Annotated in this window: 50 protein-coding genes (1 of these 50 running past the window's edge); 25 read left to right on the plus strand and 25 right to left on the minus strand. The window is 62.8% G+C overall.

What is annotated here, in order from left to right:
• Positions 1-405: 405 nt before the first annotated feature.
• Genes dhaL through ACQZ5H_RS14430 form a run of 3 tightly spaced genes read right to left on the minus strand, consistent with a single transcriptional unit; the run spans position 406 to position 2,808 of the window.
• Positions 406-1,041 (minus strand): dihydroxyacetone kinase subunit DhaL, encoded by a 636-nt coding sequence (dhaL, locus tag ACQZ5H_RS14420; protein WP_449098106.1) that lies wholly within the window; start codon positions 1,039-1,041, stop codon positions 406-408.
• Complete coding sequence (locus ACQZ5H_RS14425; RefSeq protein WP_449098107.1) at positions 1,041-2,051, minus strand: dihydroxyacetone kinase subunit DhaK; 1,011 nt, start codon at positions 2,049-2,051, stop codon at positions 1,041-1,043. Before ACQZ5H_RS14425 ends, dhaL begins: the two co-directional genes overlap by 1 nt.
• Before the next feature lie 52 nt (positions 2,052-2,103).
• Positions 2,104-2,808 (minus strand): transcriptional regulator NanR, encoded by a 705-nt coding sequence (locus ACQZ5H_RS14430; protein ID WP_112711004.1) that lies wholly within the window; start codon positions 2,806-2,808, stop codon positions 2,104-2,106.
• Positions 2,809-2,992: 184 nt separating this feature from the next.
• Between ACQZ5H_RS14430 and oiaX the strand changes: the two genes are divergently transcribed.
• The 9 genes from oiaX (at position 2,993) to apnL (ending at position 13,802) form a co-directional block, all read left to right on the plus strand.
• Positions 2,993-4,249: a 3-oxo-isoapionate-4-phosphate decarboxylase OiaX gene (gene oiaX / locus ACQZ5H_RS14435; RefSeq protein WP_449098367.1), complete on the plus strand. Its 1,257-nt coding sequence runs from the start codon at positions 2,993-2,995 to the stop codon at positions 4,247-4,249.
• Between the two features lie 5 nt (positions 4,250-4,254).
• Positions 4,255-5,586 (plus strand): four-carbon acid sugar kinase family protein, encoded by a 1,332-nt coding sequence (locus ACQZ5H_RS14440; protein WP_449098108.1) that lies wholly within the window; start codon positions 4,255-4,257, stop codon positions 5,584-5,586.
• Positions 5,587-5,677: 91 nt separating this feature from the next.
• On the plus strand, positions 5,678-6,505 hold the full coding sequence (locus ACQZ5H_RS14445; RefSeq protein WP_449098109.1) for a phosphogluconate dehydrogenase C-terminal domain-containing protein: 828 nt from the start codon (positions 5,678-5,680) through the stop codon (positions 6,503-6,505).
• Between the two features lie 141 nt (positions 6,506-6,646).
• Positions 6,647-7,588: a D-ribose ABC transporter substrate-binding protein gene (locus ACQZ5H_RS14450; RefSeq protein ID WP_130281280.1), complete on the plus strand. Its 942-nt coding sequence runs from the start codon at positions 6,647-6,649 to the stop codon at positions 7,586-7,588.
• A 78-nt stretch (positions 7,589-7,666) separates the two neighbouring features.
• Positions 7,667-8,311, plus strand: coding sequence for a DUF2291 family protein (locus tag ACQZ5H_RS14455; protein WP_449098110.1), 645 nt, complete (start codon positions 7,667-7,669; stop codon positions 8,309-8,311).
• On the plus strand, positions 8,308-9,855 hold the full coding sequence (locus ACQZ5H_RS14460) for a sugar ABC transporter ATP-binding protein (RefSeq protein WP_449098111.1): 1,548 nt from the start codon (positions 8,308-8,310) through the stop codon (positions 9,853-9,855). Before ACQZ5H_RS14455 ends, ACQZ5H_RS14460 begins: the two co-directional genes overlap by 4 nt.
• Positions 9,852-10,913 (plus strand): ABC transporter permease, encoded by a 1,062-nt coding sequence (locus tag ACQZ5H_RS14465; protein ID WP_112711011.1) that lies wholly within the window; start codon positions 9,852-9,854, stop codon positions 10,911-10,913. Before ACQZ5H_RS14460 ends, ACQZ5H_RS14465 begins: the two co-directional genes overlap by 4 nt.
• A gap of 1 nt (position 10,914) precedes the next feature.
• Positions 10,915-11,949 carry a Gfo/Idh/MocA family protein gene (locus ACQZ5H_RS14470; protein WP_449098112.1) on the plus strand — a complete coding sequence of 345 codons (1,035 nt, stop codon included), beginning with the start codon at positions 10,915-10,917 and terminating at the stop codon, positions 11,947-11,949.
• Complete coding sequence (gene apnL, locus ACQZ5H_RS14475; RefSeq protein WP_449098113.1) at positions 11,946-13,802, plus strand: D-apionate lactonase; 1,857 nt, start codon at positions 11,946-11,948, stop codon at positions 13,800-13,802. Before ACQZ5H_RS14470 ends, apnL begins: the two co-directional genes overlap by 4 nt.
• A gap of 20 nt (positions 13,803-13,822) precedes the next feature.
• On the opposite strand, the gene ACQZ5H_RS14480 is transcribed toward apnL, so the two are convergent.
• On the minus strand, positions 13,823-14,866 hold the full coding sequence (locus ACQZ5H_RS14480; RefSeq protein WP_449098114.1) for an NAD(P)-dependent alcohol dehydrogenase: 1,044 nt from the start codon (positions 14,864-14,866) through the stop codon (positions 13,823-13,825).
• A 423-nt stretch (positions 14,867-15,289) separates the two neighbouring features.
• Here ACQZ5H_RS14480 and ACQZ5H_RS14485 point away from each other — a divergent pair, with 423 nt between their 5' ends.
• The 8 genes from ACQZ5H_RS14485 (at position 15,290) to ACQZ5H_RS14520 (ending at position 24,059) form a co-directional block, all read left to right on the plus strand.
• Positions 15,290-15,379, plus strand: a complete 90-nt coding sequence (locus ACQZ5H_RS14485; RefSeq protein WP_016556800.1) for a K(+)-transporting ATPase subunit F — start codon at positions 15,290-15,292, stop codon at positions 15,377-15,379.
• Positions 15,380-15,409: 30 nt separating this feature from the next.
• On the plus strand, positions 15,410-17,113 hold the full coding sequence (gene kdpA / locus ACQZ5H_RS14490) for a potassium-transporting ATPase subunit KdpA (RefSeq protein ID WP_449098115.1): 1,704 nt from the start codon (positions 15,410-15,412) through the stop codon (positions 17,111-17,113).
• 9 nt (positions 17,114-17,122) lie between these two features.
• Positions 17,123-17,278, plus strand: coding sequence for a hypothetical protein (locus tag ACQZ5H_RS14495; RefSeq protein ID WP_165402700.1), 156 nt, complete (start codon positions 17,123-17,125; stop codon positions 17,276-17,278).
• A 45-nt stretch (positions 17,279-17,323) separates the two neighbouring features.
• The gene (gene kdpB / locus ACQZ5H_RS14500; RefSeq protein WP_449098116.1) at positions 17,324-19,411 is read left to right on the plus strand and encodes a potassium-transporting ATPase subunit KdpB; all 2,088 of its coding nucleotides are present in this window, start codon (positions 17,324-17,326) and stop codon (positions 19,409-19,411) included.
• Positions 19,412-19,423: 12 nt separating this feature from the next.
• Positions 19,424-19,993 (plus strand): potassium-transporting ATPase subunit KdpC, encoded by a 570-nt coding sequence (gene kdpC, locus ACQZ5H_RS14505; protein WP_449098117.1) that lies wholly within the window; start codon positions 19,424-19,426, stop codon positions 19,991-19,993.
• Positions 19,994-20,167: 174 nt separating this feature from the next.
• Entirely contained in the window at positions 20,168-22,876 is a 2,709-nt protein-coding gene (locus tag ACQZ5H_RS14510; protein ID WP_449098118.1) for a DUF4118 domain-containing protein, read from the plus strand.
• Complete coding sequence (locus tag ACQZ5H_RS14515) at positions 22,873-23,565, plus strand: response regulator transcription factor (protein WP_112711018.1); 693 nt, start codon at positions 22,873-22,875, stop codon at positions 23,563-23,565. Before ACQZ5H_RS14510 ends, ACQZ5H_RS14515 begins: the two co-directional genes overlap by 4 nt.
• Before the next feature lie 38 nt (positions 23,566-23,603).
• Positions 23,604-24,059 carry a PTS sugar transporter subunit IIA gene (locus ACQZ5H_RS14520; protein WP_449098119.1) on the plus strand — a complete coding sequence of 152 codons (456 nt, stop codon included), beginning with the start codon at positions 23,604-23,606 and terminating at the stop codon, positions 24,057-24,059.
• Here the strand turns inward: ACQZ5H_RS14520 and ACQZ5H_RS14525 are convergent, their stop codons facing one another.
• Positions 24,060-25,097: a porin gene (locus ACQZ5H_RS14525; RefSeq protein ID WP_449098120.1), complete on the minus strand. Its 1,038-nt coding sequence runs from the start codon at positions 25,095-25,097 to the stop codon at positions 24,060-24,062.
• A gap of 302 nt (positions 25,098-25,399) precedes the next feature.
• Between ACQZ5H_RS14525 and ACQZ5H_RS14530 the strand changes: the two genes are divergently transcribed.
• Genes ACQZ5H_RS14530 through ACQZ5H_RS14545 form a run of 4 tightly spaced genes read left to right on the plus strand, consistent with a single transcriptional unit; the run spans position 25,400 to position 29,207 of the window.
• A complete protein-coding gene (locus ACQZ5H_RS14530; protein ID WP_199628126.1) occupies positions 25,400-26,425 on the plus strand; it encodes a sulfate ABC transporter substrate-binding protein in 1,026 nt (341 codons plus the stop codon).
• Positions 26,426-26,433: 8 nt separating this feature from the next.
• Positions 26,434-27,291 carry a sulfate ABC transporter permease subunit CysT gene (cysT, locus tag ACQZ5H_RS14535; protein ID WP_130281306.1) on the plus strand — a complete coding sequence of 286 codons (858 nt, stop codon included), beginning with the start codon at positions 26,434-26,436 and terminating at the stop codon, positions 27,289-27,291.
• On the plus strand, positions 27,281-28,153 hold the full coding sequence (gene cysW / locus ACQZ5H_RS14540) for a sulfate ABC transporter permease subunit CysW (protein WP_449098121.1): 873 nt from the start codon (positions 27,281-27,283) through the stop codon (positions 28,151-28,153). The genes cysT and cysW overlap by 11 nt, the downstream gene beginning before the upstream one ends.
• Positions 28,154-28,163: 10 nt before the next feature.
• Positions 28,164-29,207, plus strand: coding sequence for a sulfate/molybdate ABC transporter ATP-binding protein (locus ACQZ5H_RS14545; protein ID WP_130281308.1), 1,044 nt, complete (start codon positions 28,164-28,166; stop codon positions 29,205-29,207).
• Between the two features lie 78 nt (positions 29,208-29,285).
• On the opposite strand, the gene ppk2 is transcribed toward ACQZ5H_RS14545, so the two are convergent.
• Positions 29,286-30,200: a polyphosphate kinase 2 gene (ppk2, locus tag ACQZ5H_RS14550; RefSeq protein WP_203430795.1), complete on the minus strand. Its 915-nt coding sequence runs from the start codon at positions 30,198-30,200 to the stop codon at positions 29,286-29,288.
• A 163-nt stretch (positions 30,201-30,363) separates the two neighbouring features.
• Here ppk2 and ACQZ5H_RS14555 point away from each other — a divergent pair, with 163 nt between their 5' ends.
• Both ACQZ5H_RS14555 and ACQZ5H_RS14560 read left to right on the plus strand, forming a co-directional pair.
• Complete coding sequence (locus ACQZ5H_RS14555) at positions 30,364-31,965, plus strand: inorganic phosphate transporter (RefSeq protein WP_449098122.1); 1,602 nt, start codon at positions 30,364-30,366, stop codon at positions 31,963-31,965.
• A gap of 83 nt (positions 31,966-32,048) precedes the next feature.
• Complete coding sequence (locus ACQZ5H_RS14560; RefSeq protein ID WP_199628129.1) at positions 32,049-33,671, plus strand: ABC-F family ATP-binding cassette domain-containing protein; 1,623 nt, start codon at positions 32,049-32,051, stop codon at positions 33,669-33,671.
• Here the strand turns inward: ACQZ5H_RS14560 and ACQZ5H_RS14565 are convergent.
• The 18 genes from ACQZ5H_RS14565 to ACQZ5H_RS14650 form a co-directional block, all read right to left on the minus strand.
• Complete coding sequence (locus ACQZ5H_RS14565) at positions 33,668-34,402, minus strand: metallophosphoesterase (protein WP_449098123.1); 735 nt, start codon at positions 34,400-34,402, stop codon at positions 33,668-33,670. The genes ACQZ5H_RS14560 and ACQZ5H_RS14565 overlap by 4 nt on opposite strands.
• 71 nt (positions 34,403-34,473) lie before the next feature.
• Positions 34,474-35,532: a sn-glycerol-3-phosphate ABC transporter ATP-binding protein UgpC gene (locus ACQZ5H_RS14570; protein WP_112711027.1), complete on the minus strand. Its 1,059-nt coding sequence runs from the start codon at positions 35,530-35,532 to the stop codon at positions 34,474-34,476.
• 4 nt (positions 35,533-35,536) lie between these two features.
• Entirely contained in the window at positions 35,537-36,367 is an 831-nt protein-coding gene (locus ACQZ5H_RS14575; protein WP_112711028.1) for a carbohydrate ABC transporter permease, read from the minus strand.
• A 4-nt stretch (positions 36,368-36,371) separates the two neighbouring features.
• Positions 36,372-37,307 carry a carbohydrate ABC transporter permease gene (locus ACQZ5H_RS14580; RefSeq protein WP_130281315.1) on the minus strand — a complete coding sequence of 312 codons (936 nt, stop codon included), beginning with the start codon at positions 37,305-37,307 and terminating at the stop codon, positions 36,372-36,374.
• A gap of 187 nt (positions 37,308-37,494) precedes the next feature.
• Positions 37,495-38,751 (minus strand): ABC transporter substrate-binding protein, encoded by a 1,257-nt coding sequence (locus ACQZ5H_RS14585; protein WP_130281319.1) that lies wholly within the window; start codon positions 38,749-38,751, stop codon positions 37,495-37,497.
• Between the two features lie 44 nt (positions 38,752-38,795).
• Entirely contained in the window at positions 38,796-39,962 is a 1,167-nt protein-coding gene (locus ACQZ5H_RS14590) for a PLP-dependent transferase (RefSeq protein WP_449098124.1), read from the minus strand.
• Complete coding sequence (locus ACQZ5H_RS14595) at positions 39,959-40,681, minus strand: FadR/GntR family transcriptional regulator (protein ID WP_199628131.1); 723 nt, start codon at positions 40,679-40,681, stop codon at positions 39,959-39,961. Before ACQZ5H_RS14595 ends, ACQZ5H_RS14590 begins: the two co-directional genes overlap by 4 nt.
• Before the next feature lie 154 nt (positions 40,682-40,835).
• Positions 40,836-41,966: an acetylornithine deacetylase gene (argE, locus tag ACQZ5H_RS14600; RefSeq protein WP_449098125.1), complete on the minus strand. Its 1,131-nt coding sequence runs from the start codon at positions 41,964-41,966 to the stop codon at positions 40,836-40,838.
• Positions 41,967-41,979: 13 nt separating this feature from the next.
• Complete coding sequence (locus ACQZ5H_RS14605) at positions 41,980-43,443, minus strand: aldehyde dehydrogenase family protein (RefSeq protein WP_449098126.1); 1,464 nt, start codon at positions 43,441-43,443, stop codon at positions 41,980-41,982.
• Positions 43,444-43,539: 96 nt separating this feature from the next.
• Complete coding sequence (locus ACQZ5H_RS14610) at positions 43,540-45,015, minus strand: sodium:solute symporter family protein (RefSeq protein ID WP_449098127.1); 1,476 nt, start codon at positions 45,013-45,015, stop codon at positions 43,540-43,542.
• Positions 45,012-45,233 carry a DUF3311 domain-containing protein gene (locus tag ACQZ5H_RS14615; RefSeq protein WP_112711316.1) on the minus strand — a complete coding sequence of 74 codons (222 nt, stop codon included), beginning with the start codon at positions 45,231-45,233 and terminating at the stop codon, positions 45,012-45,014. Before ACQZ5H_RS14615 ends, ACQZ5H_RS14610 begins: the two co-directional genes overlap by 4 nt.
• Positions 45,234-45,350: 117 nt before the next feature.
• Positions 45,351-46,601 carry an MFS transporter gene (locus ACQZ5H_RS14620; protein ID WP_449098128.1) on the minus strand — a complete coding sequence of 417 codons (1,251 nt, stop codon included), beginning with the start codon at positions 46,599-46,601 and terminating at the stop codon, positions 45,351-45,353.
• 4 nt (positions 46,602-46,605) lie between these two features.
• Positions 46,606-47,115, minus strand: coding sequence for a flavin reductase (locus ACQZ5H_RS14625; RefSeq protein ID WP_413712473.1), 510 nt, complete (start codon positions 47,113-47,115; stop codon positions 46,606-46,608).
• A 30-nt stretch (positions 47,116-47,145) separates the two neighbouring features.
• Entirely contained in the window at positions 47,146-48,516 is a 1,371-nt protein-coding gene (locus ACQZ5H_RS14630; protein WP_449098129.1) for an LLM class flavin-dependent oxidoreductase, read from the minus strand.
• 275 nt (positions 48,517-48,791) lie between these two features.
• On the minus strand, positions 48,792-49,352 hold the full coding sequence (locus ACQZ5H_RS14635) for a helix-turn-helix domain-containing protein (RefSeq protein WP_449098130.1): 561 nt from the start codon (positions 49,350-49,352) through the stop codon (positions 48,792-48,794).
• Between the two features lie 85 nt (positions 49,353-49,437).
• Positions 49,438-51,723 (minus strand): xanthine dehydrogenase family protein molybdopterin-binding subunit, encoded by a 2,286-nt coding sequence (locus tag ACQZ5H_RS14640; protein WP_449098131.1) that lies wholly within the window; start codon positions 51,721-51,723, stop codon positions 49,438-49,440.
• Positions 51,720-52,709, minus strand: a complete 990-nt coding sequence (locus tag ACQZ5H_RS14645; protein ID WP_449098132.1) for an FAD binding domain-containing protein — start codon at positions 52,707-52,709, stop codon at positions 51,720-51,722. Before ACQZ5H_RS14645 ends, ACQZ5H_RS14640 begins: the two co-directional genes overlap by 4 nt.
• Positions 52,706-53,239 carry a 2Fe-2S iron-sulfur cluster-binding protein gene (locus tag ACQZ5H_RS14650; RefSeq protein WP_449098133.1) on the minus strand — a complete coding sequence of 178 codons (534 nt, stop codon included), beginning with the start codon at positions 53,237-53,239 and terminating at the stop codon, positions 52,706-52,708. Before ACQZ5H_RS14650 ends, ACQZ5H_RS14645 begins: the two co-directional genes overlap by 4 nt.
• 281 nt (positions 53,240-53,520) lie before the next feature.
• Between ACQZ5H_RS14650 and ACQZ5H_RS14655 the strand changes: the two genes are divergently transcribed.
• Positions 53,521-55,257 (plus strand): bifunctional diguanylate cyclase/phosphodiesterase, encoded by a 1,737-nt coding sequence (locus ACQZ5H_RS14655; protein WP_449098134.1) that lies wholly within the window; start codon positions 53,521-53,523, stop codon positions 55,255-55,257.
• Positions 55,258-55,263: 6 nt separating this feature from the next.
• Here the strand turns inward: ACQZ5H_RS14655 and ACQZ5H_RS14660 are convergent, their stop codons facing one another.
• A complete protein-coding gene (locus tag ACQZ5H_RS14660) occupies positions 55,264-56,379 on the minus strand; it encodes an endo-1,4-beta-xylanase (protein ID WP_449098135.1) in 1,116 nt (371 codons plus the stop codon).
• A gap of 216 nt (positions 56,380-56,595) precedes the next feature.
• On the opposite strand from ACQZ5H_RS14660, the gene ACQZ5H_RS14665 reads away from it, so the two are divergent.
• Positions 56,596-57,467: the 5' portion of a UDP-glucuronic acid decarboxylase family protein gene (locus ACQZ5H_RS14665; protein WP_449098136.1), read on the plus strand. Its footprint extends 151 nt past the window's final position; the window shows 872 of its 1,023 coding nt (coding positions 1-872); the start codon lies at positions 56,596-56,598; its stop codon lies off the right edge, out of view.

Raw genomic sequence — 57,467 nt, forward strand, 5'->3', positions numbered from 1 at the left:
CCCATGCTCTCCCGCGGGCTTGGTGTCCCAGAGGGGCCTCGGTCTCTCGCTCGCCACCGCGATAGGCATTACAGCCTCGATAGCGGATAAAGGGAAGTTGCAAGGGGAAGCTGGCGTGCGCCGACCCTCATCTTCCCTTCTCCCCGGCGGGGAGAAGGTGGCCCGAGGGGCCGGATGAGGGGGCTCCGGGCACAGTTCTTCCCTTATCTCTGTCCCCGTCACAGGGATCCACCAGCCGCGCGTCGGCGCGGCGGAAGACTCGTCTCATTCTATGGATTCATTCACGGCGCAGACGCGCCGTGGCTGGTTTCCTATGACAAGCACAAGAATGAGGGAGGAGTTGGCGATTGCGCGCCTAGAGCAGACGTCGGCAGCATTAGGCACACGGGCGCACGCCCGGAACCATTACCCCAAACTCTCCGCCATCGTGGCAACAACCAGCGCCGCCGAAACCGCACCCGGGTCGGCATGCCCAAGCACCCGCTCGCCCAGTCGCGACGCTCTGCCCTTGGTCGCTAGCATCGACTTCGTCGCCTCCGCCCCGGCGCTTGCCGCATCCGCTGCAGCCTTGAGGCAAACAGCCAAGGTCGCGCCCTTCGCAAACGCCGCTTCCGCCGCATCCGCCGCAGGCCGCCAGGCGTCGACCATGGTCTTCTCGCCCGGAACCGCCTTGCCGCGATCCTCGATGCCCTTGGCCATCGCCGCGAAGGCCTTGACCATGTCCTCGTCTCCAGCCGTAGTCTTGCCCTTCAGCACCGCTCCAGCGCGCATGAAGGCTGTCGCATAGAGCGGGCCGGACGAGGCACCGACGGCATTGAGGAAGGATTTGGCGGCGAGGTTGAAGATGGCTCCGAGATCGGCTTCGGATTCGTTTGCCACGAGGCTCGTCTTCACGGTCGAGAAACCGAGCTCCATGGTGATGCCGTGATCGGCATCGCCGATGACGCCGTCGAGTTCGCTGAGGCGATCGCGATTCTCCGCGATGGCCGCGGCAATCGCCGAGAACATGGCGCGCAGGTCCTGTGCGGTGATCTCGGCCATCAGCGGCCGCTCCGGAACATGGCGCAATCGCAGGGGTGGTCGAGAAGGCTCTGCAATTCTTCATCGAGATGCATCAGCGTCACAGATGCGCCCATCATGTCGAGCGAGCTGCAATAGTTGCCGACCAGCGTCGAGTGGATCACCAGACCTTCGCCATCCAGCCGCTCCTTGACGCGGGCCATCATGATGTAGAGTTCCATCAGCGGCGTCGCGCCGAGGCCGTTGACCAGCACGGCAACGCGGTCGCCACGGGGAGCATTCATTTCCGGCAGGATCTTGTCGAGCAGCTGGTCGGTGATCTCGTTGGCGCTTTTCAACGGACCGCGCTCGACGCCGGGCTCGCCATGGATGCCCATGCCGATTTCCATTTCGTTTTCGCCGAGTTCGAAGTTCGGTTTGCGCGTCTGCGGCAGCGAGCAAGGGCCGAGCGCCACGCCCATCGTGAAGGTGCGGTCGTTAGCCTTGCGGGCCGCAGCCTCGCAGGCATCGATATCCATCATCCGGTCGGCGGCGGCACCGGCGATCTTGAAGACGAAGACATTACCGGCAACGCCACGGCGATCGGCTCTCCGGTCACGGGGAGCAGAGGCGACATCGTCGGTCGTCAGGATGGTGCGGACTTCGATGTCTTCCATCGCCGCCATTTCGGCCGCCATGTCGAAATTCATCACGTCGCCGGCATAGTTGCCGTACATGAAGAGCACGCCGGAACCGCCATTGACGGCCTTGGCGCATTCGAGGACCGGATCCGGCGGCGGCGAGGCGAAGACATTGCCGATCGCCGCGCCATCGGCGAGACCGCGGCCGACAAAGCCGACGAAGCTCGGCTCATGGCCGGAGCCGCCGCCGATCACCAGGCCGACCTTGCCCTGGCGCGGGCCATCGACGGCAACGACCGAACGGGCCGTGCCTTCGACGCGCTTCAGGTGATTGGGATGGGCGGCGAGAATGCCCGCCAGCATTTCGTCAACGGCATCGGCGCCGTTGTTGATGATCTTCTTGACCGTCATCGATCCTCCTTCGATGCATGCCGCCGCCCCTCTTCCCAGGCGGCAAGCATGCCTATTTCGTGTAGAGCGCCCGCGAGCGTTCGAGATGTTTCAGCACCGCCGATTCTGCACCGTCGGCATCATGGGCCGCAAGCCGTTCGACGATCTCTTCGTGCTCGACCAGCGTGAATTTCTCCTTGCCGGTCCAGATCAGCATTTCCGTGTGATATTCGCGCAGCCATGCGAGCATCGCCTCGCTGACGGCGGCAAAGATCGGGTTGCCCGATATCTGCGCGATGCGGGTATGGAACTGCATGTCGGCGGAGATGAAATCCTCCGCATTTCCAAGCGATTCGCGCTGGCGCTCGATAATCCGCTTCAATTCGGCGATATCGGCCTCGCTCGCCCTCTGGGCAGCCTCACGGGCCATGCCGCGCTCGAAAAAGATACGGGCGCTCTTCAGGTTCTCCAGGCTGTCTGCCGATTGCGACAGCATGATCTTCGCCGTCAGATCGACCTGCTGGAAGATCGATTTCGCCGTCAGCTTCAGAACCTTGGCGCGCTCGCCGTGGGAAATGTTGACGAGCCCCATGCCTGCCAGCGACTGCATCGCTTCGCGGATCGCCGGACGGCCGACGCCGAAGCGCTCCATCAGCACGCGCTCGGAGGGCATCTCGTCACCGGGCTTCAGTTCGCCCGAGGTGATCATGCGTTCGAGCCTGTCGAAAACCTCGTCGGAAAGCTTCCGGCGAACGATCTGCTCGATTGGTTGGGTCATGATGTCTCGCTGGCTCAAACTCCCCTCCCTTTAGCATTTTGCGCCGCCGCGACAAAGGCCGCGATGGGCTCATTTCGGCACGGATCAAAACTTTCCGATTGCGCAAATTGGAATACTCATTATACCAGTTAATGAGTGGCGCCAAGGTGCTGGTCTTGGCCGGAGGAGCATTATCGACGTGAGCATGATCACCCTGACCTACCGTATCGAAACCCCTGGCAGCATCGAGGCCATGGCGGAGAAGATCGCCAGCGACCAGTCGACGGGCACCTTCGTTCCGGTTCCGGGCGAGACCGAGGAGCTGAAGGCGCGGGTTGCCGCCAGGGTGCTGGCGATTCGCCCGCTCGAGGATGCGAAGGCGCCGGGCTGGCCCGAGGTTGCCGACGGCCACGGTCCGCTTCGCCGCGCCGATGTCGATATCGCCTTCCCGCTCGATGCGATCGGCACCGATCTCTCGGCGCTGATGACGATCGCGATCGGCGGCGTCTATTCGATCAAGGGCATGACCGGCATCCGCATCGTCGATCTGAAGCTGCCCCCGGAATTCAAGGACGCGCATCCCGGCCCGCAATTCGGCATTCCCGGCAGCCGCAGGCTGACCGGCGTCGAGGGCCGCCCGATCATCGGCACCATCGTCAAGCCGGCGCTCGGGCTGCGGCCGCATGAAACGGCAGAGCTCGTCGACGAACTGATTCAGTCGGGTGTCGACTTCATCAAGGACGACGAGAAGCTGATGAGCCCGGCCTATTCGCCGCTCAAGGATCGCGTCGAGGCGATCATGCCGCTGATCCTCGATCACGAGCAGAAGACCGGCAAGAAGGTGATGTATGCCTTCGGCATCTCGCATGCCGATCCCGACGAGATGATGCGCAACCACGACCTCGTCCTGAAGGCCGGCGGCAATTGCGCCGTCGTCAATATCAACTCGATCGGCTTCGGTGGGATGAGCTTCCTGCGGAAGCGCTCCGGTCTGGTGCTGCATGCGCATCGCAACGGCTGGGATATCCTGACCCGCAACCCCGCAACCGGTATGGATTTCAGGGTTTACCAGCAGTTCTGGCGCCTGCTCGGCGTCGACCAGTTTCAGATCAACGGCATCCGCGTGAAATACTGGGAGCCGGACGAAAGCTTCGTCGAATCCTTCAAGGCGGTCAGCACACCGTTGTTCGACAAGACTGATTGCCCGCTTCCGGTGGCAGGCTCCGGCCAGTGGGGTGGTCAGGCGCCGGAGACCTACCAGCGCACCGGCCGGACGACCGACCTCCTCTACCTCTGCGGCGGCGGCATCGTCAGCCACCCGGGCGGACCGGCAGCCGGCGTGCGCGCCGTGCAGCAGGCCTGGCAGGCGGCGGTCGCCGATATCCCGCTCGATACGTATGCCAAAGACCATCCGGAACTCGCCGCATCGATCGCCAAATTCGCTGACGGCAAGGGCGCGTGAGAGTCATGAGCAAGCTGCTCCTCAGCTATTACGGCGACGATTTCACCGGCTCCACCGATGTCATGGAGGCGCTTGCTTCGAATGGCGTGAAGACGGCCCTGTTCCTGGGCGTCCCGAGTGCCGCAACGCTCGCCAAGTTTTCCGATTGCCAGGCGATCGGCATCGCCGGGACCAGCCGCAGCCAGACGCCGCAATGGATGTCCGATAATCTCGGCCCTGCCTTTGCCTGGCTGAAGAGCCTCGACGCCGCGATCTGCCACTACAAGGTCTGCTCGACCTTCGATTCCAGCCCTGCAATCGGCAATATCGGCAAGGCGATTGAGGTCGGCCGCGAGACTTTTGCGCAGGACTGTGTGCCCGTGATCGTCGGCGCGCCGCAGCTGAAGCGCTATACGGCCTTCGGGCATCTCTTCGCCGCCTATCAGGGCAAGGTCTACCGCATCAACCGCCACCCGGTGATGAGCCGTCATCCGGTCACGCCGATGGCCGAGGCGGATCTGACGATCCATCTGGCGGCGCAGACCGATCTCTCTATCCGCCTCGCTGATCTCGCGATGACAGCCGGGGACGCCACTGCCGGTATCGATGCGCTGCTGGAGGACAAACCCGGCATCCTGCTTGTCGATGTCGATGGACCGGCCTCCCAGGAGATTGCCGGAGAGCAGGTCTGGCGCCTGCGCGGCGATCGCGGGCTCTTCGTTGCGGGATCGTCGGGTATTGAATACGCCCTGCTCCATGCCTGGGAACGCGAAGGGCTGACATCGGGCAAGGTCGAGTTTTCCCTCCCCGGTGCGGTGGAGCGTCTCGCTGTCGTCTCCGGCAGCGTCTCGCCGACGACGGAACGGCAGATCCGCAATGCAACGGAGAGCGGCTTCGACGCCATTCCCGTCGATCCCCTGGCGCTGGTCGGCGAAAGCGGCGATGCGGCGATCGAAAGCGCCGTTGCCTCGGGCCTGTCGGCGCTGAAATCCGGCCACAGCGTCATCCTGCACACCGCTCTTGGCCCCTCGGCCGATCGCGGCACCGAGATCGACCGTATCCCCGAAGCGCGCCATCGCCTGGGCATCCGCCTCGGCATCATCCTGCGCCGTCTCGTGGAGGCCGAAAAGCTGACGCGCGCCGTCATCGCCGGTGGCGATACGTCGAGCCATGCGCTGAGCGAACTACGCGTCGAGGCGCTGACGACGCTGATGCCCTTGCCGCAGACGCCGGGCTCGCCACTCTGCACGGCGCACGGTTCATATGCCCCGACCAACGGCCTGCAGATCGCCCTCAAGGGCGGCCAAGTCGGCTCGGACGGTTATTTCGCACAGATTCGCGATGGACGCAGGGCCTGACGGCCAGGGAAATGTTGATACCAACTGCTATAGTGATTGACTCATCATACCAGTTGCGTTAGCTGATAGAAAAATCGAAAGGCGAGGAAACATGACTGCAATTGCCCTCTTCGGCGCTGGTGGCAAAATGGGCTACCGGCTCGCCAAAAATCTCAAAGGTTCCCGCTTCGATGTCCGCCATGTGGAGGTCAGCGACGCCGGCAAGGCACGCCTCAAGAACGATCTCGGTATCGATTGCGTCGGTCCCGATGAAGGTCTTGCCGGTGCCGAGGTCGTCATCCTCGCGGTTCCCGATACGGCGATCGGCAAAGTCGCAGCCGGTATCGTCGACAAGCTGAAGCCGGGCACGATGGTCGTCGCTCTCGACGCCGCCGCCCCCTTCGCCGGACATCTGCCGGAGCGCGCCGATCTCACCTATTTCGTGACCCACCCCTGCCATCCGCCGATCTTCAACGACGAGACGGACATGCAGGCGAAGAAGGACCACTTCGGCGGCCTGTTCGCCAAGCAGCACATCGTCTCGGCGCTGATGCAGGGTCCGGAAGAAGCCTACGCCCTCGGCGAGGAAATCGCCAAGGTCATCTGGGCGCCGGTCATGCGCTCGCACCGGGTCACCGTCGATCAGATGGCGATGTTGGAACCGGGCCTTTCGGAAACCGTCTGCGCCTCGCTGCTCGTCGTCATGCGCCAGGCCATGGACGAATGCGTTGCCCGCGGCGTTCCGGCGGAAGCCGCCCGCGACTTCCTTCTCGGCCACATGAACGTGCTCGGCGCCGTCATCTTCAAGGAAGTCGACGGAGTGTTCTCGGATGCCTGCAACAAGGCGATCGAGTTCGGCATCCCCGCGCTGATGCGCGACGACTGGAAGAAGGTCTTCGAACCTCAGGAGATCGCCGAAAGCATCCGGCGCATCACCTGACAATGCCGCGGCAGGGTTTACGCCTTGCCGCATCGCCGGCCCGGTGGGGAGTCCAAGAGACGGTCCGGCAATGGAATATCGCATGAATTCTGGTCGGGCCGGGGTGGTCCGGCCCATGCGTCAAACTCGGGAGGAGAAACCATGACTTTTACACGTAGACTGACCCTTGCTGCCTTCGCCGGCGCCCTTTCGCTCGGCGTTGCCATGCCGGCATTTTCGGCTGATCTGATCGCCATCATCACGCCGGCCCATGACAATCCGTTCTTCAAGGCTGAAGCCGTCGGCGCCGAAGCCAAGGCCAAGGAACTCGGCTACGAAGCGCTCGTCATGACCCATGACGACGATGCCAACAAGCAGTCTGAGATGATCGACACGGCGATCGGCCGCGGCGCCAAGGCCATCATCCTCGACAACGCCGGCGCCGACGCCTCGGTTGCGGCCGTCAAGAAGGCCAAGGATGCGGGCATCCCCTCCTTCCTCATCGACCGCGAAATCAACGCCACCGGCGTTGCCGTCGCCCAGATCGTGTCCAACAACTATCAGGGTGCGCAGCTCGGCGCGCAGGAATTCGTCAAGCTGATGGGCGAGAAGGGCAACTATGTCGAGCTCGTCGGCAAGGAATCCGACACCAATGCCGGCATCCGCTCGCAGGGCTACCATGACGTCATCGACGACTATCCGGATCTGAAGTCGGTTGCCAAGCAGTCGGCCAACTGGAGCCAGACGGAAGCCTATGCCAAGATGGAAACCATCCTCCAGGCCAACCCCGACATCAAGGGCGTCATCTCCGGCAACGACACGATGGCCATGGGCGCGATCGCCGCTCTCCAGGCTGCCGGCCGCAAGGACGTGATCGTCGTCGGCTTCGACGGTTCGAACGACGTTCGCGACTCGATCAAGGCGGGCGGCATCAAGGCCACCGTTCTGCAGCCGGCATACGCGCAGGCGCAGATGGCCGTCGAGCAGGCTGACGCCTACATCAAGAACAAGACGACGCCGAAGGAAGAAAAGCAGCTGATGGATTGCGTTCTCATCAACGCTGACAACGCGTCCAAGCTCGAGACCTTCGCGATCTCGAAGTAACCGGCACAGAGCACACCGCAGAGGGTGCGGGAAACCGCACCCTCTGCAAGCTATTTCAAGAAATTCGAGGTTCACAGCATGTTGAGGATCAGGGGCGCCCTGATCGCCGCTCTCGTGGCGGCGGCTTTGCCTGGCTGCAAGATCATCAAGACGCCGACTGCCGAGGAAAAGGCCGCGGCGGCCGCAAAGGATGCATTCGATCCGAATGCCAAGGTCGAGGCGATCTGGCAGTCGCAGGCAGTACCCTATTTCGAAAAGCGCGCCGGTGAACTGAAGGACGTCGTGGCGGCTGTCGCTGCAGGAGCTGATCAGGCCGGCGAGAAATACGGCAACCCGAAGAAGCAGGCGAGCTCGCCGTGGACCTATGCGGTGAAATTCACTGGCAAGGTCGTGGTGGCAGACACGCAGTCGCGCGCCGCAACGCTCGACGTCGACGTTGATGGCGACGGCAAGCCCGATGCAAAAGTGCAGATCGGCCCGGCGCTGCGCGGCACTGCGCTCCGCGACACGCTGGACTTCGTCAATTTCAACGAATTCAAGAACCAGATCGAATGGGCCCAGTTCGGCAAGGCCTTCAACGAGAAGGCAAATACCGCCTTCCTCTCGGCCATTCCGCGTGACGGCATCACCGGCAAGACCGTAACAGTCGTCGGCGCTTTCCCGCTGCCATCCGGTAGCGACCTGCCGCTGGTCACCCCTTCGGAACTGACGGTGGCGCCATGACGGATGATGCCGCCAAGAACGATATCATCCTGCGCCTCGACGACGTCTCGAAGGTCTATTCGGGTATCGTCGCGGTCAAGCGCGCCAATCTCGAATTGCGCCGCGGCGCGGTCAATGTGCTCGTCGGTGAAAACGGCGCCGGCAAATCGACGCTGATGAAGATCATCGCCGGCGTCGAGCGCCCGACGCTCGGCAAGATCATCCTCGATGGCGAACAGGTCTCCTTCGACAGCCCGGCCGATGCGCAGGCGCATGGTATCGGCATGATCTTCCAGGAGCTCAACCTCTTCGCCAACATGACGGTTGCCGAAAACATCTTTGCGACCCGCGAGATCACCCGCGGTGTGCTCGGCATCGATCACAAGGCGCAGGTGGAGAAGGCCAACGGCTTCCTGAAGCGCCTCGACGCCGGGATCGACGCCGAAACCATGGTCGAAGACTTGCCGATCGGCCAGCAGCAGCTGGTCGAGATCGCCAAGGCGATGTCGCTCGACGCCCGCATCCTGATCATGGACGAGCCGACCTCGGCGCTTTCGGCGGCCGAAGTCGAGATCCTCTTCAAGGTCATCGCCGAGCTGAAGGCGCAGGGTGTGGCGATCGTCTACATCTCGCACCGGCTCGAGGAGCTGATGCGCATCGGCGACTACATCACCGTTCTGCGCGACGGCCAGATCACCGGCCAGGCGATGGTCAAGGATATCGACACCCGCTGGATCGTCCGCTCGATGATCGGCTCCGATGCCAAGGATTTTGCCAAGTCGGTCAATCACACCGTCGGCAAGGAGATGTTTCGCGCCGAGGATATCAGCCTGCCGCGCCCGACGGGCGGCCTTGCGGTCGATCACGTCTCGCTCTCGGTCAAATCGGGCGAAATTCTCGGTATCTACGGCCTGATGGGTGCCGGACGCAGCGAATTCTTCGAATGCGTCATCGGCCGCCACATGCATTCCACCGGTAAGATCTTTATCGACGGCGAGGAAGTGCGTGCCCGCGATACGACGCGCCGCATCCGCCGCGGCCTGGCGCTGATCCCTGAGGATCGCCAGCGCGAGGGGCTCGTCCAGGTTCTGTCGATCGCCAGCAATCTGACCCTCGCAAGCCTCGGCCGCTTCGCCCGCTTCTTCCATATCAGCGCGGCTGCCGAGAAGAATGCCATCGCCGAGGCGATCAAGGATCTCTCGATCAAAGCACCGAATCCGGATTTCGAGGTCACCTCGATGTCCGGCGGCAACCAGCAGAAGGTGGTTATCGGCAAGGCGCTGATGACCAATCCGAAGGTTCTGCTGATGGACGAGCCGAGCCGCGGCATCGATGTCGGCGCCAAGGCTGACGTCTTCAGAACCATGCGGCGGCTGGCGGCCAACGGGCTCGCCATCCTGTTTTCGACTTCTGACCTCGAAGAGGTCATGGCGCTTTCCGATCGCATCGCCGTCTTGAGCAACGGCCGGCTGATCGCGGTCTTCGATCGCGACGAAGCGACGGAAGATGCCATTATCGCGGCTTCGGCCAAGGGACACGGACACCAGGGGAAAATCGCGTCATGACGGCGGCAACAACGACACTCGCGCCAAAGGGCGCCAACGGCTCCGCACTTCTGACGCTGATGAAGCTTAGAACCTTCATCGCGCTTTTTGCCGTCATCATCTTCTTTGCGATCTTTGCGCCGAACTTCACCTCGACCGCGAACATGATCCTGATGTCGAAGCATGTGGCGCTGAACGCCTTCCTGGCGATGGGCATGACCTTCGTCATCATCACCGGTGGCATCGACCTTTCGGTCGGCTCGATCGTCGGCCTCTGCGGCATGGTCGCTGGTGGCCTGATCCTCTATGGCATCGAATTGCCGATCGGTTACACGATCTTCTTCAACCTTTTCGAAATCGTGCTGATTACCCTCGCCGTCGGCCTGATCATCGGGCTGATCAACGGCCTGCTGATCACGAAGCTCAACGTCGCGCCCTTCATCGCGACACTCGGCACGCTCTATATCGCCCGCGGCTTGGCCCTGCTCTCCTCAGACGGCCAGACCTTCCCGAACCTCGTGGGCCGTCCCGAATATGCGACGACGGGCTTTGACTTCTTCGGCGCCGGCCGCATTCTCGGCCTGCCGGTATCGATCTGGATCCTGATCGTGCTGGCGCTCGTGGCATCCTACGTCGCACGCTCCACGCCCATCGGCCGCCACATCTTCGCGGTCGGCGGCAATGAGCGGGCAGCGCGCATGTCCGGGATCCGGGTCGATCTCGTGAAGATCTTCGTCTACATGTTCTCGGGCCTGTGCGCCGCGATCGTCGGGGTCGTCATCTCCTCCGAACTGATGGCAGCGCATCCGGCGACCGGCGAAAGCTTCGAACTGAACGCCATCGCGGCAGCCGTTCTCGGCGGCACCTCGATGTCGGGCGGGCGCGGCACGATCGGCGGCACGATCATCGGCGCCTTCGTCATCGGCATCCTGTCGGACGGACTGGTGATGATGGGCGTGTCGTCCTTCTGGCAGATGGTCATCAAGGGCCTCGTCATCATCATCGCCGTCGTCGTCGACCAGGCACAGCGCCGCCTGCAGCAGCGCGTTACCCTCATGCAGATGGCAAAGGCAGGTTGATATGACGGAATTGAAAGGTGCTCTGATCGGTTGCGGATTCTTCGCGGTCAACCAGATGCATGCCTGGCGTGATGTCGAGGGCGCTGAGATTGTCGCGATCTGCGACCGCGATCCGGCCCGCCTGAAGGCCGTCGGCGACCAGTTCGGCATCGAACACCGCTATTCCGATGCGGCCGAACTCTTCGCCGCCGGCGGCTTCGAGTTCGTCGATATCGCAACGACCGTTCCGAGCCACCGGCCGCTGGTCGAGATGGCTGCAAGGCACAAGGTACCCGTCATCTGCCAGAAGCCTTTCGCGCTGTCGCTGGCCGATGCCAAGGCGATGGTGGCGGCCTGCCGCGAAGCCGGCATTCCGCTGATGGTGCACGAGAATTTCCGCTGGCAGACGCCGATACAGGCGGTGCGTCGCCTGCTCGACAGCAAGGCGATCGGCACGCCCTTCTGGGGCCGCTTCTCCTTCCGCTCCGGCTATGACGTCTTCTCCGGTCAGCCTTATCTCGCCGAGGGCGAACGCTTCATCATCGAGGATCTCGGCATCCACACGCTGGATATCGCCCGCTTCATCCTCGGCGACGTCAAGACGCTGACGGCGCGCACCAAGCGGGTCAATCCGAATATCAAGGGCGAGGATGTCGCGACGATCCTGCTCGATCACGAGAGCGGCGCAACCTCTGTTGTAGACGTCAGCTACGCCACCAAGCTCGGCACCGAGAATTTCCCCGAAACCCTGATCGAGCTCGACGGCACGGATGGGACGATACGGCTTTCTGCCGGTTACCGGCTCGAGGTCAACAATGCTGCTGGCACCATCGTCTCCGACGCGTCGCCGCAGCTTCTCTCCTGGGCGTCGCGGCCCTGGCACAATATCCAGGAAAGCGTCTACGCCATCCAGGATCATTGGGTCGAGCGGCTGAAGAATGGCGGCGAGCCTGCGACATCCGGCGCCGACAATCTCAAGACCTTCGCGCTTGTCGAGGCCGCCTATGAAAGTGCGGCGACCGGCAAAACGGTCGATGTGGAGGCCATGCTGAAATGACGACCGACGCCTTCGCCCTCTATGGCACGCATGAGGCCGAAGAGCGTCCCGTCACGCTGACGGCCGGGCGGCTCTCCGCCGACCTGGCAAACGGCAATCTGCGCTCCATCCGCTATGACGGTATCGAGGTGCTCCGGGCAATTTCCTATCTCGTGCGCGACCGCGACTGGGGCACCTACAGCCCGCGGATTGAAGGTCTCACAGTCAAGCAGGATGCCGACAGCTTCGCGATCGGCTACACCGCCCATTGCGACGGCCCCGATGTCAGCAGGTTGGCGATTGCCGTGCAGATCGAGGCAAGGGAGAGCGAGCTGACCTTTGCTGCTGAAGCCTTGTCACCAAGCGGCTTTGAAACCAACCGCTGCGGCTTCTGCATCCTGCACCCGATCGTCGGTATCGCGGGCACCCCGGCAAGTGTCGAGCATGTCGACGGCCGTATCGTCGAGACGCGCTTCCCGGATCAGATCGATCCCTGGCAGCCGTTCATGGACATGCGGGCGATCAGCCATAGCGTCATGCCGGGCGTCAGCGCCAAGTGTCTGATGGAAGGCGATACATTCGAGATGGAAGACCAGCGCAACTGGTCCGACGCTTCCTACAAGACCTATGTTCGCCCGCTCGCCCTTCCCTGGCCCTATCAGATCCCCGCAAACGAGCGGCAGACCCAACGGATCGTCCTGTCGATCAGTGATAGCAGGCCGCATGTCGCAGCACAGGCCGCCGAGGCGAAGCCGGTGACCATTGTCAGGGGCGAGAAGACCGGAGTGATGCCCTCGATCGGCCTGATCGTCACACCCGAAGAGGCTAAATCAACACTCGGGGCAACATCGCGCCTTGCCGAAATCGACCCGCAGGAACTGCTTTTCCACTACGACCCGCTCGCGGGCCACGGCGCCGCGGCCTTCGCCGATTTCGCGGCGCTGGCAAAGATCCATCGCGGCAGCACGACGCTGGAAATCGCTTTGCCCTGCAAGGCGTCACCGGAAGAGGAAGCCGCCGCGATTGCGGCTGAGATGGCGGCGGCTGGTTTCTCCCCCGATGCCGTCGTCGTCTCGCCCGCCGTCGATCGGCAGTCGACTCCACCCGGCAGCAAGTGGCCGGAATGCCCGCCGCTGGAAGAGGTCTATGCCGCAGGACTCGCCGTCTTCCCGAATGCCCGGCTCGGCGGCGGCATGCTCAGCTACTTCACCGAGCTGAACCGCAAGCGGGTCCCGGCCGAAAATCTCGATTTCGTCACCCACTGCACCAATCCGATCGTCCATGCCGCCGACGATCTGAGCGTCATGCAGACGCTGGAGGCCCTGCCCTTCATCACCCGCTCCGTGCGGGCGATCTATGGCAAGAAGCCCTATCGCATCGGCCCCTCGACCATCCCGATGCGGCAGAACCCTTATGGTAGCCGGACGATGGACAATCCCGGCGGCAAGCGCATCCCGATGGCCAATATCGATCCGCGCCACAACGGCCGTTTTGCCGAAGCCTTTGCGCTCGCCTATGCGGCGCAGGTGATTGATGCGGATCTCGAATGCCTGGCGCTTTCGGCGCTGACAGGACCATTCGGCCTGATCGCCGGCGAGAACGAGCCTTCGGAACCCGGCGCCGTTCGTCCGCTGTTTCACACTGTCAAGGCGCTTGCCGGCATGGCCGGGCTTCGCTGGCATGAATGCCAATCATCAGCACCATCACAGGTTCTCGGTTTCACCGTCGAGAGGGCAGCGGGCAACGCGCTTTGCCTCGTCAACATCACGGCTCAGGAATTGAGCGTCGATATCTCCGCGACGGTCGCCGAAGGCGTGGCCGTTGTGCTCGCACCTTATGGCACCGCGATCGTAGAATTTCCGGCGAACGGCTGAGCCATCCGCCGGCTTCAGGCTTAGCCGAGAACGATCTGCAGCTTCACGTCATCAGGACGCGCCTCGACGGCGCGGTCGAAGGCCTTGATCGAATCCTCGAAGGTGAAGGTTTCCGAGATCAGCGGCTTCAGGTCGACCCGGCCGGAACCAAGCAGTGCGATCGAACGCTCATATTGATGCGCGTAGCGGAAGACCGTCTCGATGCGAATTTCCTTGGTCGAGGCGGTCGAAATGTCGAAACCCACCGGATTGACCGGCAGGCCGACAGCGACGATGACACCGCCCGGGCGTGGCAAGTCCATGATCGTTTCCCAGGCCTTCGGCGAGCCGGAGCATTCAAAGATCACATCGGCACCCCAGCCATCCGTCAGTCGCGCGACTTCCTGAGCCAGGTTCTTCTCGCGGATATTGACCGGGATGACGCCCTGATACTGCGCGGCGATATCGAGCTTCGGCTGCGCCAGATCGGCGACGATGGCACGCGAGCAACCGCCGGCAAGTGCCGCAATCGCCACCATGGTGCCGATCGGACCGGCGCCGAGAACGACGGCGGTATCGCCCGGCGCAATCTTCGCCTTCGATGCGGCCTGCATGCCGACGGCGAAAGGTTCGACCATCGCGCCTTCGGCGAAGCTGACATTGTCAGGCAGCTTGAACGTATAGTTTGCGGGGTGCACGACTTCGGGCGTCAGCACGCCATGAACCGGCGGCGTCGCCCAGAAGGTCACAGCCGGGTCGACATTATACATGCCGAGGCGGCTTGCCTTTGAGTTCGGATCGGGAATGCCGGGCTCCATGCAGACGCGGTCGCCGACCTTCAGATGCGTGACGCCTTCGCCGACCTCGATGACAGTCCCCGCCGCCTCATGGCCAAGCACCATCGGCTCATTGACGACGAAGGGGCCGATCTTGCCATGCGTATAATAGTGGACGTCGGAACCGCAGACGCCGACCGTATGGATCTTGATCTTCACCTGACCGGGGCCGGTGTCCATCGGCAGATCGATATCGCGAAGCGCAAGCTCATGCTGGCGCTCCAGAACGAGAGCACGGACTTTGGTCATGGCAGTTTCCTTCCCTGTGGCGCTTACGATTCAGCCGCGCCGTTGGTGCAGACTATAAGACTGCGGCCGTGCGGATTTCAATCGCCACAATTCAGCTTTTGCTCATCAATCGATGAAATGCTCACGTCTCACCGTATAAAGGCATTTATAAGATTTTTATATCGGCGCCTTCTCGCGCGTCTCGAACCTTTATGCGCATCGGCAGATATTCAGGCCCGAGAGATCGCAAGATCGTCTCCATGCCAGAAAGTCTAAAGGTGCCGATACCCCGGATTGGCGCCCTTGTCTTATCTGACTCCAACCAGAACATCAGGAGTCAACATCGATGATGGATCTCATTTTGCTCGGCACTGCGATCGTCTTTTTCGGACTGTGCTTTGCCTATACGCGCGCCTGCGACCGGCTGTGACAGGAGAGATGGCTATGACCCTCGACTATATCCTGAGCGGCGCCGTGACCGTGTTTCTCACCGTCTATCTCACCTACGCCCTTATCCGACCCGAGCGCTTCTGATCAGCTGCCGGGTACTCGAAAGTTCCTCCCATGACACTCAACGGATGGCTACAGATCCTCGTCTTCTGCGGGATCCTCATTGCGCTCGTCAAACCGCTCGGCGGCTACATGACGCGCGTCTTCTCGGGCGAGCGCACGCTTCTCTCGCCGGTCCTCGTTCCGGTGGAACGGGGACTTTACGCGCTTGCCGGCACCAGCGATCGCGAGGAGCAGCATTGGACCTCCTATGCTTTCGCGATGCTGCTCTTCAACCTGTTCGGCGTCTTCGTCCTCTATGCGCTGATGCGGCTGCAGGCGGTCCTGCCTTACAATCCCGCGGGCATGGCGGCCGTCGGCCCGGAGCTGTCCTTCAACAGCGCCGTCAGCTTCGTCACCAACACCAACTGGCAGAACTACGGCGGCGAAAGCACCATGTCCTATCTGACCCAGATGATGGGCTTCACGGTGCAGAACTTCGTGTCCGCCGCGACCGGCATGGCGATTGCCATGGGCCTGATCCGGGCCTTCTCGCGCGCTTCGGGCAAGGCGATCGGCAATTTCTGGGTCGATATGATCCGCGCCACGCTCTACATCCTGCTGCCCTTCTGCGTCGTGCTGACGCTCATCTATGTCTGGCTCGGCGTTCCGCAGACGCTCGGCCCCTATGTCGATGCAACGACGCTCGAAGGCGCCAAGCAGACGATCGCGCTCGGCCCGGTCGCCTCGCAACTTGCCATCAAGATGCTCGGCACCAATGGCGGCGGCTTCTTCAATGCCAACTCGGCCCATCCCTTCGAGAACCCCGACAACATCTCGAACATGATCCAGATGCTGTCGATCTTCGCGATCGGCGCGGCCTTCACCAACGTCTTCGGTCGCATGGTCGGCAACCAGCGCCAGGGCTGGGCGATCCTCGCCTCGATGGGCCTGCTGTTCATCGTCGGCGTTGCCATCACCTATTGGGCGGAAGCTGCGGGCAATCCGCTGATGCACGCCTTCGGTCTCGGCGGCGGCAACATGGAAGGCAAGGAGGTCCGCTTCGGCATCGCCATGTCCTCGCTCTTCGCCGTCATCACCACGGCGGCCTCCTGCGGCGCGGTCAATGCCATGCATGGCTCCTTCACGGCGCTCGGCGGCCTGATCCCGCTGATCAACATGCAGCTCGGCGAAGTCATCGTCGGCGGTGTCGGCGCGGGCTTCTACGGCATCATTCTCTTCATCATCATCGCCATCTTCGTGGCGGGCCTGATGGTTGGCCGCACGCCTGAATATCTCGGCAAGAAGATCGAGGCGAAGGAGATGAAAATGGCCGTGCTCGCCATTCTCTGCCTGCCGCTCGCCATGCTGGTCTTCGTCGCCATCGCCAGCGTGCTGCCCTCGGCGGTCGCTTCCGTCGGCACCGCGGGTCCGCATGGCTTCTCGGAGATCCTCTATGCCTATACCTCGGCTGCGGCCAATAATGGCTCCGCCTTCGGCGGCCTGACCGGCAACACGCCCTGGTACAACGTGACGCTCGGCATCGGCATGCTGATGGGCCGCTTCCTGGTCATCATCCCTGCCCTTGCGATCGCAGGCTCGCTGGTCGCCAAGAAGACCGTCCCGGCCTCCGCCGGCACCTTCCCGACCGACGGTCCGCTGTTCGTCGGCCTGCTCGTCGGCACGATCCTGATCGTCGGCGGCCTCACCTTCATGCCGGCGCTGGCTCTCGGCCCTGTCGTCGAGCACCTGGTGATGACCGCGGGCCAGACCTTCTGAGGCGCGCCGATGATCATCCGTCACGCCTTCCGCAAGTCGATCCACCCACGCTTCGGTCAGCCGGAGCGTGGGGCGCGCAAGACCCTGCGCGCGACCGACGCGATCCTTGTGCTGCTGGCGGCCATCCTCGTCGTGGCCGCCGTTCTCAGACTGTTTCATGGCTGACCGGACAGACCGGTTCCGCCTTACTCTTTCAAGCTGGAGTCTCTTATGAGCCAGGCAAAATCCGCGAGTATCGTCGATAGTCGCATTCTCATCCCGGCGATCGGCGCCGCCTTTACCAAGCTCAACCCGCGCACCCTGGCCAAGAACCCGGTGATGTTCGTGGTGGCGACGGTATCGGCGCTGACTACCGTCCTCTTTCTCCGCGACGTCGCGACCGGCGGCGGCAATCTCGGCTTCTCGTTCCAGATCAATCTCTGGCTCTGGTTCACCGTGCTCTTCGCCAACTTCGCCGAAGCCGTCGCCGAAGGCCGCGGCAAGGCGCAGGCGGATTCGCTGCGCAAGGCCCGCACCGAAACCCAGGCCAAGCTTCTGACCGCCAATAACGGCTCCGGCTACCGCATGGTGCCGGGCACCAGCCTGAAGGTCGGCGATCTCGTCCTCGTCGAGGCCGGTGACATCATCCCGTCGGACGGCGAAGTTGTCGAAGGTGTGGCCTCGGTCAACGAAGCCGCAATCACCGGCGAGTCCGCCCCCGTCATCCGCGAGTCCGGCGGCGACCGCTCGGCCGTCACCGGCGGCACGCAGGTTCTGTCGGATGTGATCCGCGTCCGCATCACCGCGGCTGCCGGCTCCACCTTCATCGACCGGATGATCGCGCTGGTCGAAGGTGCGGAGCGCCAGAAGACCCCAAATGAGATCGCCCTCAACATCCTGCTCGCAGGCATGACGCTGATCTTCGTTCTCGCTACCGCGACGATCCCAAGCTTTGCCGCCTATGCCGGTGGCTCGATCCCGATCATCGTGCTGGTCGCGCTCTTCGTCACCCTCATCCCGACCACGATCGGCGCGCTTCTTTCGGCGATCGGCATTGCCGGCATGGACCGTCTCGTCCGCTTCAACGTGCTCGCCATGTCTGGCCGCGCCGTCGAGGCTGCCGGTGACGTCGATACGCTGCTGCTCGACAAGACGGGCACGATCACCCTCGGCAACCGCCAGGCCACCAGCTTCCGCCCGGTCCGCGGCGTCACGGAGCAGGAACTGGCAGATGCGGCACAGCTCGCCTCGCTCGCCGACGAGACGCCGGAAGGCCGCTCGATCGTCGTGCTCGCCAAAGAGAAATATGCGATCCGCGGCCGCGATATGGGCAGCCTGCAGGCGACTTTCGTGCCGTTCACCGCACAGACCCGCATGAGCGGCGTCGATGTCGGCGGCTCATCGATCCGCAAGGGTGCCGTCGAAGCCGTGCTCGCCTATGTCGGCGCCAACAATGCGCCCTCGAATGGCAACGCCGCGATCGCGCTGCGACCGGAAACCGATGTCATCCGCGAGCTTCAGGCGATCGCCGACGAGATCGCCAAGGCCGGCGGCACGCCGCTCGCCGTTGCCCGTGACGGCAAGCTGCTCGGCGTCATCCAGCTCAAGGATATCGTCAAGGGCGGCATCCGGGAGCGTTTTGCGGAACTGCGCCGCATGGGCATCCGTACCGTCATGATCACCGGCGACAACCCGATGACCGCAGCCGCCATCGCCGCCGAAGCCGGTGTCGACGATTTCCTTGCCCAGGCAACGCCGGAGAACAAGCTGTCGCTGATCCGCGAGGAACAGGCCAAGGGCAAACTCGTCGCCATGTGCGGCGACGGCACCAACGATGCCCCGGCGCTTGCCCAGGCCGATGTCGGCGTCGCCATGAACACCGGCACGGTCGCCGCCCGCGAGGCCGGCAACATGGTGGACCTCGACTCGGACCCGACGAAGCTCATCGAGATCGTCGAGATCGGCAAACAGCTGTTGATGACCCGCGGCGCGCTGACGACCTTCTCCATCGCCAACGACATCGCCAAGTATTTCGCCATCATCCCGGCAATGTTCCTGACCTTCTACCCGCAGCTCGGCGTGCTGAACATCATGGGCCTCGCAACCCCTCAGAGCGCCATTCTCTCGGCGATCATCTTCAACGCGCTGATCATCGTCGCGCTGATCCCGTTGTCGCTGAAGGGCGTCAAATACCGGGCGATCGGCGCCGGCGCGCTGCTCTCCCGCAATCTCTTGATCTACGGCCTCGGCGGCATCGTCGTCCCGTTCATCGGCATCAAGGCGATCGACATGGTCATCACGGCCATCGGTCTCGCTTAAGGAGTACATTCCATGTTGAAAGAACTTCGTCCTGCAATCGTCATGATCGTCGCCACCACAGCGATCACCGGCCTCCTCTACCCGATCGCCATGACGGGTGCCGCCCAGGCGCTCTTCCCGAAACAGGCGAACGGCAGCCTGATCGAGAAGGACGGCACCGTCATCGGCTCCTCGCTGATCGGCCAGGCCTTCACCAGCGACAAATACTTCCACGGCCGCCCCTCGGCCGCCGGCGACGGCTACAACGCCGCCGCCTCCTCCGGCTCCAACCTCGGCCCGACCAGCCAGAAGCTGATCGACCGTGTGAAGACCGACTATGAAGCCGCCAAGGCCAGCAATCCCAACGCCGACGTTCCGATCGATCTCGTGACGGCTTCGGGCAGCGGTCTCGACCCGCATATCTCGCCGGAGGCCGCCTATTTCCAGGTGGCGCGCGTTGCCAAGGCGCGCGGGATGGATGAGGTCAAGGTCAAGTCGCTGGTGGATGCGGCCGTCGAGGCGCGTGAGCTTGGGTTCCTGGGCGAGCCTGCCGTCAATGTGCTTGCGTTGAATATGGCGCTTGATGCACCTATGACACGATAATGTTCGGAACAAGCGGCCCCCTCATCCGCCTGCCGGCACCTTCTCCCCGATGGGGGGAAGGGGAAAAGTCGCAACGCCCCGGCTCCTCCTCTCCCCTCGGGGAGAGGGTGGCCGAGCGAAGCGGAGGCCGGGTGAGGGGGCCGCTGGCTCCGGCCATCGAGAAAGACCGCCCGCATGCCCGACAACAGTCGTGACACCGATGCCAGACCATCCCCGGACGCTCTCCTTGAGCGCGCCGAACGGGAAACGCGCGGCCGTCTGAAAATCTTCCTCGGCGCCGCCCCCGGCGTCGGCAAGACCTACGAAATGCTCATCTCCGGCCGCGCCAAGATCGCCGACGGCATGGATGTGGTGATCGGCGTCGTCGAGACGCATGGGCGCAAGGAAACCCAGGCACTGCTGGCCGGTTTCGAGATCATCCCCCGCGTCACGGTCGCCTATCGCGGCCAGGAGCTGGAGGAGATGGATCTCGACGGCATCCTGGCGCGCAAGCCCGATCTCGTTCTCGTCGACGAACTGGCGCATACCAATGCCCAGGGCAGCCGCCATCCGAAACGTTATCTCGACGTCAAGGAGCTGCTCGACCGCGGCGTCGACGTCTATACGACACTCAATATCCAGCATGTCGAGAGCCTGAACGACGTCGTTTCGCAGATCACCCGCATCCGCGTGCGCGAGACCGTGCCGGACTCGGTGATCGACATGGCCGACGATATCGAGATCATCGACCTGACGCCTGACGACCTAATCAAGCGGCTGCATGACGGCAAGGTTTATGTGGCGCGCACCGCCGAGCGGGCGCTCACCAACTATTTCACGCCGGGCAACCTGACGGCGCTGCGCGAGCTCGCCTTGCGCAAGACGGCCCAGCGCGTCGACGATCAGCTGCTGACCCATATGCAGGCGCATGCGATCCCTGGCCCGTGGGCGGCGGGCGAGCGGGTGCTCGTCTCGATCGACCATCATCCGCGCTCGGCCTCGCTGGTGCGCTATGCCGCCCGCATGGCCTCGCGGCTGCGTGCGCCCTGGTCGGCCGTCTATATCGAGACGAACCGCTCGATCAGCCTTTCGGAAGAGCAGCGCGACACGATCGCCGCGACGCTTCGGCTAGCCGGCCAGCTCGGCGGCGAGGCGCTGACGCTTCCCGGCCGCGAAGTCACCGAAGAGCTGCTGCGTCATGCCAGCGCCAACAACGTCACCCACATCGTCATCGGCTCGCCGAAGAAGCCGACCTGGCGCGAATGGCTGCAGCCCTCGGCGACCGACCAGTTGATCCGCCAGGCCGGCGATATCAGCGTCCATGTCATATCTGGCAACGAGAAGGACCAGACCGCCCAGCGTGGCGTCAAGGCTGCCGCGACGGCGCCGCTGTTCGACCTGCGCGCCTATGTGCTGGCGACTGCCTATGTGGCGATCGCGCTCGGCGTCGGCGTCGTGCTCGATCAGGTGCTCGATGTCCGCAACCTCGCCCTCGTCTTCCTGATGGCGGTGCTCACTTCCGCGGTTCTCCATGGACTGCGCCCGGCGCTCTACACCTGCATCATCAGCGCCCTCGCCTTCAATTTCTTCTTCCTGCCGCCACGCTACACGCTGACGATCAGCGATCCGGAGAGCGTGCTGGCGCTGTTCTTCTTCCTCGGCGTCGCCATCATCGCCTCGAACCTGACCGCAACAGTGCAACGTCAGGCCGCCGCCGCCCGGCAGCGCGCGCGCACCACTGAGGACCTCTATCTCTTTTCCAAGAAGCTCGCCGGAACCGGCACGCTCGACGACGTGCTCTGGGCGACCGCCTTCCAGATCGCATCGATGCTGAAGGTTCGCGTCGTGCTGCTGCTGCCGGAAGACGGAGGCATTGCCGTCAAGGCCGGCTATCCGCCCGACGATACGCTCGATGACGCCGATATCGCGGCTGCGCGCTGGGCCTGGGAGCACAATCACGCGGCCGGGCGCGGCGCCGATACCCTGCCCGGCGCCAAGCGTCTCTACGTGCCGTTGCGAACCGGCCGCACCGCCGTCGGCGTCATCGGCCTCGACAGCGACCGGCGCGACGGCCCGCTGCTGACGCCGGAGCAGCAGCGGCTGCTCGATGCGCTCGCCGATCAGGCAGCCCTCGCCATCGAGCGCGTCCAGCTCGTCGCCGATGTCGATCGCGCCAAGCTGGCGGCCGAAGCCGACCGGCTGCGCTCGGCGCTGCTGACCTCGATCTCGCACGACCTGAAGACGCCATTGGCCGCCATTCTCGGCGCGGCGGGGACGCTGCGCGACTATCTGAGCTCGATGCCGGAGGAAGACCGCAACGATCTCCTCTCCACGGTTGTCGACGAATCCGAGCGCCTCAACCGCTTCATCGCCAACCTGCTCGACATGACGAAGATCGAATCCGGCGCCATGGAGCCGAATTACGCGCTCCACTATGCCGGCGATATCGCCGGAAGCGCGCTGCGCCGCGCCGCCAAGATCCTCGAGCGCCACCGGACGGAGATGAACATCCCCGGTGATCTTCCCATGGTGAAGGTCGATCCGGTTCTTTTCGAGCAGGTGCTCTTCAATCTGCTCGACAACGCCGCCAAATATGCGCCCGAAGGCTCGACGATCCGCATCCGCGGCTCCGCCGATGCCTTCAGCGTGGCGCTCGAAATCTCCGACGAAGGCCCCGGCATTCCGGAAGGCGATCTCGACCGCATCTTCGATACGTTCTACCGTGTCCGCAAAGGCGACCAGGTGCGCGCCGGAACCGGGCTCGGGCTTTCCATCTGCCGCGGTTTCATCGAGGCGATGGGCGGCACCATCACCGCTGGAAACAGGACGGACCGCTCCGGCGCCGTCTTCACCATCCGGCTTCAGGGAACCAACGACATTCCGAAACTGGATGAACTCAAATGAGCGGTTCGCCCATTAAGATCCTCGTCGTCGACGACGAGCCCCCGATCCGCAAGCTGTTGCGCGTCGGTCTGACGGCACAGGGCTACGAAGTGCATGAGGCAGCCAATGCGCTGGCCGCGCGGGAATCCGTGGTCGATGATCTGCCGGATCTCGTCGTCCTCGATCTCGGCCTGCCGGATACGCCGGGTCACGACCTGCTGCAGGAATGGCGCGACGACGGGCTGACCATGCCTGTCGTCATCCTCTCCAGCCGCACCGATGAAGCCGGCATCGTCAAGGCGCTGGAAACCGGCGCCGACGACTACGTGACGAAGCCCTTCGGCATTGCCGAACTCGGCGCCCGCATCCGCGTCGCGCTCCGCCACCGGCTGCAGCAGCAGGGCGAAAAGGCGATCTTCCAGACCGGCGGCCTGTCGATCGATATCGTCAAGCGCATCGTCAAGGTCGATGGCAAGGAGATCAAGCTGTCGCCGAAGGAATATGACATCCTGCGCGTGCTCGCCCAGCATGCCGGCAAGGTGCTGACGCACCAGTTCCTGCTCAAGCAGGTCTGGGGGCCGGCGGCCGATGTGCAGTATCTGCGCGTCTATGTGCGGCAGCTGCGGCAAAAGGTCGAGCAGGTTCCCGATCAGCCGCACTATATTACGACGGAGACCGGCGTCGGCTACCGGCTTCGGGAACCGGACTGAGCGGTCCCGCCGCTTCTGCGAACATCTATGGAAATGACATGAATCTCGCTGATATCATCCTGCCGGAACACACCTTCATCGGCGTTTCCGCAGCAACCAAGTGGCGCGCCCTGCAGGCTATGGCGGAAAAGGCCGGCAAGGCCTTCGCGATCGAGGAGCAGCCGATCATCCGCGCGCTCGAAAGCCGCGAAAGCCTCGGCTCGACGGGGATCGGCAACGGCATCGCCGTTCCGCATGCGGCGATCCCCGGCATGACGAACCCGCGCGGACTGCTCATCCGCTTCGCCCATCCCCTCGATTTCGAGGCGATCGACGACATCAAGACCGATATCGCCTTCATGCTGCTCTTCGGCGAGAACAATCGCGGCGAGTATCTCAATGTGCTGGCCGCCATCGCCCGGCGCCTGCAAGCGCCGGGCGTGCTGGAATCGATGCGCAAGGCGCGCAGCGCCGACGAGCTTTATTCCGATTTCATCGCCGACTCCCGGCCCTAGTTAGAAGTCCCGCTGCAGACGCATAAAGCCGAAGATGCCGTCATCGCCGTCGTCTTCATCGCGATATTGCAGGCTGAGCTTGGCCTTCAGATCCTCGACAACCTTGTAGTCGACGGTCACGCCGGCCGCCCAGGCATCGCGGTTGCTGTATCCGCCGCCATCGGCAACGCCGTCGTCATCGGCATCGGCAATCACGTTGCCGAAATACTGGAAGCCCGGCGTCACCGCCCATTTGTCGGTCAGCTTGTATTCGTACTGGGCGCCGACGGTCCATTCGGATGCTTCGTAGTAATAGTTGATGCCGCTCGTCCAGGCGCCATAGAGGCCGAGCGTGCCGGGGCCGAGATCGGCATAGACGATGGCGCGGATCGCGACGTTGTTCTCGTCGGTGTCATAGCCTGCGAGCAGGTAGCCGGTCACGGCACCGAACTTGCCGGAGACCTGGCTGGCGATGCCGAGATCGTTGCCGCCGAAAGAACCGGGTTCCGAGTGGATGTAGTTGGTACCGACCTCGTCGAGCGAGATGCCGGCAGCAAAGTCGCCGCTCTCATACTGATAGCGGATCGAGTTCATCGTCGTCTCGTTGCTGGCGAGAATGTCGGTCTCGCCGGTCGCATCGTCGTCCCACCAGCTATATTGCTTGCCGAAGCGGAAGCCGGCGAGCTCGATATAGCCTTCATCGAGCGTCGGATCGCTTTCGCCGCCCTGATATTCGATACGGTAGGTGATGACGCCGGTCAGCGTGCCATATTCCGTGTCGCTCTTCGAGCTGAAGGTCACCTGGGCGCGGTTGAAAAAGCTCCAGTCCTCGTCATTGTTGGCCGCATCGCCGAAGCGGACTTCGCTTCTGAGGTAACCGCCGATCGCAAGGCAGGTCTCAGTACCCGGAATGTAGAAATACCCGCTGCCGTAGGCATCGCAGACGCGGACATATTCCACGGGCTCAGGTTCGGCCGCGACGATGGCGTCGGCAGCGTGGGCGCCGGAAACGGCAGCAAGGGCCGCGGCGGTGGCAAACAGGACGGTCTTGATATGCATGTCGATCGATCCCTTCGACAGGGTGGGGCAATGCCGCAGTTGCAGTCGGCAAGGCCTCATGTAGGAAGCGATCGGGCGAATGACCGTATTTGTTTCATTTCCCTGACACCTATCTCATACCGTGTGCCATTATTGGCACACCGCGGGGTATGGCCGGTCTGCAGGTCAAGCCCGGTACGTCCGTTTCAGAAACTGAATGTAAATGAAACGACATTCCAGAAAGCAGCTCTTTAAACGGAAGAACTTTCGTTTCATTATACGACCAAGTTGATAGAGTTTACGCAGAAACGAAGGAGGTTTTCATGCAGTCAACTCGGATCACACGGCTTCTCGCCGCCGCGGTCTTCGCCGGCAGCGTAGCAATCGGCGCCGTTGCGCCGGCATTTGCCGACCAGCAGCTTCTCAATGTGTCCTACGACCCGACGCGTGAATTGTACAAGGATTTCAACGCCGCCTTCGCTGCCAAGTGGCAGAAGGATACCGGTGAAGCGGTCACCATCCAGGCCTCCCATGGCGGCTCCGGCGCCCAGGCCCGCTCGGTTATCGACGGTCTCGAAGCCGATGTCGTGACGCTCGCTCTCGAAGGCGATATCGACGCCATCGCCAAGGCGACCGGCAAGATCCCGACGGACTGGAAGACCAAGTTCCCGAACAACTCGACGCCTTACACCTCGACGATCGTCTTCTTGGTGCGCAAGGGCAATCCGAAGGGCATCAAGGACTGGGGCGATCTCGTCAAGGACGACGTCCAGGTCATCACCCCGAACCCGAAGACCTCGGGCGGCGCCCGCTGGAACTTCCTGGCGGCCTGGGCATGGGCCAAGCAGGCAAATGGCGGCGATGAAGGCAAGGCACAGGAATATGTGACGCAGCTTCTGCAGCATGTTCCGGTTCTCGATACCGGTGCGCGCGGCGCCACCACCACCTTCGTCCAGCGCGGTCTAGGCGACGTTCTGCTTGCCTGGGAAAACGAAGCCTATCTCTCGCTCGAAGAACTCGGCCCCGACCAGTTCGAGATCGTCACCCCGAGCTTCTCCATCCGCGCCGATCCGCCGGTTGCGATCGTTGACGGCAACGTCGACAAGAAGGGCACCCGCAAGGTTGCTGAAGCTTACCTCAACTACCTCTATTCGGACGAAGGCCAGAAGATTGCGGCCAAGCACTATTACCGTCCGATCAAGCCGGAAGCCGCCGACAAGGCCGACATCGCCCGGTTCCCCGACTTGAAGCTCGCCACCATCGACGACTTCGGCGGCTGGAAGGAAGCTCAGCCCAAGTTCTTCGCCGACGGCGGGGTATTTGACCAGATCTACAAGCCGGCCCAATAATAGAGTTCATGAACGCACATAGCCACGCGCGGTGGCGGTTCAAGCGGCCGAGTGTCATTCCGGGTTTCGGAATGGCGCTCGGCTTAACCTTGACCTGGCTCACCCTTCTGATCCTTATCCCGCTATCGGGCCTTGCATGGCGCTCGAGCGAGCTCGGCTGGGAGAAATTCCTGTCGATCGCGCTCGATCCGCGTACGGTCAATGCGCTTCGCATCAGCTTCGGCGGCGCCTTTGTCGCCGCCTGCATCAATGCCGTCTTCGGCGTCATCCTCGCCTGGGTTCTGGTACGCTACCGCTTTCCCGGCAAGCGCATCATCGACGCCATGGTCGATCTTCCCTTCGCGCTGCCGACGGCAGTGGCCGGTATCGCGCTGACGACGCTCTATGCACCGAACGGCTGGATCGGCCAATTCCTGACGCCGCTCGGTATCAAGATCGCCTTCACTCCCGCCGGCATCGTCGTCGCCCTCATCTTCGTCGGCCTGCCCTTCGTGGTGCGCACGGTCCAGCCGGTCATGGAAGAAATCGACAGGGAAGTGGAGGAAGCCGCGGCGACGCTCGGCGCCAACCGTTTCCAGACGATCACCCGCGTCCTGCTGCCCGGCCTTGCGCCGGCGGTGCTGACGGGCTTTGCGCTCGCCTTTGCGCGTGGCGTCGGCGAATACGGCTCGGTCATCTTCATTGCCGGCAACCTGCCGTTCAAGTCCGAGATCGCCCCGCTTCTGATCGTCATCAAGCTCGAAGAGTATAATTACGCGGCCGCCACGGCGATCGCCGCCGTCATGCTCATCATCTCGTTCACCATGCTGCTCGTCATCAACCTGATCCAGAGCTGGCGCAGACGGAGGTACGGACATGGCGCTTGATACGGCCACCGCCGCCCCCAAGGTCCGCTCCGTCGTCACCGAAAGCCGGCTGGCGCGCTGGAGCCTGATCTTCCTGTCGCTGCTCTTTCTGCTGCTGATGGTCTTCCTGCCGCTGGCGGCAGTCTTCGTCGAAGCCTTCCGCAAGGGCGTCGTCGCCTTTTTCGAGGCGCTGCAGGATGCGGAAACCTTCTCGGCGATCCGGCTGACGCTGATCGTCGCCGGTATCAGCGTGCCGCTGAACCTGGTCTTCGGCGTCGCCGCCGCCTGGGCGATCGCCAAGTTCGAGTTCAAGGGCAAGGCGTTCCTGACGACGCTGATCGACCTGCCCTTCTCGGTCTCGCCGGTTATTTCGGGCCTGGTCTTCGTGCTGCTGTTCGGCGCCAATACCTATCTCGGCAAGTGGCTGGATGCCCACAGCATCAAGATCCTCTTCGCCGTTCCGGGTCTGGTGCTCGCCACCATGTTCGTCACCTTCCCCTTCGTTGCCCGCGAGCTGATCCCGCTGATGCAGGAACAGGGGACAGCGGATGAAGAGGCGGCACTGTCGCTCGGCGCCAGCGGCTGGCAGACCTTCTGGTATGTGACGCTGCCGAATATCAAGTGGGGCCTGCTCTACGGCGTGCTGCTCTGCAACGCCCGCGCCATGGGCGAATTCGGCGCCGTATCGGTTGTCTCCGGCCACATCCGCGGCCAGACCAACACCATGCCGCTGCAGGTGGAAATCCTCTACAACGAGTATAATTTCACCGGCGCATTCGCCGTCGCGACCTTGCTTGCCCTGCTTGCCCTTGTGACTCTTGTTTTGAAGACGCTGCTCGAAATGCGATACAGCGCGGAAATCGCCGCCAGCCGGCGGCACTGAAGGATTGAGAATGGAAGTTCGCGTTCAAAACATACGCAAGGAATTCGACCGGTTTCCGGCCCTGCACGACGTTTCGCTCGATATCCGCTCGGGCGAGCTGATCGCCCTGCTCGGCCCTTCCGGTTCCGGCAAGACGACATTGCTTCGCTTGATCGCGGGCCTCGAAAGCCCGACCGACGGCAAGGTGTTCTTCGGCGACGAGGATGCCTCGAAGAAGACCGTGCAGCAGCGCAATATCGGCTTCGTCTTCCAGCACTACGCGCTGTTCCGCCACATGACGGTGCTCGACAATGTCGCCTTCGGCCTCAAGGTCCGCAGCGGCGCGCGCCGTCCGCCGAAGGCCGAGATCCGCAAGCGGGCGCTCGAGCTGCTCGACCTCGTGCAGCTTTCCGGCCTTGAGAAGCGTTATCCGGCGCAGCTATCCGGCGGCCAGCGCCAGCGCGTGGCGCTCGCCCGCGCCATGGCGGTCGAGCCGAACGTGCTGCTGCTCGACGAGCCCTTCGGCGCGCTCGACGCCCAGGTTCGCAAGGACCTGCGCAAGTGGCTGCGGGAAATCCATGACCGCACCGGCCATACGACCGTCTTCGTCACCCACGACCAGGACGAAGCGATGGAACTTGCTGACCGCGTCGTCGTCATGAGCCAAGGCGCGATCGAACAGGTCGGCACGCCGGATGAAGTCTACGACCGGCCAAACTCACCCTTCGTCTTCGGCTTCGTCGGCCAGTCCAACTGTTTAAACGTGAAGATCGCCAATGGCGATATCCTGTTCGAGGGCCGCACGCTCGGCCTGAAGGCGGATGGCGAGCCGGATGGCGAAGCGCAGCTCTATTTCCGCCCGCACGACATCGAACTGCTGGACGCAAACCGCGGCGGCATTCCCGGCAAGCTGGCCTCAAGCCGCCGCGTTGCCGGAACACGGCATATCGAAATCGATATCGGGACCGCGCATCAGCATATCGAGCTGGAAGTTCCGCCCTCGCACACCGAGGTTCTCGACAGCAAGCATATCGCTTTCCGGCCGACGCGCTGGAAGCTGTTCCGGAAGGGCTGACCCCTCTACGCCGTCATGCTCGGGTCTGTCCCGAGCATCCGCAACGGCTGCGGGCGGCAAGACCGCCCGCTCTCACGTTCAATAGACTTCCGGAACATACATGTCCGGCGGAACCGGAACGCGCGAGTAATCGTCGTGACGCACGCGCGGCGGCAGGACGATGTGATCCTTCGGTACGTCCTCATAGGGGATCTGCTTCAAGAGGTGGTTGATCATGTTGAGGCGGGCGCGCTTCTTGTCGACGGCCTGAACGACCCACCACGGCGCCTCGGGGATGTGGGTATATTCCAGCATCTCTTCCTTGGCCTTGGTGTATTCTTCCCAATGCACGCGGCTTTCGAGGTCCATCGGCGACAGCTTCCACTGCTTTAGCGGATCCTGGATGCGCATGCGGAAGCGGAACTCCTGCTCCTCGTCGGTGATCGAGAACCAGTATTTGACGAGGATGATGCCGGAGCGCACCAGCATGCGCTCGAATTCCGGAACCGACCGGAAGAACTCGTCGAGTTCGTCCTTGGTGCAGAAACCCATCACGCGCTCGACACCGGCGCGGTTGTACCAGCTGCGGTCGAAGAGCGCCATTTCGCCTGCCGACGGCAGATGCGGGACGTAGCGCTGGAAATACCACTGGTTCCGCTCACGCTCGGTCGGCGCCGGAAGTGCGACGACGCGGCAGACGCGCGGGTTCAGACGCTGCGTGACGCGCTTGATCGCGCCGCCCTTGCCGGCTGAATCGCGGCCTTCGAAAAGCACGACGACCTTCAGCTTCTTGTGCTGCACCCAGTCCTGCAGCTTCACCAGCTCGTGCTGGAGGCGGAAGAGTTCGCGGAAATAGGTCTTGCGGTCGAGCACATCCTCAAGGCCGCCAGGCATGTTCTCGGCGACCAGCTCGTCCAGCCGGTCCTCCTCCATCTGCATTTCCAGTTCCTCGTCGAAACTGTCTGCAATCTCGTCCTTGATGCGGCGGAGCTGGTCGATTTCTTCCTGAGTCATGGTCCTGTCCCTCTGATCGGCGCCACATCAGCAGGGTTTGACGACAGTAATGTGACAATGCGAGCCGCGCGAGGGAGGTCGCCGGAGATACCGCAAAGTTGTGTCACGCAAGGTTCACGGGGCGGACGTAGTTTTGGTTGCTTTTCCATGAAAGGACAAGGACATGGCTGATATTGCCCCCGATCACCTGTTGCCTGAGTCCGGTAAGCACCCGCTGCATTCGTCGAGTGCAGGCAAGTGGTTCGTGCCGGTCTTTCTCGTCATTCTTCTCTGCGGCCTTGGATATGTGGCCTATGCGCTCGGCCGCGATCTGACCGAAGCCTCCGCGGTTCCGTGGATCCTGCTTGGCCTGGCGCTGCTGATTGCGCTCGGCTTCGAGTTCGTCAACGGCTTCCATGACACTGCAAATGCTGTCGCCACCGTCATCTACACGCGCTCGATGCCCGCCGAGCTCGCCGTCATCTGGTCCGGCTTCTTCAACTTCCTCGGCGTGCTGACATCGACGGGCGCCGTCGCCTTCGGCATTCTGGCACTCCTGCCGGTCGAGCTCATCCTGCAGGTCGGCTCGGGATCGGGCCTTGCGATGGTCTTCGCGCTGTTGATCGCGGCGATCTTCTGGAACCTCGGCACCTGGTATCTCGGCCTGCCCTCCTCCAGCTCGCACACGCTCGTCGGCTCGATCATCGGCGTCGGCCTCGCCAACCAGTTTCTCGCCCCGGCGGGAAGCGCCACCAGCGGTGTCGACTGGTCGCAGGCGACCAGTATCGGCCTGTCGCTGCTGATTTCTCCGCTGATCGGCTTCGCTCTCTCGGCCGTGCTTCTCCTCGTTATGAAGTTCCTTGTACGCAAGAAGGAGCTCTATGAGGAGCCGAAGGGCAACCAGCCACCACCGCTCTGGATCCGGGCAATCCTGATCTTCACCTGCACGGGCGTCAGCTTCGCCCATGGCTCCAACGACGGCCAGAAGGGCATGGGCCTGATCATGCTCATCCTGATCGGTCTGGTTCCGACGGCCTTCGCGCTGAACCGCACGCCTGACGTCAACTACCTAGAAGCCTACAAGCAGGCCTCAGCCCAGGTCGAAACCGCGCTCGGCAAATATGTGAAGCCCGGCGTGACCGTGACCGACTACAAGGCCGAGGTCAGCAATGCGGTGAAGACCAAGACCTGGACGGACGCGACCACCCCTGCCCTGCAGCAATATATCCACCAGACGAGCGCCGAAGTCGCCGCCTTCCCGACGCTCGAAGCCGTTCCGACCAATCTCGTCGGCAACGTGCGTAACGACATCTACCTCATCGGTGAATCACTGAAGCTGATCGACAAGCAGAAGCTTCTGCCAATGGATGCCACCGATCTGCAGGCCGTGACCAACTACCATAAGGCCGTCGACAACGCGACGAAGTTCATCCCGCTCTGGGTGAAAGTCGCTGTGGCGCTGGCGCTCGGCCTCGGCACCATGGTCGGCTGGAAGCGTATTGTCGTCACCGTCGGCGAGAAGATCGGCAAGACGCATCTGACCTATGGTCAGGGCGCTGCCGCCGAAGTCGTCGCCATGGCGACGATCGGCGCGGCCGATCATTTCGGCCTGCCTGTTTCGACGACGCATGTGTTGTCGTCAGGCGTCGCCGGCACGATGGCCGCCAACGGCTCCGGCCTTCAGTGGTCGACGGTCCGCAACATGCTGATGGCATGGGTGCTGACGCTGCCGGCCTCGATCGCCATCGCCTTCGTGCTCTTCATCATCCTTCGCCAGGTCTTCTAAGGCTCCTGACGAAGGAAAACCGCGACAAATGCTGCGGCGCATGATAAGCGCGCCGCAGCTTCTTATCAGGTACCCGCTTTCCCATGATCCGCATCGAAAATATCAGCAAGCAGAACAGCCACCGCATTCTCTATCTCGAGGCATCCGCCGCGCTCAACAAGGGCGAGAAGATCGGCCTCGTCGGCCCGAACGGCGCCGGCAAGACGACGCTGTTCCGCATGATCACCGGCGACGAGACGCCGGATGAAGGCCAGATCTCCGTCGAGAAGGGCATGACCGTCGGCTATTTCAACCAGGATGTCGGCGAGATGTCCGGCCGCAGCGCCGTTGCCGAAGTCATGGAGGGCGCCGGCCCCGTCAGCGAAGTCGCCGCCGAACTGCGCGATCTCGAAGCCGCCATGTCCGACCCCGACCGCATGGACGAGATGGACGCGATCATCGAGCGCTACGGCGAAGTGCAAGCCCGCTACGAAGAGCTCGACGGCTACGCGCTGGAAGGCCGCGCCCGCGAAGTGCTCGACGGTCTGAGCTTCACGCAGGAAATGATGGACGGCGATGTCGGCAAGTTGTCCGGCGGCTGGAAGATGCGCGTGGCGCTCGCCCGCATCCTGCTGATGCGTCCGGACGTGATGCTGCTCGACGAACCGTCGAACCATCTCGATCTCGAAAGCCTGATCTGGCTTGAAGACTTCCTGAAGAATTTCGACGGTGCGCTGCTGATGACCTCGCACGACCGCGAATTCCTCAACCGCATCGTCACCAAGATCATCGAGATCGACGCCGGTTCGCTCAACAGCTACTCGGGCGACTACGCCTTCTACGAAAACCAGCGGGCGCAGAACGAGAAGCAGCAGCAGGCGCAGTTCGAGCGCCAGCAGGCGATGCTCGCCAAGGAAATCAAGTTCATCGAGCGCTTCAAGGCCCGCGCCTCGCATGCCGCCCAGGTGCAGAGCCGCGTCAAGAAGCTCGACAAGATCGAACGCGTCGAGCCACCGCGCCGCCGCCAGACGGTCGCCTTCGAATTCCTGCCGGCTCCGCGCTCGGGCGAAGACGTCATCAACATCAAGAACGTCCACAAGAAGTACGGCAGCCGCAGCATTTACGAAGGCCTGGATTTCATGGTCCGCCGCAAGGAGCGCTGGTGCATCATGGGCGTCAACGGCGCCGGCAAGTCGACGCTCCTGAAGCTCGTTGCCGGTTCGACTGACCCCGATCAGGGCAGCGTCGCGCTCGGCGCCAGCGTAAAGATGGGCTATTTCGCCCAGCACGCCATGGACCTGCTCGATGGCGAGCGCACGGTCCTCGAATGGCTGGAGGATTCCTTCCCGCTCGCCGGCCAGGCTCCGCTTCGCGCGCTGGCAGGCTGCTTCGGCTTCTCGGGTGACGACGTCGAGAAGAAGTGCCGCGTGCTCTCGGGCGGCGAAAAGGCCCGCCTGGTCATGGCCAAGATGCTGTTCGACCCGCCGAACCTGCTGGTCCTTGACGAACCGACCAACCACCTCGACCTCGACACCAAGGAAATGCTGATCAAGGCGCTCGCCGAATACGAAGGCACCATGCTCTTCGTCTCGCACGACCGCCACTTCCTGGCAGCACTCTCCAACCGCGTCCTGGAACTGACGCCTGACGGCATCCACCAGTATGGCGGCGGCTATACCGAGTATGTCGAACGCACCGGCCAGGAAGCGCCTGGGTTGCGGAGCTAATCCCGCGCTCGGAGCGAGATCGTGTGGTGGCGTAATTGCCCGCGCTCAATCTCGCAGATCGCGAAAGAGGGAGCGTCGGTCAACGCAGGCGTTGGCCGGCCCTCAAGCAGAAGCGGATTGGGCTCGCAGAGCGAGCCGCAGATATGAACTGGCGTGGTGCCTAGCCTGCCGGAAACAGGGCGGTGAACGTGTCCGCATAATATTGCCAGCACGGCGCTGTTCGCACCTCCCAAAACCTCGGCAAGCGCATCCGCTTTTCTGCACATCATCGCGTCCAGCAGCGCGATACCCGTCTCGACCGGCGGCTGATGCATGAAGATCATGGAAGGTGCGTTCGCGGCCGCTAGCGCGTTTTGCAGCCAGGCAAGATGGGGAGCCGCGTCTCCATGGCTGGCACCGGGTACGGTGACATCGAGACCGAGGAATGTGAGGCCTGCCTGGGCACAGCTGAAATGCATCGGCTGGCCCGCGGCACAGAACTCCGGCAATTCACGAGACATCATCTCCTGGCAATCACTGTTTCCGGGTAGGACATGGACCGCGCAATCGAGGCCTCGCAGCATATCGCCCACCGCCCGGTAGCCTTCCCGCCATCCATCATCGACGAGGTCGCCGGTTATGACGACGAGATCGGGGCGCAGGCCATGGATCCACCCCACAGCGTCGCCAAGCCGGTCGAGACCCGTTGAATGCGGGCTTGCGTGGATGTCGGATATCTGGGCCAAAAGCATTGCACTCTCCGGTCGGCTGAAACCGGAGAGTGCAACATGTGTTTCAGAGCTGCAACTCGTTGCGGTGTGCTTTAGCTCGCCCGGTTGCCCGCCTCGTCGAAGACATGCAGGTGCTGCGCCGGGAAGGTGACGTTGACCTTCGGGCCGGCCGACAGCGCCTCGCGGTTCAGCGTGAAGACCTTGAACGGCAGGCCGTGCAGCGACAGGTGCAGGATGATGCCGAAGCCGGTTGGTTCGATGAGTTCGACATCGGCGCTCATGCCGTTGCCATCGGATGACATGACGACATGCTCGGGACGGATGCCGAGCGTGACCTTCGCGCCGTTGGCGACGGACAGCGGTGCGGAAAGCGGGACGATCGTGCCGTCCTTCAGCTTCACGCCGCCATTCTCATAGGTCGCGTCGAGGAAGTTCATGCCCGGAGAGCCGATGAAGCCGGCGACGAACAGGTTTGCCGGGCGGTCGTAGAGCTCCAGCGGGCTGCCGACCTGCTGCACGACGCCGCCATGCATGGCGACGATGCGGTCAGCGAGCGTCATGGCTTCGATCTGGTCGTGGGTGACGTAGATCGAGGTTGCCTTCAGATCGCCATGCAGCTTCTTGATTTCGGCGCGCATCTGCTCGCGCAGGCGGGCATCGAGGTTCGACAGCGGCTCGTCGAACAGGAAGGCCTTCGGTTGGCGCACGATGGCGCGGCCCATGGCGACGCGCTGGCGCTGGCCGCCGGACAGAGCCTTCGGACGGCGCTCCAGCAGCGGATCGAGGCCGAGCTTCGAGGCAGCGGAGCCGACGGCGCTGGCGATTTTCTCCTTGGCTGTCTTCCGGAGCTTCAGGCTGTAGCTCATGTTGCCCGCGACATTCATATGCGGATAGAGCGCATAGGACTGGAACACCATGGCGATGTCGCGATCCTTCGGGTGCAGATCGTTGACGCGGTTGCCGCCGATGCGGATTTCGCCGCCGGAGATGTCCTCGAGGCCGGCGATCATGCGCAGCAGCGTGGACTTGCCGCAGCCGGACGGGCCGACGAGAACGACGAATTCGCCGTCGCCGATCTTGAGGTCGACATCGTGCAACACCTGCACGTGGCCATAGGCCTTCTTGACGTTCTGGATATCGATCGATGCCATGTGTTTAACCCTTGACCGCGCCGGCCGTCAGGCCCTGCACAAGATAACGTTGGATGAGCAGGAAGAAGAGACCGGCCGGGATGAGCGCCATGACGCCCGCCGCCATCATCTGCCCGAAATCCACGGAGAATTTCGAAACGAAGGTGAGAAGCCCGACCGGGAAAGTCGCCGCATCATTGCCGTTGATCAGCATCAGCGCGAAGAGCAGCTCGCTCCATGCCGCGGTGAAGACGAAGCCGAGCGTGGCCGCGATCCCCGGTAGTGTCAGCGGCAGGATGATCTGCCGGAACGCCGTGAACTGCGTCGCGCCGTCGATCATCGCCGCCTCCTCCAGATCCTTCGGAATGCCGTCGAAGAAGGACTGCATCAGGAAGGTTGCGAAGGGAACGTTGAAAGCCGTGTAGACGATCACCAGACCCGTCAGGCTGTTCGTCAGATGCAGCGGCGTCAGGATCTTGAAGATCGGCGCGACGAGCATGACGAGCGGGAACATCTGGGTCAGCAGCATCAGCGCCACGATCCAGTATTTTGCCCGGAAGTTGAAACGCGACAGGGCATAGCCGGACAGCGAGGCGCAGATCGTCACGGTGATCGCCGTCGAGGCCGAGACGATCAGGCTGTTCTTGAAGAAGGTCGGAAAGGCGCTGTGCTGCAGGACGAAGGAATAGTGCTCCCAGGTCGTGCGCGACGGCCACATGCGAACGCCCTCGGAATAGAGAAGGTCGTTCGGCGTCACCGAAACCTTCAGGAGCCAGAAGAGCGGGAAGAGCGCAAAGAGGATGTAGCAAAGGATTGCCAGACGATGCGCGATAGTGGGGATGACGGATCGCTTCATGGTCTCAATCCTTGTTCAGCAGGGTCTGCCGCAGCAGGATGATCAGCATGGAATAGGCAAGCAGCAGCGCGAGCAGGACGAGCGCGATCGCCGAGGCATATCCGAAGTCCAACCGCTTGAAGGCCTGGGTAAAGATGTAGCTCGCAACGATCTGCGTGCGGTCCGCCGGGCCGCCGCCGGTCATGACGACGATCAGGTCGGCGAAATTCGAGATCCAGACGGTGCGCAGCAGCACGGTGATGGCAATCGTCGGCGCCAGGAACGGCAGCGTGATCGAGCCGAAACGCTGGAACCAGCCGGCGCCGTCGATCGAGGCCGCCTCGTAGAGATCGCGCGGGATCGCCTGCAAGGCGGCGAGCAGCGTGATCGCGAAGAACGGAATGCCCCACCAGACATTGGCGATGATCGGTCCCCACATCGCATATTGCGGGTCCGAGAGAATATTGCCGGGCTCGCTCATCAGGCCCATCGCGTAGAGCCAGTGCGGGATCGGCCCGATGACCGGATTGAAGAGCCAGGCCCAATTGAGACCTGCAAGAAAGGACGGAACGGCCCACGGCAGGAAGACCAGCGCCTGAACGATGCCTCTGCCCCAGAACGGTTTGTCGAGCAGCAGGGCGAGGATCAGGCCGAAGACGAACTGCAGGATGACGGAAGCGCCGGTCCACCACAGCGTATTCTTGAGCGCGCCGTAGAAGGCGGCGTCCTTGGAAAGGTCGCGGAAATGCTCGAGCCCGATGAAGCCGCCGGAGAACGGATTGAGGAGCTGGATGTCGCGGAACGCATAGGAGATCCCGATCACCAGCGGCACCATCATCACGCCGATGATTAGGATCAGCGAAGGGGCGCTATAGAGATAGGGTTCCGAGGCATCGGCGAGACGCTTCAGCCACGGCCTGCGGTCGCGGCGCCTATCGAGCGTATCGGCGGTCATAGTCATCGGTGGTCGGCTTTCCGTGTTCTTGTCTAATAGCCTTGGCGTATGCAGCCCCCTCATCCGGCCCTACGGGCCACCTTCTCCCCGAGGGGGAGAAGGGAATGCAGAGGTTGCCGCAAAACCCCTTCTCCCCAGCGGGGAAGCTGCCGGCAGGCGGATGAGGGGGCTCCGGGTTCGGAGCCCACCCGATTTACTTCGCCAGATGCTTCTGCTGAGCCTTGGTCAGGTAATCAGCCCACTGGTCGGCAAGGTCCTTCGGCGAGATGTCGCCGAGGAGGGCCTGCTGCGAGGTCTTGATCGCCAGCGAGTCCTTGAAGAAGGCGAATTCTTCGAGGTAGGTCGGCATGACGGTCGGGACGGTGTCCTTGTCGGCGAGTTCCTGGAACCAGCCCTTGAACTGGTCACCGGCGTAGAACGGATCCTTCTCGGCTGCCGTATAGGCCGGCAGAGCGCCGATCTTCTTGTTCCACTCGATGTTGCCATCCGGGCTTTCGAGGGTTTCGATCAGCTTCCAGGAGAGATCCTTGTTCTGGCTCGTCGTGAACATCGACCAGCCGGCATAGCCGATGGTCGGGAAGGATTTGCCATCCGGGCCCTTCGGCAGCGGGATGACGCCGAAGTCTTCGGCCTTCATGCGCTCGGCAATGGCGATGAGCGCGTCCGGATCCTGGTCGAGGAAGGCGCAGGTGCCGGAGTAGAAGCCGGCCACGACTTCGTTGAAGCCCCAGTTGACGCTATCCTTCGGCGCATAGCCCTTCTTGTAGAGATCGACCATCCATTCCAGACCCTTGGCCCAGCCTTCGCTGTTCATGGTCGAGGTGCCGTCGTCGTTGAAATACTTGTTGGAGCCGGCCATCGAGGCGGCGAAGATCATCCAGCCGTTCAGGCCGCCCGGACCGCCGCGCATGCAGTAGCCGTACTTGCCCGAGATCTTGGAGACGGCTTCGGAAGCCTTGGTGAACTCCTCCATCGTCTTCGGCGGTTCTTTCACGCCCGCTTCGGCGAGCAGCTTCTTGTTGTAGAACATGGCGCGCAGATAGAAGCCGTAGGGCAGCATGTATGCGGTGTTCTTGACGTCGCGGCCGAGCTCCAGGGCGCGGGGCGTCAGGTCCTTGGTGTGTTCCCACTTGGCGAGATAGGGCTCGAGGCTTTCGAGCATGCCGTTATTGCCGTAGAGCGACAACCAGGTGTCCGGCATTTCCATGACATCGGGCGTATCGCCGGCCGAAACCATGGTTGCAAACTTCTGGAAGGCTTCGTTCCAGGGCAGCGAGATGATCTCGACCTTGGTGCCCGGATTGGCGGCTTCGAACTTGCCGACGATCGACTTCAGCGTCTCGGTGCGCTCCGGGCTGGTGATGACTTCGACGAGTTTCAGCGTCGTGTCGGCGAAGGCCGTTCCTGCCATCATGGTGGCGAAGAGCGTAGCGGTTATCAGTCTTTTCATGCTCAGTTCCCCTTTTGTTGAAGGTGTTTCTCTCACTATTGTCGTCACGAAGCGGCGGCGATCGCCTCTTCGATATCCGTCCACAGGGCCTCGGTTCCTTCGAGGCCGACATGGAGGCGTACGGACCGCGGATGAATGCCAAAGGCATGCGCGGAATTCGGCTGTGCCTTCTGCTGAAGCACGACCTCGCCCGGTACGATCAGGCTTTCATGTCCACCCCAGCTCACGCCCAGTTTGAAGAGCTTGAGGTGATCGGCGAAGGTGCGGATATCCACGCCTTCGCGGAAGATGAAGGAGAAGAGGCCCGACGTGCCGTTCAAGCCCGCAGGCAGGCGGTTGGCGAGGCCCGGATGGCAGACCTGCTCGACGCAATCGAGCGCCTGCAGGCGCTGGGCGATCGTCATCGCCGCCGTCTGGTGGGCCTTCATGCGGATCGGCAGGGTGCGCAGGCCGCGGATCAACAGCCAGGCATCGAAGGGCGAAAGCTTGCCGCCGAGATAGGGATAGGCCTCGGCCTTGATGCGGGCGATCATCTCCTTCGAACCGGCGACGATACCGGCGACGACATCGCTATGGCCGCCGAGATATTTCGAGGCCGAATGGATGACGATATCGACGCCCAGCGTGATCGGCCGCTGGAAGATCGGGCTTGCCCAGCTGTTGTCGATCATGGTGACGACGTCGTGCTTCTTGGCAAGCGCCGCCAGTGCGCCGACATCGTGGGCTTCCATCACCCAGCTCGTCGGGCTTTCCATGTAGAAGACCTTGGCGCCCGGAAGCGCCTTGGCGACCTCTTCCTCGTCGCGGCCGTCGACATAGGTGACCTCGACCTTCATCCGCTTCAGGATGGTGCCGAACAGGCGGAAGGCATCGGGATAGACATGCTTGACGGCGACGATGCGGTCGCCCGGCTCGACGAAGCTCAGGACGGCGGACGAGATCGCCGCCATGCCGCTTGCAAAACCGAGCGCGTCTTCGGCACCCTCGAGCTTCGCCAGCATCTCCTCGAACATGCGCACCGTCGGGTTGAGGCCGCGCGTATAGATCGGCCGCACCTTCTCGCCGCGATAGGAGGCGATCATGTCGTCGTAGCCGGAGAAGGTGAACAGCGAGGCTTGGAAGATCGGCGGCACCACGGCCTCGGCGAAATTGCCGTCGTCATGGGCGGTGATCAGCGAAGCGAAATCGAACGGTTCGGAGCCGTCAGTCATTTGGACATTTCCTTGATGTCTTCCTCGACGACGTCGAGGATTTTCAATGTTTCGCAGCGCGCCGCTTCGGGGTCCTGAGCGGCAATCGCGTTGAAAAGCGTGCGGTGAAAGGGAAACGAGCGGCGGGCAAAGTCCTGCCGGTCGAAGGGATGCGACCAGAAGCGCACGAAGGTCTCGCGCATCTGTTCCAGAAGCTGGCCGAACATCGGATTATGCGTGGCATCGTAGACCGCCATGTGGAAGGCGAGGTCCTCAGGGCCCGATGTGCCCTTGGCGATATGGACGCGCTCCATCTCGTTCAGCTTGGTCTCGATGTTGACGACATCCTCAGCCGTACGCTTGCGCGCTGCGACCATCGCCGCCTCGCACTCGATGCCGCGGCGCACTTCCAGCGTCTGCAACAATGCATCGCGCAGATTGGCGCCTTCGAACGAGAGCGGAACGTGAATGGTCGCCTTCGAAACCGGTTTCAGTAGATAGGTTCCGCTGCCCTTCCGGGTCTCGATGACGCCGAGTGCTTGGAAGTGGCGGATGGCTTCGCGAATGGTCGAACGTCCGACAGCAAGGGCAGACATCAGCTCGCGCTCGGCCGGAAGCCGGTCGCCCGCCTTCAGCTTCGCATCCTCGACGTAATGCGCCAGCGCCTCAGTCACCTGACGCGCACGATCGATCGCCGGAAGCGGCCGGATGACCGGCCTGTCGCCCACATTTGCCTTCATGGTTCCCCATTTTTCTTTATCAGGCAGCCGACCTTAAATTGGTCTGACATCTTAGCATTCCGTAAGAATCTTTCGCCGTCAAGGGCGGTGACGAAAGAATTGGTTCATGAATTGGCGATGGCGCGCCGACCCATATGGTGGCGCGAAAAAGCGTTCAGCCCTGCAGGCTGGCGGCTACGTTGAGAAGCATGCGGCGGCAGTCTTCGAGTTCCGACATCAGAATGAATTCGTCGGCCTTATGAGCGCGGGCGATGTCGCCGGGGCCGCAGATGATTGCGGGAATGCCGGCGCGCTCGAAGAGGCCGGCCTCGGTTCCGTAGCTCACCGCCGGGACGGCTGCCACGCCCGAGGCATCACCGACCAGCGCAGCGAGCGGGCTACCGGCCGGGAGCGCCATGCCGGGATAATCGGAGATCGTTTCCGTCGTCACCTCGAAGCCCCTCGCCTGGAGCGCGCGTGCCGCGGCCAGCACAGGCTGTAGAAGCGCGGAGGGCTCGATGCCCGGTACGGCGCGAACCTCGATGTCGAGCCGCGCATGTTCCGGGATGACATTCAGCGCCACGCCGCCGCTGACGATTCCAGCCTGAAGTGTCGAATAGGGCGGCGCGAAGAGCATGTTCTGATCGGCCTGTTCCAGCCGCTCCGATTGCCGGACGGACTCCGACAACACGCTGGCGAGCGCGTGGATCGCATTGCGGCCGAGATCGGGGCGCGAGGAATGGCCTGCCGTTCCCCTGATCGAGATGCGCACGGCCGCCTTGCCCTTATGCGAAAGGATCGGCGCCATACCGCTCGGTTCGCCGACGATGCAGCCGGACGGCAAGGCGCAGAGCGACGGTATCGCGGCGATCATATGCGGCACGCCACGGCAGCCCGCTTCCTCATCGTAAGAGAAGGCGAAATGCAGCGGGCGGTCGAGGCGCATGGCGGCGATTTCGGGCACGACCGACATTGCCGCGGCGAGAAATCCCTTCATGTCGCTCGTTCCCCGTCCGTATAGACGGTTTCGCTCGGCGCGGAGCGTGAAGGGATCGGACGACCATGTCTGACCTTCTGCCGGAACGACGTCCGTATGGCCCGACAGGATCACTCCCGGCCGCTCCACAGGGCCGAAACTGGCGAACAGGTTGGACCGGTCACCTTCCGGTCCGGGAAGGACATGCACGCTCGCGCCGAAGGCCTGAAGATAGTCCCTGACATAGGAAACGATTGCCGCATTGGGTGTGCCGACGACCGACGGAAAACCGATCAGCCGGGCCAATATCTCCTGCACATCCGCCGTCATCCTCGCCCCTCCCCTAAAGCTCGATCAGCACGCTCTTCTGGCGGCGGTTCGACTTGTAGGCCTCCTTGCCGAGATCCTTGCCGATGCCGGAGCTCTTGTAACCGCCGGTCGGCAGGATGTGGTCGCGCGAGCGGCCGTAGCGGTTGACCCAGATGGTGCCCGCCTCGATCCGCTTCGCCGCTCTCAGCCCCTGCGACAGGTCCGTCGTGTAGACACCGGCGGCAAGGCCGTAGGAGGGGTGATCGCTGAGCGCGAAGGCTTCCTCTTCGTCGTCGAAAGTCTGCAGCGTCAGCACCGGGCCGAAGATCTCCTCGGCGAGCGCCGGCGAATTCGCGGCGAGGTTCGCAAGGATCGTCGGCTCGTAGAAATAGCCCTGCCGTTCCATTCGCTTGCCGCCGATGACGCACTCCGCGCCACCTGTAATCGAGGCATCGACGATGGTTTCGATGCGCTGCAGCTGGCGTTCGGAAATGACCGGCGAATAGTCGCTTTCGGCGTCCCAGGTCGGCCCGGCGCGATGCGTGGACATCGCCTCCGTGAGCGCTGCCAGCAGTGGCTCCGCGATACGCCGGTCGGCGATCACCCGCGTACCGGCGACGCAGGTCTGCCCGGCGTTCAGGAGAATGCTGCGGGCGATGCAGCCGGCGGCTTTCTTGAGATCGGCCGAGGCGAAGACCACTTGCGGGCTCTTGCCGCCAAGCTCCAGCGTCACCGGCTTGATCTGCGACGAGGCAATCGTCTTCATGATCGCGCCACCCGCAACGGTCGACCCGGTGAAGCTCACCTTGGCGATATCGGGATGCGCGACGATGCTGGCGCCGGTCGTCGGACCGTCCCCGAGCACGACATTGACGATACCGGCTGGGATACCGGCGCGCACGGCGAGTTCCGCGAGATAGAGTGTCGAGAACGGCGTCAGTTCGGACGGTTTCAGCACGATTGCGTTGCCTGCCGCGAGCGCCGGTCCCATCTTCCAGCCGGCCATCGAGAGCGGCACGTTCCAGGGGGTGATAGCCCCGACCACGCCATAGGGCTCGCTGAGGATCATGCCGAGATGGTTGCCGTCCGTCGGCACGACGTCTCCGCCCTCCTTGTCGGCCATTTCGGCGAAGAAGCGGATCTGCTCGGCTGTCACCGCGACATCGATCGATACGGACTGCGCGATTGGACGCGCCGAGGAAAGGGATTCCAGCCGCCCGAGCTTTTCGCCCTCGGCGATAATCAGATCGGCCCAGCGATGCAGCGCCTCGGCGCGCAGGCGCGGACGCCATGTAGCCCAGCCGCTCGATCTCAGTGCGCTCTTTGCCGTCGAGACGGCCTGATCGACGATATCGGTACTGGCGACCGGGCAGCGCGCATAGCTGACGGCGTCGGACGGGCGCAGCAGCTCGATCTCCGGTGCGCCAGAGACAAGCCTGTCGCCGATCCAGTGGCCGAGGGGAAGTTCGATGCGATCGGGATCGAAGGAAATCGTCATGGCAAAACCGTCAGGAAATGGAATTGAAAAGAGACGGCGGCGCATGGCCGCCGGAAAGGCAAATGACCGCGGGGCGCAAACCCCGCGGCCGTTCGATCAGGCCTGTTTGACGCGCGGCGTCTGGCTGCCTTGCAGATTGCGGGTCAGGAGCGTGACGACGACGAGCGTGACGACGTTCAGGACGAGCGCGACGATGCCGACATTGAGATCGGCCAGCGGCGCCGGCAGGAAGGGGAAGAGCGCCGCAACCGTGCTCTTCGTCAGCGTGACCCAGGCAACGGTCGCCTCACCGACGATGACGCTGGCGAAGGCCGCAATCCGGGTAACCGGATTGTTACGCATAAGGCTTGCGAGCAGCACCGGGAAGAGCTGCGTGACGAAGGCATAAGCCATCAGCAGCAGCGCAACGATCGTATCGCCGCCACCCAGCGTGAAATAGACCGCAACCAGCATGACGCAGGGCGCCATCAGCTTGGCAACGAAGCCGACATGGGCTTCGCTGACCTGCGGACGCAGCGGGCGATAGATGTTGTTGGCGACCAGCGTCGCTGCCGTCACCAGGATCATCGATCCCGGCACCAGGGCCGTCAGCACGCCGGCAGCGCCGATGACGCCGACGAACCAGGGGTCGAAGGTCTGCAGCGAGATCTTGAACAGCGCCAGGTCGATATCGCCGCCCTGTAGGCCGGGGACCTGAAGCACGGTGGCAAAGCCGACGAAGAAGATGAACAGCAGCATCAGCTGGTAGATCGGCAGGACATAGGCGTTCTTGCGCAGCGCATCTTCCCGCTTCGCAGCGAAGGTTGCGGTGAACATATGCGGCCACATGTAGAAGCCAAGGGTCGAAAGCAGCACGGTGGAAACCAGCCAGGTCGAGCTCTGGCCGCTTTCCGGCAGCGCCAGGAAGCCGGGCTTTGCCTGATCGATCGCCTCGAACATCGCGCCGATACCGCCATAATAGTGGTATGGCAGGTAGAGGCCGAGGAACACCGCGACCGACATCACCAGGATGTCCTTGACGACGGAGGTCCAGGCCGAGCCGTGGATGCCGGAGACGAAGACATAGGCGGCAACGATGACGGCACCGATCCAGATGCCCTGCGTCGACGAGATCGCCGAATAGGAGGCGACGTTGATGATGATGCCGAGACCCTTGAGCTGCAGGATGAGATAGGGGATCAGCGCCACGACGCCGACGACGGCGACGAGAACACCGAAGGACCGGCTCTCATACTTGGCTGCGAAGAAATCCGGTTGCGAGATGAGCTTGCGCTCCTTGGCATAGCGCCAGATCGGCGGCAGCAGCCAATAGGAGAGCACGAAGCACAGGCTGCCATAGCCCAGCATGTAATAGGCCGGCGCGCCCTTGCCATAGGCATAGCCACTGCCGCCCAGGAAGACGAAGGTGGTGTAGATCTCGCCTGCCATCAGCAGGAAGATGATCATGGCACCGAATCCGCGGCCACCGACGGTCCACTGCTCGAGGTTCATGTCCTTGCCGCGGCGGGCACGAAGGCCGAGTGCCAGGGCGACGATGAGGATGCCGAAAATGAAGAAAAGGGCGCTGTTCACTTCCGCTCTCCTTCAGCTGCATCGCTGGCATGGGCGCCGGATGCCTTGTCGGAGAAATAGATGCAGGCCATGACGATCGAAGTCGCCACCAGCATCAGCGAATACCATCCGAGCATGAAGGGCATGCCCAGAATGAACGGCTTCACCTGGTTCAAAAAGAACGGGGCAACGAGAACCCCGCAGATCGGTATCAGACTAAGTAAATGTATGGGTCGCATATGTTCCATCCTCTATGAAGCGACTGGTCGATTGTCCCGCTCTTCCGGCGGATTGCTCCCGCACCCCTCTCCTCCTCAGAGATGGTTCGGTAATTCCTGAGATGTCGTGTTTGGCCTCTAGCGCCGCCCGCCGGCGAGCAGCCTGGCCTCCGGATCCCGCCGCAATCGCCACATAGCGATACAGCCGGCGAAGGGGCCGATTGCCAGCATGGTGAAGGCTCCGGGCCAGCCGAAGAGATCCCGCACTTCGGGCACAAGATGAATGCTGGCCATGGTCAGCAGAAATCCCGCGCAGGTCTGCGCCGTCAGCAGCGTTCCGACCGAACTCGGCTCGGCAAGCTCTGCGATCGATGCCGAAAACTGCGCGGAATCGGCGATCACGGTGATGCCCCAGATGATCGCGACCGGGATTAGCACGGCGAGCGGCGCGGCATAGAGCCAGCCGATCAGCGCTGCGCAGATGCCGCTTGCGGCCATGGCCGTGATCGTCACGAAGGTACGCCCCCGGCGATCCGCAAGCATGCCGCCGAACCAGGATCCGACTGCGCCGACCGCGACGGCCGCGAAAGTCAGCCACGCCGCCTTCGCATCCGAATTTTCCATGCCGCGATCCGCGAAGGACTGGTGCAGGAAGACCGGCAGCCATGCCCACATGGCGTAGAGCTCCCACATGTGGCCGAGATAGCCGAGATTGACGCGCCTGAGCGACGTACGGCGCCAGCTCTGGGCGATCTTGCTCATGTCGACCGCGCTGGCGCGGCGAATGTTCGGGCCGAGCTTGACGAAGCCGATCAGCACCGCCGCCGCCAAGGCTGAAGCCGAGGCAACACCATAGATCGCCCGCCACTCGACATCGCCGGTCGCAGCCAGCAGATGCGGGCTTGCCGAACCCAGCGTCAGCGCTCCGACCAGCAGACCGATGAGCAGGCCGAGATCGCGATTGGCCCAGGTCGCCGCCATCCGCATGCCGACGGGATAAACGCCCGCCATGCAGACGCCGGTCAGAAAGCGCAGCAGGATTACCGCGCCGCCGGTCGGTGGCAGGAAGATCAGGCAGCCGGTCGCAACCGCGGCGATCGCGGCGCAGAGCGCAAACAGCCGCCTTGGGTCAAAACGGTCGGCGAGCGACAGCATGGCCGAGACGATGGTGCCGGCGACAAAGCCGATCTGAACCGCCGTCGTCAGCAGCGCCTCCTGCGAGGCGCCGATCGTGTAATGCTGCTTGATGCCGGCGATTGCCGCGCTCGAAGAGAACCAGACGCTCATCGCCGCCACCTGCGCGGCGAGGATCAGTGCCAACGATAGAGCCTTGCCAGTGCCTGGCGCGGCGAGCGGGTTGGCGCCGGGGGGTGTCGTTCGCCCGCTCATCGGATCAGGCCCTCGCCTCGGCAGCCGGGGCAGGCTTGCCGACCCGGTGGAAGTCGCGGCCGAAATAGATCAGCCCGTCACGGTCGAGCTGGTTGCGGACCGCCTTCACGCGGCAGTAGAAAACGGTGTGTGTGCCGACTTCGGAGACGGAATCGACCTCGCAATCGATGGCGCAAACGGCGCCGTCCAGCGCCGGAGCGCCGGTTTCGAGAGTGCCCCAGCTGGCGCAGGCCAGCCGCTCGCTGATCGAAAGGCCCTTGGTCGCAAACTGCATGGCGACCGTCTTCTGTTCGGCCGAGAGCACGTTGACGCAGAGATTGCCGTTCCTGCGGATGATCTCGTTATTGGCGCTCGAACGGTTGATGCAGACGAGCAGCGTCGGTGGCTCATCGGTGACCGAGCAGACGGCCGAAACCGTGCAACCCGCGAGACCGGCTTCGCCATTCGACGTGATGATGTTGACGGCGGCCGCCAGGCCGGCCATGGCGTCGCGATACGCGGATTTGTCGACCACGTTCAATCCTCCTCCAGATCCCTGCAAGCCTTAGCGGGCGGCTGCGCCGCCGCGATATTGCGCGGCCGAATGCGTCGACGGCAGGCGCGCATGGCCAAACAGCTTGTCGCGATAGGTGCCGTCGGCATAGCTGGTCTTGTAGGCGCCCTTCTCCTGCAGCACCGGGATCAGCAGGTTGACGACATCGTCGATGCTTTCGGGGGCGACCGTGCGTGACAGGTTGAAGCCCGCCACGCCGGTTTCCTCGCTCCAGCCGATAAGGGTGTCCGCCACTTCCTCAGCCGAGCCAACCCAGGGCGCCTGGCGGCTGCCGAGCACCATCTGCTCCAGGAGCTTGCGGCGCGTCCATTTCGGACCCGCAGCCTTGTTCATGATCTCGACATTCGAGGTGATCGCCTGGCTCCTGCCGGTCTCGACCGGCTCGTCGATGTCATATTTCGAGAAGTCGATGCCGAGCGAGGCAGCCGCATGCACCAGTGCCGCTTCCGAGCTGACATAGCGCTTGTATTCCTCGAATTTCTCCTGCGCTTCGGCTGAAGTCTTGCCGAGCACCAGCGTGGCGCCGAGGAACACCTTGAGATCCTCGGCCGAGCGGCCCTTGGCGACGGCACGCGCCTTGATGTCGTCGGTGATGCCGCGGACATCTTCCTTCTTCTGGCCGTTGACGAAGACACATTCGGCATGGGTCGCGGCAAATTCGCGGCCGCGCGGCGAAGAGCCTGCCTGATAGAGAACCGGCGTACGCTGCGGCGACGGCGTGCAGAGATGCATCGCATCGACCTTGTATTGCGGCCCCTCGTGATGGATGACGCGCACCTTGCTCGGATCGGCGAAGACCGCGTTGGCGCGATCCATGACCACGGCGTCGTCATCCCAGGAGCCTTCCCACAGCTTGTAGACCAGCGACATATATTCGTCGGCGAGATCGTAGCGGTCGTCATGGGCGACCTGGCCCTGCAGGCCGATGGCGCGCGCCGCGCTGTCGAGATAGCCGGTGACGATGTTCCAGCCGATGCGCCCGCCGGTCAGGTGATCGAGCGTCGACATGCGCCGGGCAAATAGGAAGGGCTGCTCGTAGGTCAGGTTGCAGGTGACGCCGAAGCCGAGATTCTTGGTGACCGCGGCCATTGCCGGGATGACGATGGTCGGATCGTTGGCCGGCAGTTGCACGCCGCCGCGCACCGCCGCGTCCGGGCTGCCGCCATAGACGTCGTAGACGCCGACCACATCGGCAAAGAAGATGCCGTCGAACAGGCCGGCCTCGAGCTTGCGGGCGTATTCCGTCCAATATTGTAGATCATTGACGCGCACCGACTGATCACGCGGATGCGTCCACATCCCCTGCTGGATGTGACCCGGGCAAAACATATCGAATGCGTTGAGATGGATTTGGCGAGGCATTTATTGGCTCCCCCTCGTAAATGTTCGCTCTATCTGTCCACCATATTGGACGTTGTGTGTCACTATGATGAGCGATTGATCTATGTCAAGGAACTTTCTGAAAAGCGTGATCATGCCGCAGAACGCCCGCAGCACTGCATAAGCACGCCAGAACGCGGGCAGAAAGGCTTCGCATGGCGACACAAAGTCGTCACTATAAGAGTACGGAACACACAAGAAAGTTGCGGATAGACATGCTCCGCCTTCAGGCAGCCCAGAGAATCAGGACCGCTCGATCACGAATCGCGTAGCACGATCACCGCGTAGCGGCAGGGCCGGTCGCTCTCGTTGCAGAAAGTGCAGTCGTTCGGCGGCCCGAGCTCCAGGCAGTCGCCTTCCTTCATCTCGTGGCGCGCCTCGCCTTCGAGGAAGACCAGTTCGCCATCGAGCACCCAGATGATGTGCTTGCGATTGATATAGGACGCCGCAGGGAAGGACGATTCCTTGCCGGGCGGGAAATCGATATTGATGACATCGATCGGCGTCGCCGACCGCGGCGAGACGTGGCGGCGCGCATAGCCGGTCACCGGATCGATCCAGACGGGCTGCTCGCCCTTGCGCAGCAGCATCCCCTCCTGCATCTCGGCACGCACCATCAGCGTCGACATGCTCATCTCGAACGCACCCGCAAGCCGCGCCAGAAGCATCGCTGTCGGGCTCGCCTCGCCACGCTCGACCTTATGGATCATCGCCCGCGACACGCTCGACCGCTTCGCCAGCTCCGTCAGCGACCAGCCGCGCAGTTCCCGCTCAATTCTCACCCGTGCGCCGAGACGCTCATCGATATTATCCAACATGCGGATATCATTAGCGTCTCACGCCCCTCCCCGGCAACTGCCGCAGCGGAACTGTCAGATACTTTAAAAAGCCTGGACAAGCTGCCTATAGCAGCTTGTCCAGGGTGATCGGCAGGTCGCGGATGCGCTTTCCGGTGGCGTTGTAGACGGCATTTGCGACGGCGGCGCCGACACCGGTGATCCCGATTTCGCCGATGCCGCGGGCGCCCATCGGCGCCTGTGGGTCGGGCTTGTTCGTGTAGATGATGTCGATCTCCGGGACGTCCATCTGAACCGGCACGTGATATTCGGCGAGCGACGCGTTGACGACGCGGCCGTAGCGTTCGTCGAAATTGGTCTCTTCGGTCAGCGCCAGTCCAATCCCCATGATGATGCCGCCCTTGAACTGGCTGATCGCCGTCTTGGCGTTGAGGATCACTCCGGCGTCGAAGGAGCCCAGGAAGCGCGATATGCGGGTTTCGCCGGTGATTTCGCTGACCCTGACTTCGCAGAATTGCGCGCCGTAGGAGTGCATGGAGAAGGCCTCCATTTCCGCCGGTGGCGGTGCTTCACCCTGAACGACAAGCTCTTCCCTCCCCGCGCGGCGCAGGATCGACTGATAGGATTCGAAGCGTCCTTTCTCGTCGCGATGGCCGATACCGCCGTCTCTCGGCTCGACCTCGGCAAGCGAAAAGCCGGCAAGCGGCGAGTCGTTTCCGGCAAGCTTCAGCAGTTCATCGACGAAGATCTCTGTGGCCGCGATTACCGCACCTGCGATCGACGCCGTCTGCGTCGAGCCGCCAGCGATCACGCCGCGCGGCAGGGTGCTGTCGCCATAGTCGAAGGTCACGTCCTCGAAGGGGATGCCGAGACGGAGCGCGATATGCTCGGCCTGGGCGGTTGCCGTGCCCATGCCCATATCGTGGACAGCAGTGGAAACCGTTACTTTGCCCTCGGCCGTCAGCCGCATCCTCACGGCGCCGCCAGGGAAGCGGTGATAGGGATAGGTCGCGGTTGCGCATCCCATGCCGATCAGCCATTCGCCGTCGCGCTTCTGGCGCGGCACCATGTTGCGCGCGCTCCAGCCGAATTTCTCGGCACCCTTCTCGTAGCATTCAATGAGGCGGCGCGATGAAAAGGGCTTGCCGCTGGTCGGGTCCTTCTTTGGCTCGATGCGGCGGCGGAGTTCGATCGGGTCGAGCTTCAGCTTTTCCGCCAACTCGTCGATTGCCGATTCCAGCGCGAAGGTGCCGACGGATTCGCCGGGAGCGCGCATGAAGGTGTTGGCGAGCATATCCATGTCGGCCACTTCTTGCGCGAGCCGGAAGGCCCCGGCCGCATACATGTGGCGGGCCGGGAAGGTGAACTGCTCGGGACAGGAATTATGCAGCGTCATCGCGACGATGCCGGTGTGGATCAGGGCGTCGAGCGTCCCATCCGCCTTGGCGCCGAGCGCGACACGCTGCTCGGTGACGGTGCGCCCGCCGACAAGACGAAAGACGCCTTCGCGGGAGAGCACAATGCGCACCGGCCGCCCGGCGAGCTTCGCTGCCGCACAGGCAAGGATCTGGTGGTCCCACAGGCATTTCCCGCCAAACCCGCCGCCGACATAGGGCGATGTGACGTGCACATTCTGCGGGTCGATCCCGAAGATGTCGGCGAGCTGCCCGGCGGTCAGATCCAGGAGCTGGCTGGCATCGTGCATTCGCAGATGCTCGCCATCCCAGGCGACGGTCGCGGCATGCAGCTCGATGGCGTTGTGATTATGCCTGGGCGTCCGGTAGATCTGGTCGACGCTGACCTCAGCGCGTTTCAGAGCGGCCTCGGCGTCACCGATCTCCAGGATCGGCGGCTGGCCGAGCAGCGTTTCAAGCTGCCTCGGGGTCTTCTTCGCCTCCTCGAACGAGGTGACAGCCGGCAAGGCCACGTATTCGGTCTTGATCAGGCTTGCCGCATAATCCGCCTGCTCCTGCGTTTCGGCAAGCACACAGGCAACCGGCTGGCCGTTCCAGTGTATCTCGTCGTTCTGCATCACTGGCAGGTCGCTGGCGCCTGCGGCCGTCGGCGACGACATCATCAGCGACGGCGCCATCATCCGCGGGGCGTTGTGATAAGTCATGACGAGAATGACGCCCGGCGCCTTTTCTGCTGCCACCGTCTCGATCGACAGAATGCGCCCGCGCGCAATCGTGCTGAAACTCAAGGCCGCATAGCAGATGTTCTCATAGGGATATTCGGCCGCATAGCGGGCGCCACCCTGAACCTTCAGCGGTCCGTCTATGCGCGAAACCGGGCGCCCGAGCGCTCCATGCCGGCGCAGCATCGGATCCGATGTCACGGCGGGCTGCCAGCGGCCGGATTTTGCGGTGGTGGTTTCCGGCTGGGTGCTCATGCGCCCTCTCCCTTCAGTTCGTTGAGGACGGCAACGATCGTTCGCTTGGCGAGCTCGATCTTGAAGCCATTATCGCGAAGTGCCTTTGCGGATGAGAGCTCAGCCTCTGCCGCGGCCCGGAAGGTCTGTTCCGTGGCCGGTTGCCCTCTCAGCGCTGCCTCCGCTTTCGAAGCACGCCACGGCTTGGGCGCGACGCCGCCAAGCGCCAGCCTGACATCGCGGATGTTGCCGGCATCATCGATGTCGAGCGCGGCCGCCACCGAGACGAGCGCGAAGGCATAGCTCGCCCGATCGCGCACCTTGCGATAGGTCGAACGCCGGCCGAAGGACAGCTGCGGGATTTCCACTGCCGTGATCAGCTCCCGGGGCCGCAATTCGGTTTCGAGATCGGCACGATCGCCGGGTAGCCGGTGAAGTTCCGCAAGCGGGATCGCGCGCCGGCCCGACGGACCCTCGACATGAACCACGGCATCGAGCGCCACAAGCGCCACGCACATATCGGACGGATGTGTCGCCACGCAGGATGAGGAGGCCCCGAGAACGGCATGATAGCGATTGAAGCCGCCGATCGCGTCGCAACCGGCACCCGGTTCGCGTTTGTTGCAATGAGAGGCGTTGTCGTAGAAATAACGGCAGCGCGTTCTCTGCAGGATATTGCCAGCGACGGTCGCCATGTTGCGGATCTGCGCGCTGGCGCCGGAGAGAAGCGCACGCGACAGCACCGGATAGGCAGATCGCACCCGCATATCGGCCGCAAGCGCCGTGTTCTTGACCGCTCCACCGATCATCAGCGTGCCATCGCCGGTCTGATCAATGCCATCGGCAAGTGCAGTGACGTCGATGAGCGTCTCAGGACATTCGACTGTCTCCCGCATCAGGTCGACGAGATTGGTGCCGCCGCCGAGATATCTGGCGGCGCTGCTCTTTCCGGAGAGCTCGATCGCGGCGGATGGGGTGGATGCCTTCTCATAGGTGAAGAGGTTCATGCGCGTGCCCTCTCCTTCGTCTCAGCGGCACTCCGGCCGGAATAGGTCTCGGCTATTGCTTCGACGATGCCGTTATAGGCTCCGCATCGACAGAGATTGCCGCTCATGCGCTCGCGCAATTCAGTTTCCGTCAGAGCGATCTGTTCAGCAGCCAGATCCGGGGTGATGGCGCTCGGCACACCGCGGCTGATTTCCGCGGCCATGCCGATGGCGGAACAGAGCTGTCCCGGCGTGCAATAGCCGCATTGAAAGCCGTCATGCTCGATGAACGCCTTCTGCAGCGGGTGAAGATCGCCATTTTTGGCCAGGCCCTCGACCGTAGTGATGCTGCGCCCCTGATACTGGACGGCGAGCGCCAGACAGGAGTTGATGCGCTCCCCGTCGACAAGCACGGTGCACGCGCCGCACGCCCCCTGATCGCAGCCCTTCTTGGTGCCCATGAGGCCAGCATAGTTTCGCAAGAGATCTAGCACCGACGTGCGGATATCCGCAGTGATGTCGATCGGCTCGCCATTGATGGTGAATTGCATAAGCGTTCTCCTTATGCGCTGACGGTTTTTGAAACTTCACCCCAAGGGACCTAGAAAGCGGCGCCGAAGTTTCAAACGCTTTGTGATGGGGATTTCGCTGCGTAGCGGCGGCGAAGATCAACTCCTTGAATATTCGAGTCGATCCGATGCAATCGACCGTAGAAATGCGCTCGCGCGGCAAGTGTCAGAACGTCGCACCAAGCAACGCCCAAGTGCAGGCTTCAGCCTTTACTAAGGAGTCCCCTGCATAATGCTCGCCAAAGAGGGGCGGGCACGCGTCAGTGGGCAATAAATTAACGTGGACGAATAACGAGCTTGAAGACCTGGTCAGGCAGCTCGGCATTGCGCTTGAGGCATCCGGTATCGGGATCTGGCAGCACAATATTGCCAAGAACCAGACCCGGTGGGACGATCAGCTGCAGCGCATTTACGGCGTTGCCAAGGGCGAACACGACGTCATCTGGCTGGAGAGCGTGCATCCCGACGATTGTCCGGGTGCCAGCACGATCTTCAAGGCGGCCATTGCCAACAAGAGCGACTATGCCTCGGAGTTTCGCATCATCCGCCCGGATGGCGAGATCCGCCATATCCGCTCACGAGCTCAATATTTCGTCGACGGCCAGGGCGAGCCCTGCTTCATCGGCGCCGAATGGGATGTGACCGAAGACGCATTGCGCAACCAGCAGCTCGCCAAGCAGCGCGAAGCCGCCGAGCAGAGCCGGGCAGAAGCGCGCTATGCAGCCGATCACGATTCTCTCACAAGCCTGCTGAACCGCCGCGCCTTCGACGATGCCTTTGCGCGCCTGCTGCAAGCGTCCGAACCCGTTGCCTCGCTCTGTCATATCGATATCGACCGGTTCAAGGAGATCAACGACCGCTTCGGCCATGGCGGCGGCGATACGGTGTTGCGGCATGTCGGTTCCGTGCTTGCTTCGGGGATCGCCGGTGGCGAGATTGCAGCGCGCCTTGGCGGTGATGAATTTGCGGTTCTGTCGCTTTCGCCCGAGCCGGATCGAATGCGCGAGATCGTCGCGAGAATCCGCCAAGACCTGCATAAGCCGGTCTTTATCGATGGCGAGCCTTTCACCGTCGAATGCTCGATCGGCTACGCTCACGCGAGCGGCGCCGATGTTGCCGCGCTGCTGACGTCTTCCGACATCGCGCTCTACGAGGCGAAGAAGAACGGCCGCAATCGCGACCAGCTGTTTACGCCGGCACTTGCCGAGAAGCGCAACGCTGAAAAGCAGATGCTGCAGGAGTTGCGCAGCGGCCTGCACATCGGCGAAATCGTGCCCTTCTATCAGGTAAAGGTCCGCGCCAGCGACTATGCGATCTGCGGTCTCGAAGCGCTTGCCCGCTGGGAGAGCCCGAAGGGCTTGCGCATGCCGGGCGATTTCCTTGAGCTTGCTGCCGCCAATGGCCTGATGGACGCCGTCGATGACGCTGTCTTCCGCCGCGTGCTCTTCGATATCAATCGCTGGTCGATGGCGGGGATCAAGGTTCCGACGGTGTCGGTCAACCTCTCGGCCGCCCGCCTCGGCGATCCGTTGCTGCCCGGCAAGGTCAGCGCGCTCGGCATTGCGCCCGGCCAGATCAGCTTCGAATTCATCGAGACCATCTTCCTGGATACGCTGAGCGAGCAGGTGAAGCGCAATATCGAGCGCATCCGCCAGCTCGGCATCGATATCGAGATCGACGATCTTGGTTCCGGCCATGCCTCGCTGCTCGGCCTGCTCGAGCTCAGGCCCAATCGCGTCAAGATCGACCGCCACCTCGTGCTGCCGATCCTGAAGAGCGAGACACAGCGGCGGCTGATCGGCTCGCTGATCGACATTGCCCGCACGCTCGAGATCGAGGTCGTCGCCGAGGGTGTCGAGACGCTGGATCATGCCCGCCTGCTGGCCGGGCTTGGCGCCGATACGCTGCAGGGATACGCCTTCGGCCGGCCGCAACCGGCGCAGGTGACACAGGCGGTTCTGGAGACGGCCGCTACCCGCAGGATGGAGAATGCCGGCTGAGATGGTTCAGAACTGTCCTACGCCGTGCGCCTTGAGCGCATCGAGAAACGGTTTTGGCCGCAGGTCGGTATCGAGCGGCAGGCCACGATTGAAGCCGGGCGAGGTTCCGTCGCGCCAGTAGCCATGCTGCTTGTAGGCCTCGACCTCTTCGGGCGGTAGCCCAAGCCAGGAATAGCGATCCGTCAGCCCCCAGGTGGCGACGCCGCGCAGATCCTCGAAATCGCAGACCACATCGAGATAGCGCGCCACCTCCGCCCCGACTTTCGCATCGCGCTCTACCGCTGACATGACATAGTCGGCTTCGGTGACATCGAGCTCGGTGACGAAGACGAAGAGACCGAGATTACGGATCTCCTTCAAGAAGCTCGAAATGGCAGCCTGCGACACCGGCCCCTTGCGCAGGTCGAGATGCGCCTGCAGCCCGATACCACCTATCGGGGCACCACCTTTCTTCAGCCGCTCGAGCAGCCGCAGGAAGTGGTAGCGCCGGTCATGCTCCACGGTCAGATCATATTCGAGCCCATATTCGTTGATCAGCAACTCAGCACCTGGTGATGCCGCCCACGCCGCCTGAAGTGCCATCGCGATGTAATCGGCGCCAAAACAGTCCAGGAAGACGGATGGCCTGAGGCCGTCGTCCCGGAAGCCCGTATCGATCGGCTCGTTGACGACGTCCCAATAGCGGACACCCGCGTAGCGGCCGACCATCCGGCCGATATGACCCGTGACGGTGCTCCAGTCGCGGGTCTCGCGGAGATGGTCAGGCAGCCAGGGCGGCATGCTGCGGTGCCAGAGCAGCGTATGGCCATAGATCTCCTTGCCGTGATCCCTGGCGAAATTCGCCACCGTATCTGCTGCTTCGAACGAGAACTGCCCTTGCCGCGGCTCGATCTGGTCCCATTTGAACTCGATCTCCGGCGTCAGGCGGCTGCAATATTGCAGCAGAGAATCCCGGTATTGCCCGTCCGCTTCGATGAATTGGGTACGGGCGGCTGACCCGAAAGGGATAGGCCTACTCCTTTGGGATGAGTGTGCTGGCTTTAAGGATGAAGCGGCTGCAATTGCGCCCATAGCTCCGGTTGCAATATTCCTTAAGAAGCCCCGCCTCGACAACTCTGGCATTGTATTTCCTCAGGTAACGGCTTCTGCTTTTCACAGAAATAAGGCCTTCAGAAGATTAAAACCGCAATTTCCGGTTATCATATGTAATTGTATTTTCGGAAAAGCTATATTAATGGACCGTTAACAACAAGAAATAGGGGGAAACCTCAAGGACATTCTATCAACTGCTTGCTGAAGAGCCTTGTTCTTCGGAGCGCTATTGTATGGAGTCCTAAGGTGATAGAGTTTAATCATGCGACCGGGTCGCTGCGTCCCGCTCTTGAGGGCGCGAATATCCTGATAACCGGCGGCGCCGGTTTCCTCGGATCTCATCTTGCAGATCTGCTCGTTTCCCGTGGCAATCACGTTTATTGCCTCGACAATTTTCACACCGGCCGTGCGTCCAATCTGTCCAGACTCCAGTTCAGCAACCGCCTGAGCGTCGTGCAGCATGACGTAACCGACGAACTGCCCGATACGCTGCCGAAATTCGCCGAAATCTACAATCTCGCCTGCCCGGCTTCCCCGGTTCACTATCAGGCCGATCCTGTCTCGACGGCGATGATCAACTGCAAGGGCGCCTGGAATGTGCTGCGCCGCGCTGAACGCGATGGCGCCCGCGTCTTCCACGCTTCCACCTCGGAAATCTACGGCGATCCCGAAATCCACCCGCAGCCGGAACACTACTGGGGCAACGTCAACACCGTCGGCCCACGCTCCTGCTACGATGAGGGCAAGCGCTTTGCCGAGACGCTGTTTACCGATTTCGGCAAGACCCGCGGCGTCACCGTCCGCATGGTCCGCATCTTCAACACCTACGGGCCGCGCATGCAGCCGGACGATGGCCGCGTCGTCTCGAACTTCGTCATCCAGGCGCTGCTCGGCCAGCCGCTGACCGTCTATGGCGACGGCAGCCAGACGCGCTCCTTCTGCTATGTCGACGACCTGATCCGCGGTTTCGACCTCCTGATGCGCAGCGAAGTCGCCGACACGCCGGTCAATCTCGGCAATCCCGGCGAATTCACCATGGAAGAGCTCGCGCATCTCGTCCTCGAGATCACCGGCTCCCGCTCGCCGATCGTCCGCCTGCCGCTTCCGGTCGACGATCC

The sequence above is a fragment of the Rhizobium sp. 21-4511-3d genome (genome assembly GCF_053522545.1).

Coding starts and splice junctions, on each gene's coding strand:
- dhaL (WP_449098106.1), bottom strand. CDS start 1,041: ATGGCCGAGATCACCGCACAGGACCTGCGCGCCATGTTCTCGGCGATT.
- ACQZ5H_RS14425 (WP_449098107.1), bottom strand. CDS start 2,051: ATGACGGTCAAGAAGATCATCAACAACGGCGCCGATGCCGTTGACGAA.
- ACQZ5H_RS14430 (WP_112711004.1), bottom strand. CDS start 2,808: ATGACCCAACCAATCGAGCAGATCGTTCGCCGGAAGCTTTCCGACGAG.
- oiaX (WP_449098367.1), top strand. CDS start 2,993: ATGATCACCCTGACCTACCGTATCGAAACCCCTGGCAGCATCGAGGCC.
- ACQZ5H_RS14440 (WP_449098108.1), top strand. CDS start 4,255: ATGAGCAAGCTGCTCCTCAGCTATTACGGCGACGATTTCACCGGCTCC.
- ACQZ5H_RS14445 (WP_449098109.1), top strand. CDS start 5,678: ATGACTGCAATTGCCCTCTTCGGCGCTGGTGGCAAAATGGGCTACCGG.
- ACQZ5H_RS14450 (WP_130281280.1), top strand. CDS start 6,647: ATGACTTTTACACGTAGACTGACCCTTGCTGCCTTCGCCGGCGCCCTT.
- ACQZ5H_RS14455 (WP_449098110.1), top strand. CDS start 7,667: ATGTTGAGGATCAGGGGCGCCCTGATCGCCGCTCTCGTGGCGGCGGCT.
- ACQZ5H_RS14460 (WP_449098111.1), top strand. CDS start 8,308: ATGACGGATGATGCCGCCAAGAACGATATCATCCTGCGCCTCGACGAC.
- ACQZ5H_RS14465 (WP_112711011.1), top strand. CDS start 9,852: ATGACGGCGGCAACAACGACACTCGCGCCAAAGGGCGCCAACGGCTCC.
- ACQZ5H_RS14470 (WP_449098112.1), top strand. CDS start 10,915: ATGACGGAATTGAAAGGTGCTCTGATCGGTTGCGGATTCTTCGCGGTC.
- apnL (WP_449098113.1), top strand. CDS start 11,946: ATGACGACCGACGCCTTCGCCCTCTATGGCACGCATGAGGCCGAAGAG.
- ACQZ5H_RS14480 (WP_449098114.1), bottom strand. CDS start 14,866: ATGACCAAAGTCCGTGCTCTCGTTCTGGAGCGCCAGCATGAGCTTGCG.
- ACQZ5H_RS14485 (WP_016556800.1), top strand. CDS start 15,290: ATGACCCTCGACTATATCCTGAGCGGCGCCGTGACCGTGTTTCTCACC.
- kdpA (WP_449098115.1), top strand. CDS start 15,410: ATGACACTCAACGGATGGCTACAGATCCTCGTCTTCTGCGGGATCCTC.
- ACQZ5H_RS14495 (WP_165402700.1), top strand. CDS start 17,123: ATGATCATCCGTCACGCCTTCCGCAAGTCGATCCACCCACGCTTCGGT.
- kdpB (WP_449098116.1), top strand. CDS start 17,324: ATGAGCCAGGCAAAATCCGCGAGTATCGTCGATAGTCGCATTCTCATC.
- kdpC (WP_449098117.1), top strand. CDS start 19,424: ATGTTGAAAGAACTTCGTCCTGCAATCGTCATGATCGTCGCCACCACA.
- ACQZ5H_RS14510 (WP_449098118.1), top strand. CDS start 20,168: ATGCCCGACAACAGTCGTGACACCGATGCCAGACCATCCCCGGACGCT.
- ACQZ5H_RS14515 (WP_112711018.1), top strand. CDS start 22,873: ATGAGCGGTTCGCCCATTAAGATCCTCGTCGTCGACGACGAGCCCCCG.
- ACQZ5H_RS14520 (WP_449098119.1), top strand. CDS start 23,604: ATGAATCTCGCTGATATCATCCTGCCGGAACACACCTTCATCGGCGTT.
- ACQZ5H_RS14525 (WP_449098120.1), bottom strand. CDS start 25,097: ATGCATATCAAGACCGTCCTGTTTGCCACCGCCGCGGCCCTTGCTGCC.
- ACQZ5H_RS14530 (WP_199628126.1), top strand. CDS start 25,400: ATGCAGTCAACTCGGATCACACGGCTTCTCGCCGCCGCGGTCTTCGCC.
- cysT (WP_130281306.1), top strand. CDS start 26,434: ATGAACGCACATAGCCACGCGCGGTGGCGGTTCAAGCGGCCGAGTGTC.
- cysW (WP_449098121.1), top strand. CDS start 27,281: ATGGCGCTTGATACGGCCACCGCCGCCCCCAAGGTCCGCTCCGTCGTC.
- ACQZ5H_RS14545 (WP_130281308.1), top strand. CDS start 28,164: ATGGAAGTTCGCGTTCAAAACATACGCAAGGAATTCGACCGGTTTCCG.
- ppk2 (WP_203430795.1), bottom strand. CDS start 30,200: ATGACTCAGGAAGAAATCGACCAGCTCCGCCGCATCAAGGACGAGATT.
- ACQZ5H_RS14555 (WP_449098122.1), top strand. CDS start 30,364: ATGGCTGATATTGCCCCCGATCACCTGTTGCCTGAGTCCGGTAAGCAC.
- ACQZ5H_RS14560 (WP_199628129.1), top strand. CDS start 32,049: ATGATCCGCATCGAAAATATCAGCAAGCAGAACAGCCACCGCATTCTC.
- ACQZ5H_RS14565 (WP_449098123.1), bottom strand. CDS start 34,402: ATGCTTTTGGCCCAGATATCCGACATCCACGCAAGCCCGCATTCAACG.
- ACQZ5H_RS14570 (WP_112711027.1), bottom strand. CDS start 35,532: ATGGCATCGATCGATATCCAGAACGTCAAGAAGGCCTATGGCCACGTG.
- ACQZ5H_RS14575 (WP_112711028.1), bottom strand. CDS start 36,367: ATGAAGCGATCCGTCATCCCCACTATCGCGCATCGTCTGGCAATCCTT.
- ACQZ5H_RS14580 (WP_130281315.1), bottom strand. CDS start 37,307: ATGACTATGACCGCCGATACGCTCGATAGGCGCCGCGACCGCAGGCCG.
- ACQZ5H_RS14585 (WP_130281319.1), bottom strand. CDS start 38,751: ATGAAAAGACTGATAACCGCTACGCTCTTCGCCACCATGATGGCAGGA.
- ACQZ5H_RS14590 (WP_449098124.1), bottom strand. CDS start 39,962: ATGACTGACGGCTCCGAACCGTTCGATTTCGCTTCGCTGATCACCGCC.
- ACQZ5H_RS14595 (WP_199628131.1), bottom strand. CDS start 40,681: ATGAAGGCAAATGTGGGCGACAGGCCGGTCATCCGGCCGCTTCCGGCG.
- argE (WP_449098125.1), bottom strand. CDS start 41,966: ATGACGGCGGATGTGCAGGAGATATTGGCCCGGCTGATCGGTTTTCCG.
- ACQZ5H_RS14605 (WP_449098126.1), bottom strand. CDS start 43,443: ATGACGATTTCCTTCGATCCCGATCGCATCGAACTTCCCCTCGGCCAC.
- ACQZ5H_RS14615 (WP_112711316.1), bottom strand. CDS start 45,233: ATGCGACCCATACATTTACTTAGTCTGATACCGATCTGCGGGGTTCTC.
- ACQZ5H_RS14620 (WP_449098128.1), bottom strand. CDS start 46,601: ATGAGCGGGCGAACGACACCCCCCGGCGCCAACCCGCTCGCCGCGCCA.
- ACQZ5H_RS14630 (WP_449098129.1), bottom strand. CDS start 48,516: ATGCCTCGCCAAATCCATCTCAACGCATTCGATATGTTTTGCCCGGGT.
- ACQZ5H_RS14635 (WP_449098130.1), bottom strand. CDS start 49,352: ATGTTGGATAATATCGATGAGCGTCTCGGCGCACGGGTGAGAATTGAG.
- ACQZ5H_RS14640 (WP_449098131.1), bottom strand. CDS start 51,723: ATGAGCACCCAGCCGGAAACCACCACCGCAAAATCCGGCCGCTGGCAG.
- ACQZ5H_RS14645 (WP_449098132.1), bottom strand. CDS start 52,709: ATGAACCTCTTCACCTATGAGAAGGCATCCACCCCATCCGCCGCGATC.
- ACQZ5H_RS14650 (WP_449098133.1), bottom strand. CDS start 53,239: ATGCAATTCACCATCAATGGCGAGCCGATCGACATCACTGCGGATATC.
- ACQZ5H_RS14660 (WP_449098135.1), bottom strand. CDS start 56,379: ATGCCAGAGTTGTCGAGGCGGGGCTTCTTAAGGAATATTGCAACCGGA.